The 57671-nt window shown below is 54.5% G+C and carries 43 protein-coding genes and 1 tRNA gene (1 of these 44 only partly in view); 13 read left to right on the forward strand and 31 right to left on the reverse strand.

All coding sequences use genetic code 11. From position 1 onward, the window contains the following. The 11 genes from ACR3E7_RS12785 to ACR3E7_RS12835 all read right to left on the reverse strand — a co-directional run. Nucleotides 1-18 carry the start of an energy transducer TonB family protein gene (locus ACR3E7_RS12785; protein ID WP_480503503.1) on the reverse strand. 1149 nt of this gene lie to the left of the window's left edge, so only the first 18 of its 1167 coding nucleotides appear in the window; the start codon lies at nt 16-18; its stop codon lies beyond the left edge, outside the window. Then, a complete protein-coding gene (locus tag ACR3E7_RS12790; protein WP_170773010.1) occupies nt 15-392 on the reverse strand; it encodes an ExbD/TolR family protein in 378 nt (125 codons plus the stop codon). Before ACR3E7_RS12790 ends, ACR3E7_RS12785 begins: the two co-directional genes overlap by 4 nt. Further along, on the reverse strand, nt 389-715 hold the full coding sequence (locus ACR3E7_RS12795) for an ExbD/TolR family protein (RefSeq protein WP_170789475.1): 327 nt from the start codon (nt 713-715) through the stop codon (nt 389-391). The genes ACR3E7_RS12790 and ACR3E7_RS12795 overlap by 4 nt, the downstream gene beginning before the upstream one ends. A gap of 31 nt (nt 716-746) precedes the next feature. Continuing rightward, nucleotides 747-1406 (reverse strand): MotA/TolQ/ExbB proton channel family protein, encoded by a 660-nt coding sequence (locus ACR3E7_RS12800; RefSeq protein ID WP_480503504.1) that lies wholly within the window; start codon nt 1404-1406, stop codon nt 747-749. Then, entirely contained in the window at nt 1403-1837 is a 435-nt protein-coding gene (locus tag ACR3E7_RS12805) for a hypothetical protein (RefSeq protein ID WP_480503506.1), read from the reverse strand. Before ACR3E7_RS12805 ends, ACR3E7_RS12800 begins: the two co-directional genes overlap by 4 nt. Before the next feature lie 148 nt (nt 1838-1985). Further along, entirely contained in the window at nt 1986-4520 is a 2535-nt protein-coding gene (locus ACR3E7_RS12810) for a glycoside hydrolase family 9 protein (protein ID WP_480503507.1), read from the reverse strand. A 31-nt stretch (nt 4521-4551) separates the two neighbouring features. Continuing rightward, nucleotides 4552-5478: a glycosyltransferase family 2 protein gene (locus ACR3E7_RS12815; RefSeq protein ID WP_170789471.1), complete on the reverse strand. Its 927-nt coding sequence runs from the start codon at nt 5476-5478 to the stop codon at nt 4552-4554. Nucleotide 5479: 1 nt separating this feature from the next. Next, on the reverse strand, nt 5480-6445 hold the full coding sequence (locus ACR3E7_RS12820) for a glycosyltransferase family 2 protein (protein WP_480503509.1): 966 nt from the start codon (nt 6443-6445) through the stop codon (nt 5480-5482). After that, entirely contained in the window at nt 6435-7406 is a 972-nt protein-coding gene (locus ACR3E7_RS12825) for a sulfotransferase family protein (RefSeq protein WP_480503510.1), read from the reverse strand. Before ACR3E7_RS12825 ends, ACR3E7_RS12820 begins: the two co-directional genes overlap by 11 nt. Nucleotides 7407-7409: 3 nt before the next feature. Then, entirely contained in the window at nt 7410-8291 is an 882-nt protein-coding gene (locus ACR3E7_RS12830; protein WP_480503511.1) for a sulfotransferase family protein, read from the reverse strand. 54 nt (nt 8292-8345) lie between these two features. Next, nucleotides 8346-9146, reverse strand: a complete 801-nt coding sequence (locus tag ACR3E7_RS12835) for a WecB/TagA/CpsF family glycosyltransferase (RefSeq protein WP_170773028.1) — start codon at nt 9144-9146, stop codon at nt 8346-8348. Nucleotides 9147-9414: 268 nt separating this feature from the next. On the opposite strand from ACR3E7_RS12835, the gene ACR3E7_RS12840 reads away from it, so the two are divergent. Then, nucleotides 9415-11643: a GumC family protein gene (locus ACR3E7_RS12840; protein ID WP_480503512.1), complete on the forward strand. Its 2229-nt coding sequence runs from the start codon at nt 9415-9417 to the stop codon at nt 11641-11643. 101 nt (nt 11644-11744) lie between these two features. Here ACR3E7_RS12840 and ACR3E7_RS12845 read toward each other — a convergent pair whose 3' ends face one another. The 3 genes from ACR3E7_RS12845 to ACR3E7_RS12855 form a co-directional block, all read right to left on the reverse strand. Beyond that, nucleotides 11745-13028, reverse strand: coding sequence for a polysaccharide biosynthesis/export family protein (locus tag ACR3E7_RS12845; RefSeq protein WP_480503513.1), 1284 nt, complete (start codon nt 13026-13028; stop codon nt 11745-11747). Nucleotides 13029-13060: 32 nt separating this feature from the next. Then, on the reverse strand, nt 13061-13672 hold the full coding sequence (locus ACR3E7_RS12850; RefSeq protein WP_237215821.1) for a sugar transferase: 612 nt from the start codon (nt 13670-13672) through the stop codon (nt 13061-13063). Nucleotides 13673-14685: 1013 nt separating this feature from the next. Next, nucleotides 14686-16113, reverse strand: a complete 1428-nt coding sequence (locus ACR3E7_RS12855) for an oligosaccharide flippase family protein (protein ID WP_480503514.1) — start codon at nt 16111-16113, stop codon at nt 14686-14688. Nucleotides 16114-16405: 292 nt separating this feature from the next. On the opposite strand from ACR3E7_RS12855, the gene ACR3E7_RS12860 reads away from it, so the two are divergent. Together ACR3E7_RS12860 and ACR3E7_RS12865 are read left to right on the forward strand one after the other, a co-directional pair. Beyond that, nucleotides 16406-17731 carry an O-antigen ligase family protein gene (locus tag ACR3E7_RS12860; RefSeq protein WP_480503515.1) on the forward strand — a complete coding sequence of 442 codons (1326 nt, stop codon included), beginning with the start codon at nt 16406-16408 and terminating at the stop codon, nt 17729-17731. Between the two features lie 146 nt (nt 17732-17877). Next, a complete protein-coding gene (locus ACR3E7_RS12865; RefSeq protein WP_170789463.1) occupies nt 17878-18792 on the forward strand; it encodes a sugar phosphate nucleotidyltransferase in 915 nt (304 codons plus the stop codon). Between the two features lie 10 nt (nt 18793-18802). On the opposite strand, the gene ACR3E7_RS12870 is transcribed toward ACR3E7_RS12865, so the two are convergent. Both ACR3E7_RS12870 and ACR3E7_RS12875 read right to left on the reverse strand, forming a co-directional pair. Continuing rightward, nucleotides 18803-20125: a protoporphyrinogen/coproporphyrinogen oxidase gene (locus ACR3E7_RS12870; protein WP_170789462.1), complete on the reverse strand. Its 1323-nt coding sequence runs from the start codon at nt 20123-20125 to the stop codon at nt 18803-18805. 1 nt (nt 20126) lies between these two features. After that, nucleotides 20127-21065: an NAD-dependent epimerase/dehydratase family protein gene (locus tag ACR3E7_RS12875; RefSeq protein ID WP_480503517.1), complete on the reverse strand. Its 939-nt coding sequence runs from the start codon at nt 21063-21065 to the stop codon at nt 20127-20129. 555 nt (nt 21066-21620) lie between these two features. On the opposite strand from ACR3E7_RS12875, the gene ACR3E7_RS12880 reads away from it, so the two are divergent. Then, a complete protein-coding gene (locus tag ACR3E7_RS12880; protein WP_170789460.1) occupies nt 21621-22766 on the forward strand; it encodes a glycosyltransferase in 1146 nt (381 codons plus the stop codon). 295 nt (nt 22767-23061) lie between these two features. Here the strand turns inward: ACR3E7_RS12880 and ACR3E7_RS12885 are convergent, their stop codons facing one another. From ACR3E7_RS12885 to ACR3E7_RS12895, 3 genes are all read right to left on the reverse strand, one after another. Further along, nucleotides 23062-24783: an adenylate/guanylate cyclase domain-containing protein gene (locus ACR3E7_RS12885; protein WP_480503519.1), complete on the reverse strand. Its 1722-nt coding sequence runs from the start codon at nt 24781-24783 to the stop codon at nt 23062-23064. Nucleotides 24784-25054: 271 nt separating this feature from the next. Then, nucleotides 25055-26929: a M10 family metallopeptidase C-terminal domain-containing protein gene (locus ACR3E7_RS12890; protein ID WP_480503521.1), complete on the reverse strand. Its 1875-nt coding sequence runs from the start codon at nt 26927-26929 to the stop codon at nt 25055-25057. A gap of 647 nt (nt 26930-27576) precedes the next feature. After that, complete coding sequence (locus ACR3E7_RS12895) at nt 27577-29361, reverse strand: ABC transporter ATP-binding protein (RefSeq protein ID WP_480503522.1); 1785 nt, start codon at nt 29359-29361, stop codon at nt 27577-27579. Between the two features lie 504 nt (nt 29362-29865). Here ACR3E7_RS12895 and ACR3E7_RS12900 point away from each other — a divergent pair. From ACR3E7_RS12900 to glf, 3 genes are read left to right on the forward strand one after another with little or no spacing between them, the layout of a single operon-like run. Continuing rightward, entirely contained in the window at nt 29866-30666 is an 801-nt protein-coding gene (locus ACR3E7_RS12900) for a glycosyltransferase family 25 protein (RefSeq protein WP_170791597.1), read from the forward strand. Next, nucleotides 30663-31553: a hypothetical protein gene (locus tag ACR3E7_RS12905; protein ID WP_480503523.1), complete on the forward strand. Its 891-nt coding sequence runs from the start codon at nt 30663-30665 to the stop codon at nt 31551-31553. The genes ACR3E7_RS12900 and ACR3E7_RS12905 overlap by 4 nt, the downstream gene beginning before the upstream one ends. Then, nucleotides 31554-32711 carry a UDP-galactopyranose mutase gene (gene glf / locus ACR3E7_RS12910; protein ID WP_480503524.1) on the forward strand — a complete coding sequence of 386 codons (1158 nt, stop codon included), beginning with the start codon at nt 31554-31556 and terminating at the stop codon, nt 32709-32711. 43 nt (nt 32712-32754) lie between these two features. On the opposite strand, the gene arsJ is transcribed toward glf, so the two are convergent. The 3 genes from arsJ to ACR3E7_RS12925 are packed head-to-tail and all read right to left on the reverse strand — an operon-like array spanning nt 32755 to nt 35845. Continuing rightward, nucleotides 32755-34020 (reverse strand): organoarsenical effux MFS transporter ArsJ, encoded by a 1266-nt coding sequence (gene arsJ, locus ACR3E7_RS12915; protein WP_480503525.1) that lies wholly within the window; start codon nt 34018-34020, stop codon nt 32755-32757. After that, nucleotides 34017-35015, reverse strand: coding sequence for an ArsJ-associated glyceraldehyde-3-phosphate dehydrogenase (locus ACR3E7_RS12920; RefSeq protein WP_480503526.1), 999 nt, complete (start codon nt 35013-35015; stop codon nt 34017-34019). The genes arsJ and ACR3E7_RS12920 overlap by 4 nt, the downstream gene beginning before the upstream one ends. Next, nucleotides 35012-35845, reverse strand: a complete 834-nt coding sequence (locus ACR3E7_RS12925) for an arsenate reductase/protein-tyrosine-phosphatase family protein (protein WP_480503527.1) — start codon at nt 35843-35845, stop codon at nt 35012-35014. The genes ACR3E7_RS12920 and ACR3E7_RS12925 overlap by 4 nt, the downstream gene beginning before the upstream one ends. A gap of 143 nt (nt 35846-35988) precedes the next feature. On the opposite strand from ACR3E7_RS12925, the gene ACR3E7_RS12930 reads away from it, so the two are divergent. After that, nucleotides 35989-36064, forward strand: a tRNA-Thr gene (locus ACR3E7_RS12930). 290 nt (nt 36065-36354) lie between these two features. On the opposite strand, the gene ACR3E7_RS12935 is transcribed toward ACR3E7_RS12930, so the two are convergent. From ACR3E7_RS12935 to ACR3E7_RS12950, 4 genes are all read right to left on the reverse strand, one after another. After that, nucleotides 36355-37626 (reverse strand): adenylate/guanylate cyclase domain-containing protein, encoded by a 1272-nt coding sequence (locus tag ACR3E7_RS12935; protein WP_170791591.1) that lies wholly within the window; start codon nt 37624-37626, stop codon nt 36355-36357. 365 nt (nt 37627-37991) lie between these two features. After that, a complete protein-coding gene (locus ACR3E7_RS12940; protein WP_480503529.1) occupies nt 37992-39665 on the reverse strand; it encodes an alkaline phosphatase family protein in 1674 nt (557 codons plus the stop codon). A 289-nt stretch (nt 39666-39954) separates the two neighbouring features. Next, nucleotides 39955-41655 (reverse strand): adenylate/guanylate cyclase domain-containing protein, encoded by a 1701-nt coding sequence (locus ACR3E7_RS12945; protein ID WP_480503530.1) that lies wholly within the window; start codon nt 41653-41655, stop codon nt 39955-39957. Nucleotides 41656-41912: 257 nt separating this feature from the next. Next, the gene (locus ACR3E7_RS12950) at nt 41913-43190 is read right to left on the reverse strand and encodes an adenylate/guanylate cyclase domain-containing protein (protein WP_480503531.1); all 1278 of its coding nucleotides are present in this window, start codon (nt 43188-43190) and stop codon (nt 41913-41915) included. A 481-nt stretch (nt 43191-43671) separates the two neighbouring features. Between ACR3E7_RS12950 and ACR3E7_RS12955 the strand changes: the two genes are divergently transcribed. Then, a complete protein-coding gene (locus ACR3E7_RS12955; protein WP_170546192.1) occupies nt 43672-44721 on the forward strand; it encodes a GFA family protein in 1050 nt (349 codons plus the stop codon). 172 nt (nt 44722-44893) lie between these two features. On the opposite strand, the gene ACR3E7_RS12960 is transcribed toward ACR3E7_RS12955, so the two are convergent. Next, complete coding sequence (locus tag ACR3E7_RS12960; protein WP_170458410.1) at nt 44894-45757, reverse strand: alpha/beta hydrolase; 864 nt, start codon at nt 45755-45757, stop codon at nt 44894-44896. A 208-nt stretch (nt 45758-45965) separates the two neighbouring features. Here ACR3E7_RS12960 and ACR3E7_RS12965 point away from each other — a divergent pair, with 208 nt between their 5' ends. Beyond that, nucleotides 45966-46925 carry an alpha/beta fold hydrolase gene (locus ACR3E7_RS12965; protein WP_480503533.1) on the forward strand — a complete coding sequence of 320 codons (960 nt, stop codon included), beginning with the start codon at nt 45966-45968 and terminating at the stop codon, nt 46923-46925. Nucleotides 46926-47153: 228 nt separating this feature from the next. Here the strand turns inward: ACR3E7_RS12965 and ACR3E7_RS12970 are convergent, their stop codons facing one another. Beyond that, nucleotides 47154-48878 carry an adenylate/guanylate cyclase domain-containing protein gene (locus ACR3E7_RS12970; protein ID WP_171126712.1) on the reverse strand — a complete coding sequence of 575 codons (1725 nt, stop codon included), beginning with the start codon at nt 48876-48878 and terminating at the stop codon, nt 47154-47156. 457 nt (nt 48879-49335) lie between these two features. Here ACR3E7_RS12970 and ACR3E7_RS12975 point away from each other — a divergent pair, with 457 nt between their 5' ends. Then, on the forward strand, nt 49336-50163 hold the full coding sequence (locus ACR3E7_RS12975) for a sulfotransferase domain-containing protein (protein WP_480503534.1): 828 nt from the start codon (nt 49336-49338) through the stop codon (nt 50161-50163). Nucleotides 50164-50701: 538 nt separating this feature from the next. After that, nucleotides 50702-51046 (forward strand): hypothetical protein, encoded by a 345-nt coding sequence (locus ACR3E7_RS12980; RefSeq protein WP_237218079.1) that lies wholly within the window; start codon nt 50702-50704, stop codon nt 51044-51046. A gap of 11 nt (nt 51047-51057) precedes the next feature. Here the strand turns inward: ACR3E7_RS12980 and ACR3E7_RS12985 are convergent, their stop codons facing one another. The 3 genes from ACR3E7_RS12985 to ACR3E7_RS12995 all read right to left on the reverse strand — a co-directional run bounded on the left by ACR3E7_RS12985 (nt 51058) and on the right by ACR3E7_RS12995 (nt 56068). Then, nucleotides 51058-53802, reverse strand: a complete 2745-nt coding sequence (locus tag ACR3E7_RS12985) for an AsmA family protein (protein ID WP_480503535.1) — start codon at nt 53800-53802, stop codon at nt 51058-51060. A gap of 112 nt (nt 53803-53914) precedes the next feature. Then, a complete protein-coding gene (locus tag ACR3E7_RS12990) occupies nt 53915-55540 on the reverse strand; it encodes a L,D-transpeptidase family protein (RefSeq protein WP_480503536.1) in 1626 nt (541 codons plus the stop codon). A gap of 129 nt (nt 55541-55669) precedes the next feature. Continuing rightward, on the reverse strand, nt 55670-56068 hold the full coding sequence (locus ACR3E7_RS12995) for a helix-turn-helix domain-containing protein (protein ID WP_480503538.1): 399 nt from the start codon (nt 56066-56068) through the stop codon (nt 55670-55672). A gap of 344 nt (nt 56069-56412) precedes the next feature. On the opposite strand from ACR3E7_RS12995, the gene ACR3E7_RS13000 reads away from it, so the two are divergent. Then, nucleotides 56413-57552: an alpha/beta hydrolase gene (locus tag ACR3E7_RS13000; RefSeq protein WP_170791589.1), complete on the forward strand. Its 1140-nt coding sequence runs from the start codon at nt 56413-56415 to the stop codon at nt 57550-57552. The last annotated feature ends 119 nt before the right edge of the window (nt 57553-57671 follow it).

The following is a 57671-nucleotide window of genomic DNA, read 5'->3' on the forward strand; positions in this document are numbered from 1 at the left end:
CACCGAACCCCGGATCATTGCAGCGCCTTTTCCGTCACGACAAAGACAGAACTTGCCCCAAGGCGGCGAAGCTGGCCGGTGATTTCAATAAGCCGCGCGCCGGGGGCCTCGCGGTCCGGTACGATGCGGACGGCACCGGGTTCGCGCCCTTCCATATAAAGCTCGGGCAGAATGGCGTTGCCGCGAAAGCTGAGCGTTCCGTCCTTATGCAGCACCAGTGCATCCGGCGGCTCTCGCCCTTCCAGTTCCGAGGTGTTCACAAGTTCTAGGTCGGGGTCCAGAGGCGTAGCGATCGTTCCCGTGATCAGAAAGAAGATCAACATCAGGAACACGACATTGATCAAAGGAATCGTGGAGTCGCGCTTGCGACGCGGAGTACCTGAGCGGATCATTCCAGCACCAACACGCTGAGGTCTTCGCGCCCGCGCAGACGCACCAGCAAATCGACCAAACGTTGCGAGGTGGTGTCGGGGTCAAGGCTGACCAGCACCTGCCCGGTCTCAATCTGTTCGGTCAGTTGGTCCAACGTGACCTCGGCCCCGTTCAGCGTCAGACGGTCGGGGCCAAGCTGAACGAACAACCGCTCGGTCTGTGTGTCCGAGGGCTGGCTGCCGCCGGTCGCATTGCTCAGTTCGACTTCGGCAAATTTCGAAAAGGTCGAGGTCAGCATGAAGAAAAGCAGCAACAGAAAGATCACGTCGATGAGGGGGGTCATCGACAAGGGCCGCCGGACAAAGGGCGCGCGGTTACGCATGTCCGGGCGCGGCAGCCATGGTCTGAGGTGCGTCAGGCAGTGGAATTGCTTGACCAGGCACAAGAATGGTCCGCAGCGCCTTGTCGGCAAACACCCGTTCCCGCGCGGTGCGGCTTTCGAACCAGGACAGCACCATCGAGGTGGGCATCGCCACCGCCAGGCCGACAGCAGTGGTAATCAGCGCCACCCAGATCCCGCCTGCAAGTAACGATGGATCAACGGATGAGCCTGCGGCTTGCAGGCTCTGAAACGCTTCGATCATGCCCAGAACCGTACCAAACAGACCCAAAAGCGGGGCCAACTGCGCCACCGTGTCCAGCAAGCGAAACCCGCGTTCCAATCCGGCCAGTGCCAGACCGGCCTCGGCATCCAGACGCTGATCCAGGCCGGGGGTTTCGGGCGCGTCCATGGCCACCTCGACCAGCGGGGCCAGATAGCTGCGGCTTTTGGCCAGACGCGCGCGGGCGGTTTGTACGTCGCCATCATCCCATGCCGCCAGCGCCTGCGACAACACCCGGTGCCGCCCCACGCCCGAGGCTGCAAATTGCCAGAGTTTGTAAAGGGTCACCGCCAGCGTCACCACGGACATCGCAATCAGGATCGCAACAACCGGCCCGCCGAGTTCGAGGATCTGTTCTATTGCCTGTATCATCCCAACACCTCTGCATCCGTCCGGCTGCTCAGCGTCAGGGCCGCGTCACAGATCGGGCTGTCGGCACCGTCTACAAGACAAGAGCTTGTGCCATTGAACAGCACCTGCCCCACCCCGGCGCAAGTGATACCGGTCAGATCGAACTGACGCACCCGCACGCGATCCTTTGGCATATCGCGGAATGAAAACAGCGTCAGACGCTCGACCGTACCTTCCGCATCGAAGATCACGGTCTGAAAGCTGGCCGTCTCAATCGCGGTGCCGGTGTCGTTTTGCACCACAAAGGTCAGCCGACAGGCCTCACCAGTATCCTGCATAGTGTTGAGTTCGATCTGCAATCCGCCCGTTTGGGACTGATCAGATTGCGCCAACGCTGCAAAAGGCAAAGTGCCGATAAGAACAGCGGCAACTGTCCGGCGGAGAAACAACATGCGCGTGCTCCTGATTTGTTTCTTGCGGTCCGAAGGCCTGCGACGTTCCGCCGACATTCAGTTACACATATCCAACACAGTCCGTAGGTGAAAGCCATCCCGACAGCTTTGTGATTTGACGCAAAGTTCCGCCACCGCGCCGCTCGAGTTACTGCGATGTGACCAGGGCGCAAGCCAGCAGCCATTCCAGCGCGTTGGATTTCATCCCGTGTTCAGCCGTTATGGCGATGCTGCGGCTTTCGAATATCTGCCCATATATTGGCCATTCGTCCTGATTGAATGGATAAATTGCACCCTCGACCTTTTTAAGTTCCCATTCGTTAAGCTTGCCACCCGCCACGCCAAAGCTGATCTGACCGGGAATGGTTTCATCACCATAGTGGTCGGTCAGCAAAGGGTCGGCAAAGCTGCGCTGACCCAGCCCCTGCACGAAACTGACATTGGCCGGGTTGCAGCCCATCCCGAACCACATACCCTCGACCGCCGCTTCGTATAATTCCGCAGGGATTTTGCCCGTTGCCGCGTATTGCAGCGCAATCTGCCCCGCCCGCCAGTTCGAGCCGGGGCCAAACCGCAGCCATCCCCGCCCCCAAACATAAGAATCCGTGTTGTGAAGCCCGAAATCCTGACCCATCCGCTTGCCGTTCAGGGCGCGGTATTTGATCCAGTTTTCGATCGCGGCAACCAGCTTGGCATCCGTGGCCCGCCCTTCGCGCCCCGCCTTGACGTAGTCCAGAAATGAATTGGCAAAAAACTCTGGTCGCACGCCCTCCAGCGGGGTCTCGGCACGGGGTTCGAACGGGTTGAAATCCTCGAACACCTGCCGCGTGGCGGCATGGCCTGTTGCACGGTATAAGACCGAGGCCGAGGCGATGCGCGCCCGCGAGACATCGGCGCGCGGATCGCCCTGCCCGTCCTCATTTTCAGGCGCCGGCTGTTGTTCTGCCCATAGCCAGGCGCGAAGTGCTTCGTCGATCAGCGCATCTCCAAGGGCCGCGTCCCCGCAAACCGTCTTGATCACATGGCCCAGCTTGGCGGCCCCATGGGCAAACCGATACGCAGCCCAGTCCTCCGGCGCATAGGCATACGTCACCTGAACCGGGTTCCACGAGACCGAGCCCAAAATCCCGCTGCTGGAATATTCAACGCCACCGATGATCCCGCCATCCGACAACTGCGTGCGCCGCCAGATCGAGGCCCCCCACAGCGCCTCGTGGATCAGATCTGGCAGTACGGTTTCGCCATCCCCCCGGTCCAGGTCATTCTTTCGAGCTGCAACATCAACATGCGCGAAAGGTTTTCCGCTTTCTGGCAGGTTCAGTGCCAAAGCGCGGATATGGGGGTAGGTCTCGACCAGATCGGCCATGTGATAGACCACGTTCATATGCTGGATACGGCGATCCCAGTCACCCGCATCGTGCCAACCGCCCCACGCCTCCGGGTTCGCAGTCATCTGGGACGCGTCGGGGTAGTCTTCGACCCCCAAGGCCTCGGCCTGTTGCGCCAGGGATTTCGCGGCTGAGGCCTTGCCATACCCTTCGCGCGTGTCACCCAGTTTGACGCCGGTCTGCCAGACGGTCAGCCCATCTTCGGGATGACCGTTGCGCGGGCGGGTGCGGCCCTCGCCATATGGATCTGTGATCGCGCAGCCTGATCTTTGGTGGAAATACCACCGCGCCGCCAGCCGCAACGCCCCGTCATAAACCCTTTGCGTCACATTGAACGGAAACGACTGCCCGACCCCGTCGACCTGAATGTAGTACGATCCGATGTGATCAAGGTCCGAGAAATCGGCCTCATATACATCGCAGCCATTATAGTTAAGGTCCGGCCCATGCGGCTCGGACCCCGGTTTGGCCAGTCGCAATCGCCCCGATCGCAGTTCGGCCTCGTCCTCAGTCGAGATCAGGCGCCAAACCGTCTGTTCGGACAACAGCGCATCGGTATTGCCGCCCTGATTGTTCATGTCATGACCCCACCAGCTTCCGACATAGGCCTTTTTAGGGCCTAGTATTGGATAGCCTTGCTGGCAGAGATGGATGGATTCGCTGAAAGTCTCGGCCTGTTTCCGCGCCGCGGTTTTGGTCACAGACGGCCCGTTCAACGAGACAGTCGCACCGTCGGGAATAACGCGGTCCAGCACAAAGGTCAGTTGGTGCCGCTTGGTGCTTTCCCATCGCCTGACACCAATGGCGCGCGTCGCAACAGGGGTGGTTTTTCGATAAAGCGACCGGATCGTCGCGGGCTGGCCGTCGACCTGAACCTGCCATTGCGCGGGCTGGTCGGCCAAGGCGGCGGTCGGCGCCTCTTGAGGGCCTTGGCGAAAACCGCCTTTGCGGCTGCCCTTGGTTATCTGTGGCCATGGAGTAAAAAACTGCGGCTGTGTTTCGCTTTGACGACCCGAGAAATTGCCCTTTTCCCCGTTCAGCTTACCACGCGCGCCAAAGGCATTGCCCGTATCTAGGGTCCAATTGGCCCGGTCCTGTGCCGTCACGACAATGGGTTGCGGCAGGTCGAACATCGTATCCATCACCGTCAGTTGGACCACGCTATCGCCCAAAAAACCCATAACAGGGTCTGGTAGCTCGCCTGCTGCGACACTGGAAACCAGCGTGTGGGCAAAGGGCGCAGACAAGGCCAGAGCCGTTCCTTGCAGCAATACTGCGCGCCGTGTGAGTCCCATTGGCTGTATTCCTTGCTTCGATGCGACTGTTTTACACCCTACGATCAAGACTGCGAACAAAGCGCCAGATCAATTTTGGGCGAAACAGGCTGTCAGGATACATAATCACTCCGCGCAGCCCTTCCAACAAGGCCACAGGTTTGCGGCCATATTGGAACTGATTGCGGACATTGGACCAATAGCGGTCAATCTCACGCGCGCGCAGCAGACGCCGCAGCTGCGCGCCGAATTTCTGCTGCATTGCGGGATTCTTGGCGATCTTTTCGATGCAAGGCGCCATCTGGGTAAACCCCGTGTCGCGGGTCTGAAAATTCGCCCCGGTGGCCACCTGCCGATACAGCAACAGCGCAGGGCCCGGCACCACCTCAAACCGACCTTCCAGCGCGACGCGACTCCAGAACTCCCAATCCTCGCCGTTTTTTAGGCTGGTGTCATAGCCCCCGGCCTGTCGCGCTGCTTGCGTTCTGAGAGCCAGCGCGCCACCATTGACCACATAGTTCTTGCGCAACAGTGCCGCCAATTGATCCTGTTCGGGGATCAGCGCGCGATTATCGGCGCCGCGCAAATCTTCGCCGTCGACGTTGATCCGCTGAACGCCCGCAACGGCACCAACGGCGTCGCTGTTCGATAGCGATGCGTGGAACCGCTGCAACGCCTCAGAATGCAGCAGATCATCCGCATCCAGAAACAGAACAAACGCGCCACTGGCTTGTTCGAGCCCTAGATTGCGGGCGGCGCTGACGCCTTTTGCCGGGCCTGACACTGGCCGAAACCGGGCATCCTTCTGTGCGTAAGCATCGAAGATGCGTCGTGTGCCGTCGGTTGAGCCGTCGTCGATACAGATCACCTCGAACGCGGTTAGGGTTTGGCTGCTGACGCTGTCGAGCGTCGGCGTCACGAACCGTTCCATGTTGCGGGCGGGGATGATGATTGAAAACTCGGGCACGGGGTCGGTCATTTTAGCCGCCTCCGACCCGGTCGACCTGCACGGCTGAAGCGCTGTATTCGGCAAACTCCACCCGCATCAGGGCAGCCAGCATCCCGGCGCCACGACAGATCTCCAACAAGCCCCGATACCATCTGGGTTTCGAGCCGAACCCCAGGCACAGACACATCACACAGCCCCATCCGATGGCACCCACGCCTTTGACCGCACGCATTGCGACGCCTTTGCGCCGGATCAGGGCTATGCGCCCCAGCGTGTTGCCCTTGCGAAACCAGCGCCGTCCCAGCCATTTCAGCGTCGCGCGGTTTTCAGGCACGTCGTCCCAGACCATTGCCTGCGCCGCCGCCCGGATCACACCGCCTGATTGGCGCATGCGCGAAAAAAACTCTTCGTCCTCGCCGCCGGTGATATTGAACCGGGGATCAAAGCGCATGTTGCGGTCGCGAATGACGCGTGCATCGGCCATCGAGTTATTCGTCGCCGCTGACACCAGCGCAGCGCCCTGCTCATACGGCCCCATTCGAAACAGGTTCAGCGCTTCGACCCAGCCCGGCGGAGGGGTTCTGAACCTCGGCTCGACCGGGCCCTGCGCAGCAATCGTGTCCGGCAGTTGCATCGTGTCCAGCATCTGCAGAAGCCATTGGTCCGCGACCGCCTCATCATCATCCAGAAACGCGACATAGTCCGCGTCGGACGGCGCCTCGGCCAGCGTCCGGTTCCGGGCCGAAACAATGCCGCGTGCGGGTTCAATCACATAGATAACCGGCCAACGCGAAAGGGCGTGAATATCCCCTAACTCTGCTTGCGCCGTGGCTTCGGGCGCGTTGTCGGCAATCACGAGCGTCACGCGCACATCCCGATCCTCAAGCTTTTGCGCGTTCAGACTGTCGATCAGCGCCTTCAGCCCATGAGGCCGCAGGTAGGTTGCGATACAAATGGCAACATGAGGTCGCGTGCTATGGTAGGCATCAGCGCTCATAACCCGCCTGCTCCAGCGCCTGTCCGGCCAACTTGTCGAACCGGGCTTTCTTGCTGTCCGGCCACTCGGCCCAGCGCTTTACCGGGTTGAAATCCGCGGTCTTTGCCTGCGGTTGCCAACGCTGTTCGTTCGCAGCGGTTGAACGCGAGGACCCCCGCACCGGCATCTTGTCGATCTCGGCCCAAGGAAAGCGCGGGGCCTCCAGCCCGATATGGTCCAGCATCTGCTGCACGTGGCTGGGCGTATTGCCGACGATATCCTCGTATCGGACAACCATCGTATCAGCGTTTTCATTAGGGCCGCCGCTGCTGAAACTCAGAATCGCCTCGGCCCCCAAACGCCATTCATCGGCCAATTGGCGGAAATTTTTGCTGCGCAGGGAAAACCGCGAGAACGTTCTGAGCGAGGAGTCCAGCACGTCCCGCCCGTCCCTGAGACACAGAATTATCTTGGCGTCGGGAAAGAGATAGCGTGCCAGCGACAGGTCCTGCACATGCGGGCATTTTAGTAGTATGTGCTGCCCCTCGGCCTGCGCCTGCAACTCGCGGAACCATGCCCCAGCCAGCATGGCCAGCATGTCATAATGCCCCAGCACTTCCTCATTGCGCGGGAAGTACCGCAGGAAATCACGCGAAAAGGCCGCTGCGTCGCCAGCCGCGTGAAGCAGCGGAAACTCATAGAGCCTGCCGGGATCGGCGGTGACGTCAGGGTGCATTCCCACCAGATCATGCACAAAATTCGTCCCCGAACGGGGCAAAACGCCAAAAATCAGGATCGGAGTACGGATGTCACCGCGCGCCCTGCGCGCAAGGGCGGCAAGATGTGCGCCCTGTTCGGCAGAGACTTGCGGCATGAAATCCCGGCCATCCAGAAACCGGGCCCCCAATATGCGGCGGGTCATACGCGTGATCTGGTTGATGCGCAGGTCCCCAAAAATCCGTGCTGTATCCCGGACGCCCATATTTTACCCGTGCGTTCCCGTCTTGATCGGTGGCAAAAGTTGCCAAGTGGGCCAAGGTAGATTGTCGCGCCCGAGAAACTGCGCGACAAACTCCATGTCGTCGCGGAATTGCTCGGCCAACATCACGCGAGTTTCGGGTGTGGGCGGCGACACTTTTGTTTTCAGATGCTGTTTATTCATAGCCAGAGCCTGCTTCAAGCCAGGTGCCTTCTTCAACCCTTTGACCAAATCTGCCAACCCAAGCGAACGCAGAACTGAACCACCCTTGCGTAATGCATTCTGAACGGCCTGGTTTTTGTATACGATAGTTTCGTGATGACGTTCAGTGATCGCAGAGGGGTTTTCCTCGGGCGCGACACCCAAATGTGCGCAAATGCGCCGATAGGTTCCCTGAGGATCTTTCGCCACGTCTTCGGACAGCAGGACAAGCAGTGCGCCTTTGTTGAAGTTGTCCAACCAGTTTTGCAGGTTCGCTTTGTAGTGGCTTTGCAGCGTGTAGGCCGGGTTCAGCGGCAGCGCATCTTCGAACGACGTATCGGGAGGAATGTGACCTTTGCGGATCTCGTGCAGATGATTTGAAAACGCCCGTTCGACCGGATCACGCAGAATACAGATCAGCTTGAAGTCGGGGTTATAGTCCCACGCCCGTTGTGCGGCATCGCGACTGTAGAAGTAATTGGGCGAGCATTCGCCCCGGATAACGCCCGGTTCAGCCGAGTCGAAGCGGGATTCATACCACTGAAACCCCAAATCGTAACGGGCATTGAAAAAATTGAGCTCTTTCGTTTCGCTGGTCCGCACCGAAGGGTGCTCGGACAGCACGTGATGCAACCACGTGGTGGCTGCTTTTTGGACACCAATCCCGATGAAATTTGTCTTCGTCACTCACTCATACCTTCGAAAAACAGGCCCTATGGCTTGACAACTTTACCCATGCCGTCACCGGCGTAAAAACTTTGTAAACACGTCCTTCCTGACAACGATACTCAACGCATGCGGTAGTGTATGCAAGTATCGCTTGAGCAGGTAGCCCGGACCTGTCGCGATACGGTGCAACCACTCCAATCCCATGGACTGCATCCATCGCGGTGCTCGGGCGTAGTCCCCAACCACGTAGTGATAGCACCCTCCACAGGTCACCACCCAGGCGCATTGCGTCAGCTTCGGCGCGATACGGGCGGCAAAATACTGTTCTTTCGGCTTGCCGAGCCCCACCCACAAGATATCCGCACCGCTCGCATTGATATCGGCAATCACCGCCTCTTCATCGGCGGGATCAAAATACCCGTTGCGGCGCCCGGCAATGACAAGACCGGGATACATCTCTTGCAGGCGCGCTGCGCAATCTCGGTTGATCTCTTCGGTCGCGCCCAGCAGGTAAAAGCTGAGACCGTTTTTAGCAGCGACCTTAGCCGCCGAGTGGATGAAATCTGTGGTTGCGGTACGTTCGGGCACCCCGCCCTCTCCGTGCGCCATACGAGACGCCCAGACGACGATCTGGCCATCCGCATGGATGATATCGGCCGAATCCATCACACGGGCAAATCCTTCGTCCGTGGCATAGGTGGATATGGCATGCGCATTCGAGCTGAACACAGTCACCGCACGTGTCAACGCGCCAGATCGCCGTTTGAGCACATCTTCCGCCATTGCTTTGGTCAGGTCTTCATCCCCGGCTTGCGCGACGGGTACCCCTCCGACCAATATGTGCGGCAAGCGCATTTCGACCGTCTTGTTCATCAATACTCGTTCCAAATTCACCAGGTAACACTCGACGCTGGACTCAAAGTAACAGCCGCAGCGATTCTTACTATTAAATTAGAGTTTATCTTCCGTTCATCTTGGAAATTGACCCTACTTCGCACCAATTGCAGGCAAGCCGCACCGAATTAGTCATCAATCCTCCGAAACTTAGCACATTGTTTACGACATATGCGGTTTTCTCTGTTGAATACAGGTTTGTGGGCCTATGTTTTCTGTAGTCCGTGTTTCAGATTGTTAATTAGTTATGACTGATCAGTATCGCCGAGGATTGGATGTTGAATTGACGGGTTTCGGCCAGGCTCCGGCCGGCGATCCCGAACTTAGGGTGTTATCGAATATCGCGTGGGCGATCCGACGTTCGATCCTGTGGATATTGCTGGTCGGATTTCTGGGCGGGGTGACCGCCTATCTGCTGTCCTACCTGTCGGACACGAAATACACCTCAAGCGCGAAGGTCATGATCGAGACCCGCGTTCAGACCGAAACTCAGTTTACGCCGCAGGTATCGGGCCTGCCCCTTTCCCTGACATCGCTTGAGAGTGAGTTGCAACTTCTGCGCTCGACCGATCTGATCGAAAATGTCGTGGATCGTCTTGAACTGCATACGGATCCGGAATTCTCGGGTGCTGAAACTGGCTTTACCCTTTCTCCTATTGCCTTGGCGCGCCGTTTGAAAAACGGGCTGGTCAGTGCACTCAGCGGGGGGGATGACGCGGACGAGGGTGGCGACAGTGGTCAAACCCTGGAAGAGATGCAGCGCGAAGCGACCATCGAGAAATTGCTGGAGGCACGCCGCATCGAACAGATTGGCGAAACCTCAGCCGTGTACGAAATTCGCGTCTCTGCGAAAACGCCGCAAAAAGCAGCCGTCATCGCCAACAGCCTGGCCAATGAGTACCTATTTGTCCTGACGCGCATGAAACGCGATGATCTAAGCCAGTCGCAGGAATGGTTGGCAACGCGGATCGGTCAGATTCGCGAAGACCTGAACAAGCTCATCTCGGATCTTGAGGCACATTCGGTCGAAACGCCGTATTCACCGGAGGAATACGCCACCATCAAGGCACAGCGCATCAAGGCCGAGAAACGCGCCCGGCTGGTGAATGAAGAACTGTTTGTGCTGGATGAACAGACCAACACCATCCAACTGCTCAGGGACAATGGCAATGTCGCCGAAGCGGTAGAATTCGCCGTTCAATCGGCGCTGGTACCGCAGAGCACGGCCAATAATTCAGATGACGCGCAAGCGGTTCTGGACAGTGCGTTGGAAGCAGCACAGCGCAAAACGGAAATTCTGAACGGACAGCTAGCCACGCTGAATATCAGCATCAACACGTTCAAGGACCAGCAGGTACGCCAGGTTCAGCATGACTCGGTCACCAAGCGGATCGAGAATGAGATTCTTGTGGCAGAAGCAATCTATCGTGACTTTGTTTCGCAACTGGGGCGTCGGGCCGAACAGGGTGATTACCTGGATGCAGGGGCCCACATTATCGAAACTGCACGCGCTTCGGTCGATCCATCAGAGCCGAAACGGGCGCAAATGGCGATCGGGGTCATGATTGCAATGATCTTTGGCGGCCTGGGTTTTGCCGTGATCCGCGAGCTGTTCCAAACGCGCCTCAGAACCACCTATGAGCTTGAAAACACCACGGGCGTCAAACTTTCGGCAATCATTCCCGAAGTTCGAAAGGACCCCCCCTTTGAAACCTTCTTTACCAATGACGGAAAGCTGGACCCAGAGTTGCTGCATTTCGGGCGTAAGCTTCTGGCCAGCAGCGATATTGGTCTGCGCACCCTACGCAACGAGAGTGAGCTGACCACCTCTCAAGCGGCCGAGTTCTTTACCAAGAATGTCGATAGCAAACACGGCCAGCGCTTTGCCGAGAATGGGTGCATGATCTTCTCTGGCGCGTCAGCGGTACCAGATGAGGGGAAAACGTCCGGCCTACTGCTGATCGGGTCGGTCTGCGCGCAAGCCGGGTATCGGACGTTGATCATTGACTGCGACACGGTCACTTCCACCTATCGCGACCTGTCGCAACTGTCCGTCGAAGGGTTGAAACACGGGGCAAAGCACCCAGCGTCGTTTCAGGACAACATTGTCAGCACCCCGCAAGACGGACTGGATATCCTGCCGTTGATCGGACCGTTGGAAGACGAGGCTCAGGCCAAAGAAGTGGGTGAGTTCCTGTGTTCTCCGGCCTTCCTGAACCTGCTCTATTCGCTGTCCGACATGTATGAAGTGATCCTTCTGGATACACCGCCGTTGTTGCGCGCGGTCGAGTCGGCTTACCTGTCGCAAATCTCGCACCGGGTGATCCTTTTTGCGCGCTGGAACAGCACGCATAAGAACACGGTCCTGCAGGCAATGCGCGAATTGGAAAATGCGGGCGTTCGCCCCTCGGCCCTGGTGGCGACGCGGGTCGATATGAAACAGGTCCGACACTACGGCGACCCGATCCTAGGATAAAAGACCAGTCCAAAGCAAAGGGGCGGCACTCCGACCTCGCAAAACGAAGCGGGCGCGGGCCAAAGACCTCGCGCCCGTTGCAAGCCAACCGCATTTTGGTGTTATTCGGTCAGAGGGACCTCTTGCGTGATCTCCTGCACCGAGACTTCTACGCTGTCACCGGGCAACAACTGGGTCAGTTTGTCTGCACCCAACTGTTGCAGTTGCCCGTCTACGACCCGAAAGATCGTGACCGAGTAGTCAATATCCGTAATCAGGTTTTCGGTTCCGATCTCATCTGACGCGCCAGCCAGATATTTCGAGATCGTATCCATCTGATGCCGCGCATCACGGACGGACAGGCTGGCGGCGCGACGCTCTTGCAACAACCGCAGCGACCGTTCCTGATCATATTGTTCTTGATCGCGTTTCAGACGGGTCAGGATCAGGCTTGTAGCTGCCAGATCCTCTTCAACCTCCAGCAAACGGGTTGCAGACAAAACGGTTGTACGGCGCGTATCGGCCATACGGGACCCCGGCGCGAGGCCCTTTTGGACCAGCGCGACGACCCGCGCCTCTTCCTCTTCATCGGCCGCTACAGCCTTGGCAAGCTCTACTTTCTGTTCTTCAAGAATCCGGATCCGCTCGGCCGCCTGAAATTGGGCATCTTCGAAATAGGCGCGCTCACCTGCTTCGTTTTCCTGATTGATGGTGCGAATCCGGACATGTTCTGCCACCAATTCCTTCAAGACCCTGGGAGATATAGAAACACTGGCCTGACTGGGCGGCGCCAGATCCATATCTTGCGCCAACTCGGATGAGGCGCGCCATGCAGTCACCAGCCCCTGTGCGTGTTGCAACGCAGCCTGACCATAGGTGGTCTGCCAGCGCAGCAGTTGGATCGGGTCAATGGTGACATCATCGGCCAGTAGCCGGCTCCTAACCCCTCCGGCCAAGGCAACCGCCTCGCGCGCAGTGATGGCGGGGCGAAAGTCGATCTGACCGGTGCGTGCAACATCGCCGCCGATGATAATCGGGCGGTATCCATTGCGGGCGATCTCGATCTCATCTCCGTCCAACTGGATGATATAGATCTCGCCATTCTGGTCATATTGCTTGACGATCTTGCCCGCTGCGTCCTGACGTACCAACTGCTCCAGCGCATCCGTCGACAGACCTTGCGCTTGGAACTGGCCCAGCCATTGCAGGTTGACCTCGCCATGGGCATCAATCGCCGCTTCGAAGGACAGATCTTGCAAACCCGTCAAAGTCACTCGGACCTTGTCACCTGGCTCAAGGTTGAAATCCGCCGCCGCCGACATTGGCATCGCTAGCAGGGTGCACAATCCGAGCGCGCGGTACGCGGTGGACAGGCGCAACGCTGGGTTTCTAAATCTGCGTTTCATAAGCCATCATCCTATCGTCGGTCAGTTCGGGATCAGCAGCCGGTTCCATTGCAAACGGCACCGATCGTGCGGAACAGGATTTTCAGATCGTACCAGAAGCCCAGATTTCGCGCATAGTCGCTGTCGAAGATCGCCCTATGCGAGAACTCAACCTCGTTGCGTTCGGACACCTGCCACAAGCCGGTGATCCCTGGCTTCATCAGCGTGTATTCGCGCCCCGGATACAATTCCTGCTGCTGCGGCATCATCGGACGTGGGCCGACAAGGCTCATGTCGCCGATCAGAACATTCCAAAGCTGAGGCAACTCATCCAACGAGGTCATACGGATGAAACGACCGAATTTTGTGACCCTCGGATCGTTGTCCAGCTTTTGCTTTGTTTCCCATTCGGACGCAGCGGTTGGATTTTCGGCCAAGTGTTTCTGAAGTTGAAACTCTGCGTCAGAAACCATCGACCGGAACTTGAGGAAGTCGAACTCGCGACCGCCGATTCCAACACGGCTTTGGCGATAGATGGCAGGTCCGCCATCCAACTTCACCAAGACGGCAATCACCAACATGACCGGCAGCACAAACGGCAGACCGATTAGAACCAACAAAATATCCAGCAAACGCTTGCCTTTGACAGCGTAGAAGCTCCGCAAATTGGAGAACTCGTCACAGACCTTAATAGAACTTTGGTTTGGTTTATAAATTTCCGATTCTTCTAATTGGAAAGAACCTCGTATTTGGTTCATAATAACCCCCAAAAACTAACACAACGGACTAAAATCACGCCAACAAGTCTTCCAGCCGCGCAACACACCCGCTTGGGAATCTGCCCCAAAAAAACAAGGCAAAAACCCAACGATTGACTACTATCCGCTCAATAGATTTGGGGAACGCCGCACACGAACGCGACAACCCACCCTTTATTTTCTCCCGACTCACACATGATGTGCGGTCAGGATTTTTACCCCGCTAGATACTCGCACTAATGGTCTGATGTGACAACGATTTTGTTAACCACCTGTTAACAAAACGACCACAATTTCGTGAACATGCTAAGTAAATTGACACGCTGCCTTAAAAATGGGCTGAACTTCACCCAAAACAAACCGCTGAGGCCAGTCCAAACAAGCCTTGCCACCCTTCGCGTATTGTCCCTGCGCTGAGCAGGGATTTTGTCAGTTTCCAGTTTTAACGGCGGATTTCTCAGCGATCTTCACGCGCAACCTTCCGTTGAATAGAAAATGAAGTCCGGCGATCAGAGCCGGAGCACTGCATCCGATCAGGAAGCTGAAGACCACGGCCTGAATTAGGCCTGTGCCCGTTAGAAGAAATGCCACAAAACACATTGCGGCAACCAGCGGACCTGACAGTAAATACAATATGACCATCGGTTTTGCTCTTGGTTTATGCGTCGTTTCTGCGTCTGCCTACCCTGAAACCAGAATGTGTGTTTTTTGGGGCAACTGTTGGAAAATATAGTTTCCCAAAGTCAAACAGTCGCGGGGTAACACATCAAATTGATCTCAAGTTCATCATATCATCATATTTTCAGGACCACGATATCCCTTTAGCCGGGATTCAAAATTCATTGTGCCAGTGGGCAAATTTGCGCCACCCGGCCCACTCGAATCTGTCAGTCTTCAGTTAAGAAGTTGTTAACGCTGAATTACTTCGAAGAGGGAAATCCGCTTGCGGACGCCCAGCCACGTATCTTCCGCCATGCTGCGGCAGCTGCCGTCTGATGCAGGTATGCGAAAACCACGAACATCACGACAGCTGAAAGCGAAAGCAGCGCAAATTGTAACACGATTCCACCCGACTCAGCTGCGAGAACCGCCAGAGGCGCGAAAGCAACAGCTCCAGCAACGGCTTTGAATATCTCTGGCACGGGCACCGCAATCGGGTCGATGCGGCGGCCAATATGGTAGTAGGCCAGAAAACTCAGCAATCCGCTGATCAAAAAGGCAACGGCGGCACCCGGTGGGCCCAGAAGGTAGATGAAGACGAAAGATAGCGCGACATGCACAGCCAGCGAACACAAGGTAATGGTCAATTGCAGCCCAGTCTTTTTGGCGCGCGAGAAGGCAAAGCTAAAATACGCCCCCTGCAACCCGAACGTAAATGAGGCTATCGCCAGAACCCGCAGATACCCTGTGGTTCGGTCGGCAAATTCAGGGTCGAACAGCAGATTGGCAAAAACGCTTGCCGCACAGATCAGCGCGGCCACGATGGGCACCGCAATCAGCATCAGAAACGAAAAATACCGCTCCAGCACCGCGTCTGACGATTGCGCGCCGCGTTTTTCTAGCGCCTCGAATATCGAAGGACCCCATACGCGGGACAGGGTCTCCATCGGAAGGCGCACAGTTCGGGAGGCCAAGGTTTGCGCCGCCGCGAAATAGCCCGCGTAGTCCATCCCCGCAAAGACGGCCAGCAAGGATTGCGTTGACATCGCAAAGAATGTGGCGGTGGAGGAGACGACAGCCACGGGAAACCCGAATAGAAGATAGGTTTTCAGCACCGCCCCTTTTGGCCGCGCCACGCCCGAGCGGCGCAGCGTTACCGCCAGTGCATAGGCCCCGGTCAGTGCTGCGCCCAGGGACATGCCAATCAGCGCGCTTTTGTAACCGCCACCGGTCAGAACAAATCCGACCGCAAGCGAAACGCCCAGCCCATGGCGCAGCAAAGTAACGGCTGCGTATTTCGGCCCCTCGTGGTACTGGCGCAGGCAGGCGGTTCCCAGTTCGTGCATCGCGTGGCTGATGCAATAGATCGCCGCAAAGAAATGGCCGTCGATCCATCCACCAGGCAGGATGACCGACACCAGAGCTGCCAGAACGAACAGCGCCACAGCCAGGATCGCAGCCGTCGACAGGGACATGGCGATGGTTTTGCCTTCGAATTCCGGCGTGTGGTGGAATCGTCCGATCGCAATCGCCAACCAATGGAAGGTGAACGAAAACATCAGATTCCCAAGCAACAGGGTCAGCGTATAACGTCCGAAATCCGCAGGCCCCAGAACGCGGGTCATCACGACAAGGATCGCAATCGCAATCACCGCAGACATCATTCTGGGCACGAAAAACCACGTCATCGCAGGTCGGACCTTAGAAACGACAGATGAAAACTCATAAACAATCCCAATCGCCCGGTCGACACGCCGCACGTCCGCCGACCTTTCGCCTGTCTGGCTACTGTGACACCCGCCCGTCGAATGTACAGATGGTTTTTGGATCATGCGCCGCGCGCATAATTCATTTGCCGGGTCCACCGCGGCCGTGGCAAACTTTACCGAGTGATTTAAACCGGTGGAAAAATTCAAGCTGTCGACCCGATGAGGCGCGCCAATTCCTACCGCAAATTCTTTGGATAGACCTTACGCAGCGATGACGCCCCTGACCCGACAGACACAATACCAGCAACAATCCGGCGCAGCCTTCCATCATTGGATTCTGGCCGCCTGTCTGGTGATCATGCTGTTGGTTGGCACCGATGTGGTCTCGATCGTGCTGTGGCAAATGGGGCTGGCCAAGAAGATTGAAATCGTGCTGCTGATACCGATCATGGGCATCACGTTGCTGTATTATCGCCACTTGATCCGGGGCATGACGGCCTCACCCGAGATCACTCTGTTGATCTGTTTGACTGTCTTATCAATCACCTGGAGCGATTTTCCCGCCTATTCAATCGAGCGTCTCGTTCCCTTGATCGTGACGTCCGGGTTTGCCATCGCTTTGGGTAGCATGATGTCCATGCGTGGGCTTTTAATCTTTCTCGCCATCTATTTTGGGAGCTCGATGGTCCTGTCGATGGGCGCAATCATGACCCTGCCGCAAGCACGTGGTATCCCGCCCTGGGGGGACACCTGGAACGGGATCTATGCCCACAAAAACGGGCTGGGACTGGCCGCAATGACGGCGATGCTGACGTGCTACTATGCGTCGCGACAATTCACAGGGCGGCTGAAAACCGTCTTTATGATCGGCGCCCTGCTGGGTGTCTTTTTGCTGATCGCCTCAGAATCGCGCACCTCTCAGGTCATCGGGCTGATCACGATGTCGGCGCTTTTGATCAGTCAGATCGTTCCGCGATTGGAAACAATTTGGGCCATAAGCTTCATTTTGTTTGCAGTTCTCTTTGTCGGTACGATTGCCTTCCTATTGGCCTCACCGATTGCCGAGCCTTTGTTTGCGTTGATCGGACGCAAACCCACCCTGTCCGAACGCATCCCGATCTGGGAGCTGGTCTGGCCCAATGTTAAAGAGCGGTTCTGGTTGGGCTGGGGTTATCTAGCCCATTGGAATGAAAACGCACCACACCTGCGGTTCTACGCCAGCAAGGGAGAGCTGGGGTTCCTGCCGCATTATTCGCATAACGGGTTGCTTGAGACCTTCTTGAATGCCGGTTTTATCGGCGTGGCCCTTCTATTTTTGGGTCTAATGAGGTTCTTTTTCTCGGTTTTCTACTGCATGCGCCACATCCCGCAGCGCGATCCGTTCGTATTCGTGTTTGTTCTGGGTATGATGTACCTGTTCTCGAACATCACCGAGAGCACGCTTCTTAGTCGGATGAGTTCCAGTTGGATTTTCTTCCTGGCCTACACGACCAAAATGAATCTGGTCGCCCGCGCGCTGCGGGCCGATGCACGGGCCCACTATGAGCTCCGGAACAGAACGCGCCGCGCTTCCCAATTCGTGTCAAAACCCACGTGAATGTTGCGACTTTTTTCTAAGCAAAGGGTAATTTCGGACCCTATGCAGTTGCAGAAAGATTGACAGGCGCACGGTGGGTAGTGTGGACTCTGGCCATTCGCGTATCGAGATCAATTTCGATTCAAAGGTATTTGGGGGAGGCCCAGTTGAAGACAGCAATATTCGCAGGCGGTAAGGGCTCTCGCCTGATAGAAGAAACCCGCATTCGTCCCAAGCCATTGGTGGAAATCGCCAACCGGCCAATCCTCTGGCACATCATGCAGCATTATTCGACCTATGGTCATCATGAATTCGTGCTGGCCCTTGGGTATATGGGCGATCTGATCAAGCAGTACATGTCCGATCTGTGTCAACATGACGGGAACCTGAGGATCGACTTTGCCAAGCGCGAGTTGTTTGGCGAACCTGAATACCGGAACCCCGCGCTGGACGCTCAAATGCCGCCTTGGACCGTGGATTTGATCGACACTGGCGTCGACACGATGACAGGCGGGCGTCTGGCTCGGCTACAGCCCTATCTGGGGAACGAGACCTTCATGCTGACCTATGGGGACGGCGTGTCAAACGTAGATCTGGACGCGCTGCTGGCCTTTCACCGGTCGCACGGCAAGCTGGCTACGATCACTATGGTGCGTCCCCTGACCACGTTCGGGCATCTTCAGGTGCGCGAGGATGGTCTGGTCGAAGGGTTCATGGAAAAGCCCGAAACCGCCGCAGATTGGATCAATGGCGGCTTCTTTGTTCTAGAGCCGGAAGTGTTCGACGCCGTCGCCAGTGTAAATGGCGACGAAATCATGTGGGAAGAAGGCCCCTTGCCCAAGCTGATGGAGCTGGGAGAGCTGATGGCCTATCGCCATCCCGGCTTCTGGTACTGCATGGACCACCTCGCCGACAAACGCCGTTTGGAAGATATGTGGAAGAACGGCAATCGCCCCTGGGCCACGTGGGAACAAGGCAACGGGCCGACGAACGGCTCGACCCGCCTGACCGGCGACGGTCATCGCCCCGGCATTGGCCGAGGCGGAAATCCGGGGGACTGGGTCCGCTACAAGTCCCTGTAAGCGTTTCGAATTAAACTGCCTGGAGCGTCTCAAGAACGGTCCGGGCACCGCGTTCACCGGATTTGAACGCCTCATCTGTCCACTGATAACCCCACTCGCCGAACCGTCCGACATAGGTGATGCCGACCTCGTCCAGCCATTTGTGGACGATCGGCAGCGCCTCTTCCCGGTCCAGATCGAAGATGATGTTGGCGTGCGTAATCAGACGCGCATCCTTGTGCAGGATTTCTTCATCCTCGGTGATCAACCCGATCTTGACCAGATCGTCAATCACCGGCTGAATCAGATCCTCGGGCGCGACATCCAGCGGTCTGTATTTGTTGGAATAATAGCATTCTGCCTGAACGGAACCACATCCCGGCGGGCAGGTCTTGGTGGACATTTTGTGCGGGAAGCTGAGGCGGGTAAAGACGATGTCCTCGTCGTAGATATAGGTCCAGGTAGCGGGAGTAAAATCATCGCGCGCAAGGCCGATATTCACCGTCACACAAGTGGTGCAGGCCAGCTTGGCAGCCGCGTCCAGAACCGATTGCGGGGCGCCTTTGACCATCGGGATCAGGTCCGGCAACGGGATGGAGGAGATCAGCTTGTCATAACTCTCGGTCACACCATTTTCGAACCGAACCGTTTTGGCCACCGGATCAATCGCCACCACCTTGTGATCCAGATGCAGATCGGTTTTTTCCATGAAGGGCTTGAGGTATGAGATAAAGCCCCCCTCGGTCGGATACCGGAAGTCGGTGATATAGTGGACATCCGGCGTTTCGGCGAAAACCGCGCCTCGAATCACTTCTTCCATCGAGGGGCGATATAGGCGCGGGCCCATCCAGACGGTGCTCATCTGATCGGCGTCCACGGTGTGATATTTCTTGCCGTAAACCGCCGGGAAATGCGTACCGAAGGTTTCCCCAAAGACCGAGATCAGCCATTCCAGATAATTCGCAGGCTTCTCGACCACTTCCTGTTTGGACGCCTCGATGAAATCCAGAATGCACTGGGTTTTCAGCTCATCAGGCAAGTTGTGCAGATTGGCCTGCGCCGGGTGCTTGACCCAGGCCCCGTGGTAATAGTTGTTCACGTAAGCCTGCAGTTTTTCGTATTTGCCGTCCACGTTACTGGCAAACAGATCTTGAATACGCGGGTCTTTCGAGAAGGAAATATGCGGACCGTCGTCGAAGATGAAGCCGCTGTCATGGGCAAAGGTTGCCGTATGACCGCCGGGAAAAGCGTTTTTGTCGTACATCCGGCTTGAAACGCCCGCGCCATGCAGATGATGGGCCGCGCCCAGACCAGCCATGCCGGACCCAAGGATAATGATGTTCTCGTCACTCATATCAGGTTTCTTTCGCAATCTCGCGGCGCCACCAGGCTATGGTGTCCGCAACTCCGGTTTCCAAAGTGAATTTCGGGGACCAGCCTAGCTCGGTCCGCAATCGGGTATTGTCGGCCTCGACCAGAGGCGGGTCGCCCGGCCGGGCCTCGCGCGCACCAAGACGCACCAGGTCTTCGGCACCAATCTGACGGGCGATTTCAAGGATCAGATCAGACAGCGGGATGGCCGTGCCGCTGCCGATATTGACCGGACCTTCAAGGTCGCTGTTCAGCAGGGCCACTATCGCGCTGGCAACATCGTCGACATGCAGGAAATCTCGTTTCTGCCGCCCATGAGTGCACAGGGCTTCGCGCCCTTGCAACAATGAGATCACTACATCCGCCGCCAATCGCCGTGGATTCTCACCCGGCCCGTACAGAAAGAAGGGTCGCGCCCAGGCCCCCGACAGATCCAGCGCGCCACACAACTTTTCAAAAGCGGTAGCCAACCCCGCCTTGGCCGCGCCGTATTCAGTTGCCGGTGTCAGGGGTGTCTCGCGCTCATGCAGCTTGATCGGCTTGGACCAGTCATATTCCATGCACGACCCGCAAAATGTAACCCGCTGCCCGCCCGCCTGTTCAAAGGCGAATAACAGGTCGATCGAGTGCTGCACCCAGCGGAAATTCTCCAACGCTTGCTGGTTTCCCGGCCCCATATACCAGGCCAATGCCAATAGGTGTGTGGGGTGGTGCTGGTCCAACACCGCTTGGATCGCCGCGGTGTCAGTCGTATCAGCGTTGATCCAGATCACGTCGCCGGAGACTTGCGGGGGTGGACCACTTCGATATGTGGCGATGACTCGGCAGCCGGCAGTGGCGAGCTGACGAACGCAAGCGCGTCCGATAAATCCCGCTGCACCCGTGACCAGAACCGTTGGTTTTTGCTGTTTCGAACTCATCATGGCTGGGGATACTATCTTGCGGAGCTTTCAGGAAATCAGACTGGATTGAGCGGCCAAGTCGCATCTGTTTCAGAAACAGTAGATGTAAAAAATGGACATTGTGCACCCGATGCAGAGGCGTCAATTTGAATCCCTCGGCCAATCTCCGGGCTTTTGAATGTGGTGGAGGAACTAAACGCCTGCGCAAACGTCAGTATTGGACCCCGCACGCAAAGCCAAATCGTCCTGTGGGAAACAACGCCGGCAGGCCGCAAGGGACAATCCGTGAAAATCATTAAACACCCGCCTTCATCAACGGCACCCAAACAAAAACAACCCGCACGACACGTGGTCAGAAATCAAACAAAATCTACCTTGCCTGGGATTCTGCAACCTAGGCCGGCCCCCAAAAACTTAAACTCAGACAGCCTGATTTTCCACAATTTTCAGACTTTCCTTGGGGTGTTTGCCGGTGACGCTGAACAAGTGTGCAAGCGCAGGTTCGGAAAAAACCTTTGGAAGCTTGGCCGCCATATGAGATAGTTTGGCCTTATTTTGTGTTAAAGGATCAAGCGGTTGACCAGTTCCTCAGTTTCCACCACCGCCTCGCGCGATGTGCTGATCTTCTCTCAACGCAGATTGAACGACAACGTTTCGCGCTGTTCGGGGTTCGAATTCGAAGACGTTCTGACCGAAATAGAAGCGGTCGACATCGTGGCCCCAGCCCGAAAACGGGACCGGTCGCTGCCTTATGATCCCAAACGCTGGCTGTCCAAACGAACAGATCTGTTCCGGCACTGGCCGTCTGGTGCGCAGAAAGTGACGCTGCAAAAGGACTATGACATCTTTGTTTGCGACGTCCAGAAACCGCAGGAGCTGCTGACGCTGGATGCGATCCCGAACTGGCGCGAACACTGCGGTCTGGCCGTCTGTGTGCTGGAAGAGGTCTGGAGCAAGGACCTGCACGTCCACCTGCCTCTGATCCGATCTCTGGCTAAGTTCGACCTGATCGCCTGCGCCTTTGCCGAGGCTTGTGACACCCTGCACAGCATCACCGGCAAACCGGTGATTCACCTGCCTGGTGCTGCGGATATGGTCCGGTTTGCGCCAACCTCTCTTTCCGCAGAGCGACCAATAGATATCTATTGCATGGGACGCAGACGGCCCGAGCTGCATGACCGTTTGCTCAAGGTCATCAAGGATCGCGCGGGGTTCTATCTATATGATTCCGCTACAAAGCCTCCGACCACGGCACAACATGCAGTGCATCGGGATTTGCTGGCTAATCTGGTTCAGCATTCCAAACTGTTCATGGTGGATATCGCCAAGATCGGCCATGCCGATCAAAAAAAAGGCAATATTGCCTGGGGGCCCCGCCATGTTGAGGGCATTGCTGGCGGGGCCGCTCAGATCGGCTATGCGCCGGACTCGGAAGACTACCGACAGTTTTTCGATTGGCCGGAATCCGTGTTCCGCCTGTCCGAGGATCCCGACGAGGCCATTGACCAGATCGTCGGGTTGTTAGAAACGCCGGGTAAGCTCGATCAGATGCGGCGGGTTAACATGGCCCAAGCCCTGAACAAACACGATTGGCTGCACCGTTGGGCGCAAATTCTTGAAAAGCTGGGCCTGCCGGAATCAGATGGGATGGCACACAGACGGCAAGTGCTGTCCGATGTGTCTGAAATCTTATTGAGCGGAGACACAGTCCAAACGGCCTAGGCCCTTGTTTGTCGGTAGATGGGAAAGTTCGTGGGGCGGCATGTGGCACTCAATACCCCTTCAAAGCCAGTCAGAAAAACCAGTATGTGCTAAAATAAACATGCCGCCCACCCAAGCAGGATGACATTGTGGCAAAATTGTGTCCACGATTCTTGGGGAAACTTATTGTTCGCTTTTTGGAAACGATGACTCACTCCCGAATCAATTGGTTCCCGCATGGGCAAAAACACCCGCTCCCGCACCATCTCGGCCCACTTTTTAACGGGTATGTGGAGCGATGGATGTGATCGCCCCCTCAGGTCAGTTCCAGTTTTTTCTTCAACGGGCCACTGTTTTTGACAATGACGGCCTGCACCGGTTCGGACACGCCCTGGATCGTGATGCCGCCGGTCTTACCCAGCATGTCAGGAATACCCAGGCCGCACATTTCATGCATATAGGTTGAATAGACGATCCCGGCCTCGATTTTATTGGTGACAGTCTCGAAAGCCTCGGCAATGATCGACACATTGCCAATCGCCGTCACCGGGCTGGGTGCTGCTTGGTCCGAGGTCTTGCCCACCCGTCCGATAATGGCCCGGCCCGAGTGCACCCCAATCCCGATCTTCAGCGGCTCAACAAGATGCTGACTAAGGCTGCCTTGCGTCTCTTGAACCAGCAACTGGCACTTGGCCGCTGCATAAAGCGCAGAGCGCGCGGCCTGGGTTTTGTGCGTCTCAAGTCCGAAAACAGCCGTCAGCCCGTCATTGGTGAACTTGTCGATATGGCCATTCTGCTCTTCGATCTGTTCGACCACCATGTCCAAAAGCTGGTTGAGGACAAAAATGACGTCATAGGGCAGTGACTTGTCCACGAATGGGCGGAAATCCTTGATCTTGAGGTTCAACACGCTGACCTCACGCTCGACCCCCCAGCCGAACGGATCGGATTTCAACGGCGTCGATGCGGCGCGCTGAGGCTGGATGATTGGGCGGAGGCTGACATCTCCGTTCACGCGCGCCTGACAGGCAAGGCGCATGTTCGGTTCCGCGTTGATCTTGTCGAGAAGTTTGCGTTCGGCCGGGCCGATCGGGCTGAGGCCATCCTGCTCGGACAGAACCACTACCCGGCAGGTTGAACACCGCGCCCGCCCGCCACAGACCGACAGGTGATCAATCCCGTTGTCGCGGCTTACATCCAGATTAGTCTTTCCTGGGGCCGCATCCACGGTCAGCCCTTCGCCATAAGTCACGCGCACCTTGCGGCGCAGGTTCTGGCCCAGCAAAAACAGAACGAACAGGGACAGCAGCGCGCACAGAATGATCACCACCCAGCCCTGCGCAATCGCCTGATATTCGGAAACGGCAGCGCGCACCTCGGTCAAGCGCAAGGCCAGTTCTGTCGCCTCTGCCCCGTCCGGATCAAGGCTGAGGCGCAACACCTCGCGCTTGGCCGCTGTCATCCATCCGGCCATCGCCACGATCGGTACGGCCACCGCCAGCGGCAAAAGCACCAACAAGCCGTCCTTGTACCAATGCTTCGGTCGAAGCCAGAAATGCACGCCAATCAGCCCGTGCCCCCAGACCAGCAACATCAGCGCATTCTGTTTGATCGCCGCAACCGGCCATAGCAGCGACAGTTCCTGCAAATAGCTGACGGGCACGCCGGTCAGCAACTCGGACCCGCGGGTGACGATGATATGGCTGACAAGCCAATAGGGAATGGCCAGCCCCAGAATGATCTGAAACCAGCGCCAGAACGGCATTTTCAAGCTTCGGATGCTGAGGATCGTGACCGCGCCCAACAGCACATGCACCGCCAGGGCGCCATAGAGCAGAACCGTTCCGGGGACCGAGCTCCAGATCGCGGACATAACGGCCAGCATCCGGTCCATCCACTCCAGCGATACCAGCCCCAGACCGTGGTTGATAAAATGCCCCGTTGCATAGGCCAACAGCACCAGCCCCGACCACAACCGGGCCTGCTGAGTCACGGTTCCTCGCCCGTTGGCTTTGATCTCTCGATGTCTGACGGCCATCTTCAACGCCCCTGATCAATCGCTTGTTTCGTAATCACCTAAAATGGCTGACACGCAGGGGTAGAGGATTATTCACCACAAATCCGTTTTCGCCTTCACGTTCAGGTGTGGTCTTCGTGTGGAAAGAACAGCGGGTTAAGCGCCATGCCGCTTAAGCCTCAGTTTTTTGGCCTTGGCAGTCCTATTGGCAACGTCACGCTTCGTTCAGGAAGGGCGCAAAAAAGGGGCCGCCGGTATCGGCAGCCCCCTAATTTTACTTGTCAGACCGGCCTTACAGAAGGAACTGATCGTCGTCCGGTAGCAAATGCTCCAGCAGATCAGCGACGGTCAGATTCGAAAGCTGGTCAGCTGTATCCAGCGCTTCGGTCTGAGCCCCGTTCAAAACCAAAAGCTCGGCTTCGTCTTCTTGGGTCAGCTCATCGGCATCGGTTTCGTCTGTGAACTCGAACATATCCCAGTCACGGGTGTCGACAAAAGCAACGCTTTCCTGGGGCTGAGCGGCAATTCTGGGCTCGCCCGGACCAGTCGTGCCGCTGCCGTCGATATCGTCACCATAGAAGATTTCGACATCGGCAACGTTGTCGACGGCGTTCCCGCCCACCACGGCCCCCTGATCGTTCAGGATCCACTCATAATACGTTTCACCTACATCAGTTTTCCACAGCAGACGATATCCGCCCTCATTGGTCTCTTCGACATGGATCGCGCTCCAGCCTTCAATCCTGTCTGGTCCAACAGCGCTGCCCCCTTCGGTCACGCCAACACTGCCATTGATCAGATAGCCGCTTGCGGTCGAAACCGCCAACGTGGTCGCACCATCAGATTCGATCGGAGTCGTCACATGGCCGATAGTGTCGTCATCGTTGAGGTCCACATTATAGAATGCTTCGACATCGACCACGTTGCCCACACTTTGACCCGAAACATAAACGCCCTGGTCATCCAGGATCCATTCAAAATACGCATTACCCTGATCGGTTTTCCACAAAAGACGATACCCGCCCGAGCCAGCAGCCTCAGCTTGAATCGCACTCCAACCGTCCAGCGTCTCATCACCGACAACAACGCTGTCCACAGTGATTGCAATTGGGGTATTTCCGCCGCCCAGAAGGTAAATACCATGAGACGCGTGTTGAAGAACCGTGCCTGTGTTCTCGATGTCTAGAATCTGTGTGGCCGATGAAATGCCAGCGTAATTATACGATTGCGATCCGTTCGAGAACTCGAAAAGCTCAACATCGCTGGACACTGTGAAAGAGGTCTGTGTCAGCACGTTGTAGAACGTATAGGTGCTGCCATTGTCTTGGAACAGGTAGGTATTCAATCCGCTTATAAAGCGAACGATGTCAAACCCCGTCCCGCCGGTGAATGAACCGTTATTGTCCTGCACAATGGCAGTGTCGTTTCCTTCACCACCGTCAACCGTATCCTGGCCGGTCCCGTTTGCGACATAGATGGTATCGTGGCCTGTACCGCCGTTGATCGTGTTATTGTTGCTGCCGTCCGAGAGCGAGTAAATGATGTCGTTGCCACCATTTCCGTTCAAAGTGTTGACGGCAGCATTGCCAGTAATTGTATCGCTTCCTGATCCGCCAGACGCGTTTTCGATCACCACACCATAAGCGATAGTAAAACCGCCCTGTACGCCATCGACATAGGAAATAGCACCACCACCGAACGGACTATAGTCAAGTGTCGCAGGGCGCAGGTCGATTATGGCGGCGGCGCTACCAGTATGTCGAATTGTGTCTATTCCACCAGTGTCCCAAATGGCCTGGTATCCAACACCGGCGGTATTGAACGGCGCCAGATCATAGGTATTGGCACTGGAATTATAGGTGGTATTTGCTCCGTACATGGCTTGAAGTGCTGCAATATCCAGCGCCCCAAGACCGGTCGATCCGCCATACGTCGCATTCACCGGCAATTGGCCGTTCACCTGAGTCCAGCCATCATTGTACGACATCACAGTGAAAACACCCTGATTCAGGTTGCCATCGCCGTACGAAAAGAAGGGCGAAGTCACACCATTCAGAACCGTTGTGCCCAACCCGGTGTAATGCGGGTGGCCTAGGCCCAAGGCGTGACCAAGTTCGTGCAACAAAGTGGTAAAAAAGAAACCACCCGGGTCGCCGTTCCCGCCCAACCCTGTGGTCCAGAAATCTGTATTGAACGCGCCTTCGGACGGAGAGTTAGACGGCGTATAGTGATATCCGAGAGTGCTCGATGAACCGAAAAAAATTGCTCGAAGATGGGGCAATGATTTCGTAGATATCCGCTTCTAGCCAAGAAGATACTTCAACAAACTGTACGTTTGCCACGGCTTCGATGGCCGCCAGCGCCGCGCAGAAATCTGCCTTGTGGGACTCTGTCCAGGATTGAGAATCCAGGTATTGATCAAAATTATATGTAATGACCGTCGTGGTATTGGGGTTCCCATCGCCCTAGGCAACGTCACCCTGAATAGCACTAAGAGGGGAAGCCGAACTGGGTCCGGGAATAAAAGTGGTCATATCAACAACCTCAAGAATATTTCAGGCCTGCGTTACCAGCGCTGTAATTTCACGCCAAAGTTGTCATTAACAAGGCAACACTCCCGCCATGACGCAAAACAGCGTCGGGTGCAAATCACAATGCCAGCCCGCACAGACTCCGAACCCAAAGCGTTGTCTAGAGGACACGCGTTCGTGAGCATTCACGCATTTTGCGAGATTGACGTCAGGAATCGCGGGTTCGCTGGCGAGAAAACAGTAAGGGCATAAAGCTACATGTGCAAACAGCGGCAGTCGATATTCACTCAGCCACCTCTGGTTCAGCCGCGCTTTTCTTGAACTGCTGGTCAAACAAACGACGGAAGCTGCCGTTCTGTTTCATAAGCTCGCCCAGATTGCCTTGCTCAACAACGGCTCCATCCTGGACCACCATGATCTTGTCTGCTTCAAGGATCGTGGAAAGACGGTGCGCAATCACAACGACGGTCATATCTGCGGTCAGAGAATCCAAAGCTTGTTTTACGAGGGATTCGGATTCTGCGTCCAACGCGCTGGTGGCTTCGTCCAGCAACAGAATTTCCGCCTTTCGCAGGATCGCACGGGCGATGGCGATGCGCTGTTTCTGGCCTCCGGACAAAAACGTGCCGTTTTCTCCAACTTGCGTGTCATAGCCGTCGGACAGCTCCGTGATGAAGTCGTGGGCGTGTGCAGCCTGCGCCGCCGCAATCACCTCTTCGTCGGTGGCCTCTGGTGCAGAACATCGCAGGTTGTCCATCACCGGGGCCGAAAACAGGAACGTATCCTGCCCAACATAAGAAATCTTGCGCCGCAGAGACGCGTAGCTGGCATGGCGCAGGTCCTGGCCATCAATCTCCACCTGTCCTTCATCGGGGTCATAAAATCGCATGATCAGACCGAAAATCGTAGATTTTCCGCCACCGGATTGACCGACAAGCGCGGTGGTCTTGCCCGCCTGGAAAGTCAGGTTCATGTCCTCGATGACAGGTATCGTACCTTTGTAGCCAAACGTCACATTGCGCAGTGCAATCTCACCGGGGCCGTCCAGCAAATCATGGGCATCGGGGCTCTCCTGCATCGTGTCTTCCTGGTCCAGCAAGCCAAACAGAAGACCGACACCAACCATGGCAGCTTCAATCTGAACCCGCATCTTGGAGAGGCGCTTAGCCGGCTCATAGGCCATCAACAGAGCCGTGATAAAGGACATCAACTGACCTGCAGTAGGCGGCTCGGACCCCGCGATACCCATCGTGCTGACGATCAGAACACCGGCAACTGCCAAACCGGCCAGAAACTCCATCAGCGGGCTGGCGATGGATTGTAGCCGGGCGATATCGTTTGCACGCTCCTCCACCTTGCGGATCGCGGTGTCCATCCGTGTAATCATGCGGTCTTCCAACGCAAAGACCTTGATTACTTTGATCCCCGCAGATGTCTCTTGCAGTACGCGAATGATCTCGGCCAGTGATTTGAACTCGGCCTGCATGATCGAACGTACGCTTTTCAACAAGCGGCGCACGCCATACAGCGCAACCGGTCCAACGAGGAAAAACATGATCGACAAGACGGGTTGCTGATAAACCATTACGATCACCAGACCCACGAGGGTTAAAGCATCACGCACAAACCCGGTGACCAGGATATCAATAAGTCTCCGCGCCGACTGAGCTCCATTTGTCGTCCTCATCAAAAGATCCGAGGATTCATTGGCCGAAAAGAAAGACACCCCATGGCGCAGCAGCTTGCGATACACCCGGTCTTGCTGGGCGGCCACAATACGGTTGCCAGCCCGCGCCAGATATATGGCCTGAACATAGGTAGCGAGCGCTTTGGCAAGAAAAAGACCCACAACGCCAAGCGCAATCAAAGAGGCATAGCTTCTCATTTCCGGGCTGGTCATGGCGTCCACGATGTATTCCATCATGAAAGCCGCCCCTGCGGTCGTAGCAGCAACTGCAATCATCGCAACGATTGCAACGGCATACAGTCTGCCCTGCGCAAAAAAGCTCTCGCTGATGAGACGACCCATATAGCCAGATCGCCATTCATCCCAGGCGCGCTTAATCATTGCATTCTCCAGATCGTGAAACCATGCGCTCGCCCAGATAACCCATATTCCGGTTTGCCAAAAGGGCAGATAATACACCGCGACAGACTAGCCCCGTCCGGGGGCGATCAAGTTCCGCGTCAAAATAGGTGGGGTCTATAGGCGAAACAAGTCCTACAAACTCTCGACAACCTGCCTAAAATTGCCTGACCGTACTCGGAAAGGGCAGCTACCAAGCAGCAAAATGCCCACAGTGCAGATATCGACGGCGGAAGTCTGCGCAATTGTATTTACCCAATTTTGGCGATGTTCAAACTGCGAAATTGTGTTACTCTTGAGCACGTTAATATACGCACTACCATATTCAAAGCGATGATCACGTTGCGCACGCATAAATTGTTTTCTGCATCGCGGTCAGCCAGACTGACCTTCTTGTCGCACCGGCAAATGCAAGCCGCCAATTGCGCTTGTACTAGCCAATTGAGATACGTAGTAACGCGGTAGAGCATTTTTGGAATCCATATTGTGTCGATCCGGACTTTCATTCTTAGTCTACCAAAAGATGTAGAGCGTCGGCGCTTCTGCGAGCGTGAGCTTACGCAACACGGGCTGCATCACGAATTTTGTGACGCGATATCTGGCGATCAGATGGCCGAGGCCGATCTGCGCTGCGTCTACGATGCCGATATGAACCGGATAAAGTTCAAGCGGCCTCTTAGTCGAGGAGAGGTCGCCTGCACATTGGGGCATCGAAAGATCTGGCAAATAATTGCCGAATCCGATCAGTGTGTCAGCTTGGTTCTTGAGGACGACGCCACCTTTATCGTTGACCCACAGCCTTTCCTGAACGCTCTCGAAGATTGCCCCGAGTGTTTTGAGGACGTGATGATCAAACTAGATGGCGTGCCGGGGAATAACCTTCAGGTTCTGACGTCATTTGCAGATCAACACCTTGTTTTATCAGACAGATTACCTCCAAGAACCACCGGCTATGTTCTGGGTCGCCGCGCTGCACAGCGTCTGTTGAAGCCCGAAGCGCCCATCTCGAGACCGATTGATATCGACTTGAAATTTTATTGGGAACATAACGTCCCCATTCTGACCCTGCGCAAGCAAATGATTACGGAACGGCAGAACAGCGAAAGCAATATTGATCCTTGTCGCCGCCGTGCCAAACCCGGCTCACCGTTGAATAGATTTGTCCGTAACCTGGTGTATCAGGCGAAATACACGCACGGACGGTTGAGTCACCCTCTGAACCCGGACATGATCGAAGGACTGGCCCCATTGATGCGGGCAGATAGTCAGGTTCAAAAGCACGCATGAAAAAAAACCTCGTGGTTGTCCGGGCGGGCAACAACTCGTTGCACCACAGATGGCAAGACTTGCCGTTAAAGCAGCGCGACTACGATTTGCTGGTCAGCTATTTCTCGGACGATGCTTTTGCGGCCTTCACCCCGCAGCCGGGCGTTGAGGCTGTTTTGATCAAGGGCGGCAAGTGGGATGGCTTATACAAGACGCTGTCCGACAGGGATCTGGACCACTATGACTTCATATGGTTGCCGGATGACGATCTGGACATCAGCGCGCAGGATGTGAACGCCCTGTTTCAAGCCATGCGCACTCATGGATTGCGCATCGCACAGCCATCACTGACACTCGACAGCTACTATTCGCATTTTGTTTTTAGCCGATGCCCCGGATTTGTGCTGCGCTATATCAACTATATCGAGATCATGGCCCCGTGCCTGCATCGGGATGTTTTGAAAAAGGCCCTGCCCCTGTTTCAAGGTACAATGAGCGGATACGGGCTGGACTACATCTGGTGTCGCTGGGCCGAGGCCGGAGCGTTCCGAACCGCCATTCTGGACGAAATCGCGATGCACCACACCCGTCCGGTAGGAAAGGCTCTAAAATCAGCCATGGCTGAAACCGGCAACCTGAGCTCCGAACAGGAAGAGGCCGTCCTGAAAGAGATGTTCGATCTGACCCGCCGCACCGTGCCCATCGTCTTTGCCGGGATCTTGCAGGGTGGGCAGCCGATCTCGGGGCGGGTGCAGCTTGGCTGGCGCATGTGCAAAAGCTGGATGTCCGCTCTGTCGGAGTTTCGCGACAGAGGATCAGCTCGATCAGGCATCCTCAAGATCGCGCGCCGGCAATTGTCCAAGCCGTTGGACATGACGACCATCACGTCAAAACAGAAAGGGCCCTGAATGAGCACGCGGCATTTCCTGATGGTTGGGGCCGGGCTTTCGGGCGCGGTCATCGGTCGGTCGCTGGCAGAGCGGGGTCACAAGATCACCGTTGTGGACAGCCGCGATCATATCGGCGGCAATTGTCACACCCATCGCGACGCAGAAACAGGCGTTCTGGTACATGTCTATGGCCCCCATATTTTCCACACCGATGACGAAGAGGTCTGGAATTACGTCAATCGCTTTGCGACATTCCGGCCGTATAAGAACCGGGTGAAAACAACATCACAAGGCCGGGTGTTCTCGCTGCCAGTCAATTTGCACACGATCAATCAGTACTTCGGCACCACCCTGCGCCCGGATGAGGCGCGCGCCTTTATCACCCAAGAACAGGCAGATACTTCGATCACCGACCCACAGAGCTTTGAGGAACAAGCGCTGCGCTATGTCGGCCGCGATCTCTATGTGGCGTTTTTTAGGGGCTACACAATCAAGCAATGGGGCTGCCACCCCTCTGAACTGCCTGCTTCGATCCTCAAACGTCTGCCGGTACGGTTCAACTACGACGACAACTACTTTTTTCACAGATTTCAAGGAATGCCGGAAGAAGGGTATTCCGACATGATTGCCGGTATCCTCGATCACCCTGCAATCACGGTTCAGCTGGAAACAACATTCAATCGCGAAATGGGCGCCGCGTTTGACCACGTGTTCTATTCCGGCCCGCTGGATGGCTATTTCGGCTATGAGCTTGGTCGGCTGGGCTATCGCACTTTGGATTTCGAGCGGTTCACCTATGAAGGCGACTATCAGGGCTGCGCGGTCATGAACTATGGCGACGAGGACGTGCCCTTTACCCGCATTACCGAGCATAAGCATTTCGCCCCGTGGGAAGACCATCAGGGCTCGGTGTGCTACCGCGAATACTCGCGCGCAGCGGGCCCCGACGACATCCCGTATTACCCGATCCGGCAGGTGAAGGAAAAAGCCTTGTTGAAGGACTATGCGGATCTGGCCGAGGCGGCACAAAATGTCACCTTTGTGGGTCGACTCGGGACTTACCGCTATCTTGATATGGACGTCACCATTCGCGAGGCGCTGGATACGGCAAACGCCGCACAGACCGCGATTTCAAACGGGGAAAACCTGAAGCCGTTCTTCGTTTCGGTTCTGTAAACGGCGCATCCATACAGTTTGAAACCAAGGGCGTATGTGGCGTTTAGGCATGCGCCTCTTGGCTTTGATCCGTCAGCTTGCCCGAGGTGATTGCCGCCAAAGCAACCATAACCGCTGCTGTTCCCAACACCAAAGGCAATCCACCGATCTGATAGGTCAGACCGGAAAGTACCGTTCCCAGCAACCGGCCTGTGGCGTTGGCCATGTAGTAGAACCCCACATCCATCGTGACTCGCTCGGATTTGGTGAAGGCGAGGATCAGGTAGGAATGCAGCGCCGAATTGACGGCAAACAGCGCCCCAAACACCAGCAAGCCAAGAACCAGTGTAATGGTCAGCCATGTTTGCGGTCCGTCCGAGATCAGAACCGCCACGGTCAGCGCCGACAGGACACAGAACAGGGCTGCGGCCCAGCTTCGAGCAGCGTTTATCAGGTCGCCTTTAGTTCGATCTTGGGAGCGCAGGATTTTGGGTGCGTTGGCCTGAATGACGCCATAGAGGATGATCCAGAACGCCATAAAGGTGCCGATCATGAAAAAGGCCGCGCGATTGCCCTCTTCCGTGCCATCGGACAAAACGGCGTAGAAATAGATCGGGATGCCGACCACGAACCACACGTCACGAGCACCAAACAGGAAGACCCGCGCGGCGGACAGCCAATTGACGTTGGCAGATTTTGAGAAAACCTCGGAGAACTTCGCGCCCTTGCGCCCTTTGGGCAGACCGGGAGGCATAAACCGGACAACCGCGAACAGGATCACCGCCAGAACGATCGCCATCACGATAATAGCCGCCTGAAAGCCCAGTGTAGCCAGCATGGCTGCACCAAGAAGGAAGCCCAGCCCTTTGACAGCGTTCTTTGATCCGGTCAGCAATGCCACCCAGCGAAACAGCTCGCCGCCCTCTGTCGGGGCCAACAGTTTCACTGCGGATTTCGAGGACATCTTGGCCAGATCCTTGGCCACTCCGCTTGCGCCTTGCACGATCATGACATAGGTCACAGATGCGCCAATCGCCCAGTTAGGGTCTAGTTGTGTAAGTGCCAGCAATGCCACCACCTGCAACCCAAGCCCGGCATAAAGAGTCGAAGTCAGGCCAAACCGAGCCGCGATCCAGCCCGCTGCAAGGTTCGTCACCATCCCGGCAATTTCATAGAGGACAAACAGATACGCCAACTGCACTGGCGAGAAGCCCAGCGTATGAAAGTGCAGCAGCACCAGCATCCGCAAGGCTCCGTCGGTCAGCATAAAAGCCCAATAGGCCGCCGTAACCGCGATATAGGCCGACAGCCCCTCGGGCCGTTCGGTCACAGCGAGGCCCCGACCATCAGCGCCACATCCACCAGACGGTGCGCATAGCCCATTTCGTTGTCATACCAAGCATAAATCTTCACCTGCGTCCCGTTCACCACCATGGTCGAGGGCGCATCGACGATCGAGGAGCGTTCGTCATTGGTGTAGTCGGTGGATACCAGCGGCCGGGTCTCATAGCCCAGAATACCTTTCAGCTCGCCATCGGCGGCGGTTTTGAAGCAGGCGTTGACCTCTTCGACGGTTGTTTCGCGTTCAACCTCGAACACGCAATCGGTCAGCGAGGCATTCAGCAGCGGCACCCGCACCGCGTGGCCGTTCAAACGGCCTTTCAGTTCAGGGTAGATCAGCGTGATGGCCGTGGCCGAGCCGGTTGTGGTCGGGATCAGCGAGTTCAATGCCGACCGCGCGCGCCGCAGGTCCTTGGCGGGGCGGTCCACGATGGTTTGCGTGTTTGTCACATCGTGGATCGTGGTCATCGAACCGTGGCGAATGCCCAGATTTTCATGGATGACCTTTACGACCGGAGCCAGACAATTGGTGGTGCAGGACGCCGCGGTCACGATGTGGTGGGCTGCGGGGTCATAAGTGCTTTCATTCACGCCCATCACGATATTGGTCGTTGGGCCTTCCTTGACCGGGGCTGAGACGACAACCTTCTTCACCCCTGCCTCGAAATACGGTGCCAGCTTAGCCTCGGTCTTGAACACGCCCGTACAGTCGATCACCACATCCACGCCATCCATAGGCAGGTCGGACAGGTCTTTGGTGCCAATGAACGGCAGGCGCGTGCCATTGATCGTCACGCTGTCGGCGTCATGGGTAAATTCCGCATCCCAGCGGCCATGAACAGTGTCAAATTCCAACAGGTGCGCATGCATCTCGGGGTCGCCAGCGCTATCATTGATCCAGGCGATCTTGGCGCCCTTCTCGAGCAGAGGTTTTAGGGCCAGTTTGCCCATCCGGCCAAGGCCGTTTACCGCGTAAGTCGTCATTGCATGTCCTCAACAGGTGTTCTGGCGATGTCATCCACGGCCGTTTGTAAAGCGATCCGATCCAGGCTTTCGACGGGTAGAGAGGTAAACGCCTCGATCCGTCGCTTCAGCGCGCCATAGGCGTTCTGGAAGGCCAGGCTTTTCTCGGCGTCCGTGCCCATGGCCTTGACCGGGTCAACCATGCCCCAATGGCCACTGATGGGTTGTCCTTCCCAGGCCGGACAATCCTCGTTCGCGGCCTGATTGCAGACGGTGAACACGAAATCCATCTCGGGCGCGCCATCGGCTGCAAATTCAGACATATGCTTGGACCGCAAAGCCGAAGTATCGTGCCCTTTGTCAGCCAGAACCTGCATCGCGAAGGGGTTCAATTCAGAGGTCGGCTGTGTGCCTGCAGAATAAACTTTGAACCGATCCCCACCCAAGCTGCGCAGGATGGATTCGGCAAAGATCGAACGGGCGGAGTTGCCCACACACAGAAAAAGGACGTTGTATTTCCGGTCCGGCATAGTCTTGGCTCCTTGGGTGGAGGGCATACAGATATCGGGCCGACCTTTGCAGCAATCTTTCAGCAGGAAGTCCAGCATGTGCTGCACATTCGTCATCTCGATTGAATATAGCAGCGATGTCCCCAACCGCTCCTGCCGCACCAATCCCGCGCGTTGCAGAGCATTCAGGTAGTTCGACAAGGTGCTGGGTTTAATATCCAGCTGCACTGCCAGTTCACCGGCAGGAACAGTGTCAGGAAAGCGTCGCATAAGCATGCGAAACACCATTAACCGCTGCGGATGGCCCAGGGTGGCCAACTGATCTGTTGTTTTATATTCCATATTTCACGAAATATTGAAATAAAGGATGTGCGACAACCACTATTCAGCGCTGTTACAAAAATTTCACAGTAAGGGTTCTGCACCCAGAGCCTAAGAACTGGGCTTGCGCGCCTGACCCGGACGGTTTAAACGAGCCCTCGCTTGCCTCAATAGCTCAGCTGGTAGAGCAGGTCCTTCGTAAGGACAAGGTCGGGGGTTCGAGTCCCTCTTGAGGCACCAAAAATAGCTGTATTTTACTAATTTTTGAATATTTTTGCGATAAATTGATAAATATCCCCTGATTTGCCCCCCGATTTTTTGTTGATGCCTGATGATCCCGGGTTGATTTCAATTCCATGCCCATCACCCACTTCCTACTGTTAAGAATGGCCATACTATTAAGCACATCCGCTTTGGCTCAGGAGCGGACCTTCGCCAAAACTGACTGAGCGTCTGCTAAGCGGACAAAGCACCCGTTCATCATTTGTTGCAGAAATCCGAAGTTACTAACTTAAGATCAAATAATTCGTTCATTTGGATCGATTAATTGAGCTACTTTTATCGACCGTTGGTGCGAACTCTGGAAGCGTAAAGACCTTTGTTGATTGCGACATACCTGCTAGCTGGTGTTGCCCCAAGGGCTCAAGCCGCGTTGCAACATCTGCTGCGAATTCCGAGGACATTACCAAAGGAGTTTTAAGAGACTTACACAGACCCTCAAGCCGATTGACTTGGTTTACCGCAGGGCCAATCGTTGTGAAGTCCAGCCTACGTTCCGTGCCGACGTTTCCATACATTACGGAACCCCGATGTAAGGCAATTCCAAACTCAATTCTGCCGCCGTACTTTTGCCAAATGATGTTCTTTTCCCTCGCGCGAGCTAAGCACTCCAACACTGAAGACAATGCGGCACGGCTCATGTCGACTGCCGGCCTCGACTTTTCGTCTACTGGGAAGATTGCCATAACAGCGTCGCCGATAAATTTAAGGATCTCACCGCCGTGATCTTCTACCGCCCCGGCCGTACAATCAAAATAGTCGTTAATTAACGCAAGATATCTATTCAATGGCATGTCTTCTGCCATCCGACTGGAGTTTCTAAGGTCGCAATAAAACAAAATGCAGTCGATTGCCCCTCCGTCGCCGCGCTCGATTACACCATCCAAGACACGGTTTCCAGAGTAGCTTCCTAGGTAGGCATCCATGAGACCTTGCGCAAGAATGCGCGATTGAGCGTTTTTTATAACCAGTGCGAGGGCAGGCATGAGTGCTCGGATATAGTTGATTTCAGAGTCGCTAAATCCGCCTATACGTCGTGTAGAAATCGACATCATAACGCCCTCCATTCCAGGCGGAAAATCCGACCAGCGGCTAGCGTCATCGCGATGATAGCTTTCAAACTGAACCAGATAGTCCGTTGCGCCATCTGAACGAAGCTCTTCTAGGATCGGAAAACTGGTCTCGACCGACCCATCCTCCAATTTGTAACGCCGATAGGAACCGCCGTTATGCGCCAAATCGAAAAAAGGTGTGTTGCGGAATCCAGGTGTCGCAAGCTGGTCTCTGGGCGTTAGTTCGACTTTGGATTGATCGTCGCGGACCGTCCAAAGCACATTCAATGCGCCAAAAATTGGGTGCAGGACCATGCCCCCGACGTTGATCCTAGCAACAGGGACACCAGCGGAAACCAGACGGTTGCCAAAGCCTCGCACCACATCGTCCGCCTTTGTATCGCGAAGACCGCACCCCATCAGCCAAGCAGCAACGCTATCTAGAAGTGGAGACCTGCTGAACTCAATCATATTGAGACACTTTCTTGTCTAAACAAGCGTATTGAACCAGCTCGATACTGAGACCTTAGACCGATTTGACACAATGAGCGCAGGGAGTCTTGTTCCGAGCCTTCAGTCCTTTTGTATCACAGCACTGCTATCGCCTCCTAGCTTGGTGCGCTAAACAACCAGTTTCACCCCCGTACTCCAAGGTAGGCGACGGGCTCGATGCGATCGCCCGCCTGAATATCACGAGCGACCGCTGTGCGGACAAACCTGCTGTTCGTTGAGGAAACTCTCCAGATTTAGCCAAACTTGGGAGTTTGGGCCAAAGATCACTTTTTTCTCCACCAATACGCATTGCCGTTGGTCACTCGACGAAAAGACAAGACCGCTTATGGATCTGTAACGTCAATCTCGCTCAATGCTTCACCCGCAGCGCTGCTAGGTTGGCTGATACCTAAAATAGTGCTCAGTGTGACGGCCACGTCCACCGTGGAAACGGGACGACTGACGCGAGTTGGCTTGATACCTGGACCAGCGAAAATGATTGGAACATGCGTGTCGTAGCGCCAAGGCGATCCGTGCATTACGGCAATTGGACCTTCCTCGAAGATAAATGAATAAGGTGTCTGAACAACATAAATGTCGCCAGAACGTGTTGGGTGATAGTTTCGCCGGATCTGCTCCTCAAGGGTATGCCCTCGTTGTTCAGGAAACGGTTCAGTTGGCATCGCAAGCTCAATGCCCGGTGCAGCCATCAAGTTTTCGACGATGCGTCGCTCGATAACACGCCTGTCGGCGCCTGACGCTTCAATGGCGGCATTGTCCAGATATACGTAAGGACGAAAAAAGAACTGTATTGCGGATTCCACTCCGAACTCATCGGCGATGACCGAATTCACATCTATCATCAATGCTTCGGTGGAGTTACGGAATGTCGAAAGCCCGGCTTCGGCCATCTCTTCTGGCGCTTCCGGCATGCCATGATCGGCGGAAAGCACATAAAGCACATTCGCTCGTCCAACCTCTCGATCCATGAACTCAAAGAAATCAGCCAATGTCTCATCCAAACAGCGCACCATTTCTTCATTTTCTAGGCTGGATGGTCCGAAGAAATGGTTGGTTGCGTCTACACCTGAAAAACTGATGCTTAGGTAATCCGGCCATTTATCGTCACCAAGCCCCTCCTCTTTGACAACAGTTTTTGCAAAGTCGGCCGTGATCCGATCCCCATGAGGCGACAATAAAACCTGCGTGTAGTAGAGCCCGTCTTCCGGCTTCCCATAGAAATGAGGGAAAGTGCGACCGAATGTGCCAAGGTTGGTTACAAAGGAGCGTTCCTTTCTTTCCATTAGGTAAGGCGCGTCAGAACACTCCGGCCACCACTCACTTTCGATCTTAGCATCTGCGGCGTGTTTAGAGTTCCAGTCGAGAACCCAATCGGGATACGCGTCATAATAAAAAGCACTTGTTTCAAATGCCCCTGTAGCCGCCGACAGCCATAAAGCTTTTCCAGAATGCCCTGCCATTGCAACCGCCGAACGGTCTTTACCAGATACGGAAAAAACTTTTGATCGACCGGCATTGGCTTTCACCAGTTCGTCTCCAAACGTCGTCGCCAACAAGTTAACGGGAGAACGGCCCGATGTCACAGCAGCGGCTTGTGTCGGGTCGACTTGATCAACGTTTCCACCGAAGCCTGGAACCGGCAACATCGGGTAGTCCGGATCTTCAATATTGTATCCCAATCGCTCTTCAGCCCTGTTGAACCAGGCATTGCCAATCATTCCATGCTCAGAGGGATGGGCTCCTGTAGCGAGCGTCGCGTGGCCAACAATGGTTTCGGTGTTGGCGTGACGATGATGAGCGTCGGTGTACCAGACGCCGCTTTCCAAAAGCCTTTTGAAACCAGCTTCGCCGAAGGCGGCCTCATAACGAGAAATCAAGTCTCCGCGCAGTCCATCAATTGTGATTTGAACAACGAGTCGGATGTCTTCCGTTGCACTAGCCGCCGTCGTGGATATTGAAAAAAGGAGTGTTGAGACTAAGGCAAATGATCGCTGCATTTATGACCTCATAGAACTACCCAATCCTCTGAATACCAGCATCTGCGTCCACCGGCTACTGAGGGTCATTAAAGATGCTCTTTTGAACTTCCGATTTGGGCTCAACGCAGTCATCTGAGTGTTTTTCTCAGATGACTGACAAGAGGCGTAAAGCAGCCGTTCAGGACAAAAATTTTAAAGTTCCTACCGTGAATGACTGCTTCTCACACGAGCGGACGTTGGCTGAAATATCGCGAATGACCGCTATGCGGACGAAGCAGTCATTGAGACAACAAAGCTGCCAGCCTAGCTATTCGGGCACACCAGCTCGACGCAAGCCTTCAATCAGGTGCTCTAGATCATCTTTGTTTTTGTAGGGAAGCCTTTCAGAAATCTTCGACAGCGAGTCGTCTGGCCGCAGCCTCAGATACTCTTCGGCATGCACTCGAGCAGCATCCAGATCATCCAGCCTTGCATAGGCTGCCGCCAGTATCTGGTGCAAACCATCATGGTCCGGATATCGTGCCAGTCCCTGTTCAAGTGCTGCGATAGCGTCATCGTAACTCTGGGTGAGATAGAGCGCCGTCCCCAACACTTCGTAGTAGAAACCCATGGCAAATACCGGATTATACTGTAAGGCAAGCCGCGCCTCTTTGACCGCGTCTTCCGAGGCACCCGACGCAATCAGGTAGTACCCTAGCGCGAAATGTGCATCAGCATTGCTGGGCTCCAACTCTACCGCTTTTTGTCCTTCTACTACGGACAACGAGTTTCGCCTCGTCCAACAATAGACGTCGCCCAAAACCATATGAGCTTTGGCTAACCCGGTATCCAACTTAACGGCTTGCTTGGCATGCTTCAGAGCAAGCTCAAGTGTCGCTTCAGGATCTGGGCTCCACCGAAATGCATCATGCACCAAAGCCCAGGCGAGCCCCGCGTATGCCGGAGCGTATGCTGCGTCGAGCTCGATTGCACGCTCGTAGAGCTCGCGCGCTCTTGCATTGTCAGCCTTGGTCGTAAGCGCGTGAAACGCGTTGCCTTGCAGGACATAATCGTACGCCTGAAGGCTTTTGACTTCTTTTCGAAATGCCCGTTCTTGTTCCGCTCGAGTGAGCGTCACCGCCAACGTCGAGACAATGCTCTCGGTGATACGGTCCTGAAAGTCGAAGATTTCCGCCAGTTCTCCATCAAACCGGTCGGCCCACAGCTGGTTGGAGTTCTCCGTATCGATCAGCGTCGCGTTGACGCGAACTCGGCCGCCGCCCCGGCGCACACTTCCCTCAAGTACGTACCGGACCCCAAGCTCTCGGGCTACTTCCCCAGCGGAGTGAGGCCGTTTCTTGTAATCTCGGGTCGCGTTTCGAGCGATGACGACAAGCCCCGAAATCTTGGATAGATCGGTGGCGATGTCGTCAGCGACGCCCTCGGAAAAATATTCGTCCTCCCGGTCGTTCGACATGTTTTCGAATGGAAGGATCGCGACAGACGGTTTTTCCTGCTTTGCCTGAACCGGCCCTTTCGCGGGCCAACGAAAGACCCTGATCGGTTGCTCAATCCCCTTAATATCGTGCTCACCCGCGTCGACGAAACCGGCTGCCACCCGCTTCCCGACACTGTCATGAACAAGCGAGGAGATGCATATTCCATCGGGCTCAGCCAACGCTTCCAAGCGAGCGGCAATGTTCACGCCGTCGCCGAAGATGTCATCACCATCGCCGATGATGTCACCCAGATTGATACCAATGCGCAATCTGATCCTACTTTTGGCTTCGACAATCCGACGCTGGATCTTCAGTGCCGCATCGACGGCATCGACCACACTGGAAAACTCGACAAGCGCTCCGTCACCCATCATCTTTACGATCCGGCCTTGACGGTCCGCGACAACGGGGTTGAATTCTTCGCTCCAATACGCTTGCAAGGCGGCCAGAGTGCCTTCTTCATCCTCGCTCATCAAACGAGAGTAGCCGACCACGTCCGCTATCAAAATTGCTGCCAGCCTTCGCGCCATGTCCCGTCCTATTCGAAACCGAAGCTACCGAAACGAGTGGCGGAAAGCCATTGTTTAAGTGGTTTTGCGGCACGCGCCAGCGGCTTTGGGGAGCCTGATCTGACGTTCAGGGCGAAATTTTCGAAAACGCGATCATGAATGGCTGCTTCCTTTAAGTGCGGACGTCGGCGAAATACAAGGCAATGACCGGGTCGCGGACGAACCTGCCGTTCGTTGCAAAGGGCAAGGAGACAATTTCTTCAAACAAGCCTTGCTGACTAAATCGCAGTTTTCCCGATGCCCAGAAGCTTCTTATTCGGCATGATGCCTTCAACGTCTTCGGAGTATTCTTGCTTGAGCCGCATGAGTGCGTAGATTTCCACTTTTGAATGCTCTTTCTGGGGCAAATTTCCCCTAGCTTCGAGTTCAAAATAGGGTTCGAGTTGCTGTTTCAGCGAATGCGAAACCATGACCACTCCTGGCTCGCCAGAACTCTCGATCTTGGAGGCAATATTCACGGCATTTCCCCAAATATCAAAGGAGAACCGGCGCCGACCCACAATCCCGGCAATAACCGCTCCAGAGTTCATACCCATTCGGAATTGGAGGTGCGGCAGACGAAGTTTCCTGCGTTGCTTGTTGATGTTCTTGATCTCGGCCTGCATGCGCAATGCGGCCAGTGCCGCATTCAGATAGTGGAAACGGTCCGGTTGCGGCAGGCCAGACACTGTAAGATAGGCGTCCCCGATCGTCTTTATTTTTTCGAGGCCAAAATCGGCCACGACATCGTCGAACCTTGCAAAATAGCTATCCAGTAATCCGATTAATGTTGCCGGTTCCGAGGTTCCGGTGAACTTCGTAAATCCGACGGCATCAGCGAAAAGGACGGTCGCCGACGTATGAAACTTCGGTGCCACTTTTCCGGTCTCAATCATCTCCTGTGCGATCGTCTCCGGCAGGATCGTTCTCAGCAGTTCATCTGCGCGAGATTTTTCTTTGCTGAGCGAAGAGTAAGCATCATTTAGTTCCCGGACTGTCTCATCCAGTTCTACGATCCGCCGACGGTTTTCGAGCTGTGCCACGGTTTGTTGCGACAGGCGTTTGAGGCCTTCCTGCTGCTCAACGGTCAGTTCGCGAGGCTCAAAGTCCATAACGCAAATCGTTCCAACAGAATACCCTTCGGGTGTGACCAGAGGCATGGAGCAATAGAACCGATAATGCGGATCGTTAAGGACAAAGTGAAAGTTCTTGAACGTATCATCGAGCGTGAGATCTGGTGTATGAACCAGATCGAACCCACAGATGGTCACCGAGCAGAAAGCGATCTCACGTGGGCATCTTTCGAAGTCATCGGGAATTCCATACTTCGATTTAAACCAGAACTGGTCGTCCTCAATGAAGCTGATATAGGCGACCGGACAATCACAGATTTGAGCGGCCAGTTCGTTAATCTCATCGAACCCGTTTTCGGGCGGCGAGTTCATAATCCTGTAAGAACGAACGGCGTCGTTGCGCTCCTCCTCATCAAAAGGAACAGGATACGGTTTGGAGTTCATATCGAACTTGCTTGCAAGTTTGGTGTCGGTGCGATCACGTCTATACCGAAAACCAAGTTACTGGTTGGCTTCATATTTGACCCAGTTTCTACCATACGCGTACGTTACACTACACGCTGAAAGCACCCAAGAATACAATTTGCAACGCGCGCAACCAATACCAAAGAGTTCGCGCCCTTTGCGTTTCACGACTTTTGCCTCACCGGAACGCGCCCAGCGTTCGAACAGCCAATTCAGTTGCTGCCATCCTGACCAACGACGACATTCGTAAGTTTTACAGGGTAAATATTAGAACAAAAGCGAGAGTCCACTTTGGGCTCAGCGCTGCCATTTTCTGCGATGAGCATGATTGACCGCTCGCAGCCCAAAGCGGTCTTTGAAAGCTGGAAATTAACACCTCAGCCACCGTGGCTCGCTGCGACCGATTTTATGTTAAAGTAAGCAGGCATCAATTGGAGATTGTTGGCTCGGAGCAACGGAGATGGAACGCAAATTAGCGGCCATTCTGGCCACCGATATAGTCGGTTTCGCGGGATTGGTATCACGCGATGAAAGCGGAACATTAGCTAAGTTGGTTCGACTAGAACGTGAAATCATCGGCATGCAGGTGGAAGCAAACCGGGGTCGTGTTTTTAAGTCTACTGGCGATGGGTTTTTGGCTGAGTTCTCGAGTGTCTTTGAGGCGGTCAATTGTGCAATTAACATTCAAAGAGCCTGCGCACGCGAAGCACGCCGGTCGAACAGTGACGACCCTCTCATCTTACGCGTCGGCGTTTCTCTCGGTGATGTCGTTGTACACGGCGACGATATTCTCGGAGACGGCGTAAATACTGCGGCACGGCTTGAAGCAATAGCGGAACCAGGTGGAATCGCGGTTTCAGGAGAAGTAATGGCGCAAATAGCGGGCAAGATAGATCTTCCGCTGGCGGATTGCGGTCACAAAAGACTCAAGAGAACTGATAGTCCAATACATGTCTACATGACCGTTTCAGAACCCGGAGAAGAGGGAGGTTTTCTGGATTTTGATGAAGATGAATTGGCCAAAACCTTAATAACTGGTGGCTGCATCTGTGGGTTAGTACGGTATGAAATAAACGCGCCTGCCATAAGCACCGGGTATTGCCATTGTAGTTGTTGCAGAAAATTTTCTGGTTCAGCAGTTAATGCATGGGCGGCTTTTCCCGCTTCTGCTGTTCGATTTCTCACCGAGGAACCTCGATACTTCGCAACTACGCCGATAGCAAATCGTGGCTTTTGTGCCAGATGCGGGGCAAGCCTAACTTATAAGCTCGTGAAGCCACGAGAAACGGCCTATCTGGTCCTGCATACTTCGAGCCTCGACCAACCGGAAAACTTTGCTCCTTCAGTCCACTCCGGAATAGAAAGCAAAATGCCTTGGTTTGATATTTTGGATGATTTGCCGCGGACAAGATCTTCAGACTCCAGAGTTTTGCAAGAAGCGTGGTCAAGTGTCGGTCTACCAGACCCTGAAACTTGGGGACCTTTGGCTAAGCCGCCTGATGTTTTTTAGTGATCGAGCGATTTCTGCTTTATCCGCAAAGAGAGCATTCCTAGCGTTTGAGAAAATGACAACATCGAGCCCAATGCGGGCGCCCATTCGAAGTTAGTGCGGCTGCACAACGACCGAACGCTCGGAGTCCAGATCGGTCGGTCGCCTTTTCTAGATTTCCAGTGTCCCCGGCTCATGATCTACTGATCGGCTTGATGTCCATTGAAGCCATGTCGCGGCGGTCAACAGTTCTAATATGCGACAGCACCTCCATCTCGAAACTTTCCTTGAAGGTAAAGGGCCCCAAATGGCCGGCACCTTTCAGAACCTTTAGCTCAGCAAGCTTACCTTGGGTTGCCAGAATTTCTGCGATGCGCTTCGTGTGCGCATGAGTCTCCGATCCGAGCATGATCGTAGAGGGAATTCCTTCATGAAAAATATTTTCTGGATCAGGTTCATTCAGAAGCGCATCGAAATCGCTTGGGGCTTTGTGAACCCAATTAATCATAGCGCACCTGCGTTCACGGCTCAGGGCTTGCCAAGAGCCAAGTCCTCCCCAAAAATCAGTAAAAACCTGTGCGCTAAACTCTTCGCATCCCTCTTCTATGCCAGTTCGTATTGCGTTTGTGAGGCTTACAATCTCGGAATACAATGAACCGTCAGCCGCGTTTCCGGCTTTCAGTAGGCTGAACAAAGTTGGTTCATAGAGACAAAGTGATCGAACAAGGTCGGGTCGAGCTCTGGCAATGTGCAACGCCAGCGCTCCTCCATACGAGTGTCCAATCAAGTGAGCGGGTCTGCCAAGCTTCTCAATCTCAGTGATGATCGAAGCAGCTTCGTGTTCCAATGTGAACGGCCCGTCGGGGATTTTATGACCCCGAGACAGGGTTCCAATTAGGTCGGGCGCTATTGTTTTGGTTTCATCGCTCATCCGGGCAAACAGAGTGCGCCACTGGCTTCCGTCAGCACCGGAACAATGTAGCCCCACGCAGGGAGCGGGCGAAATTTGGGACCGGGACGGCGAAGCGTGTAGTGATGCGTCAAATTGTTTATTCATGTGATGACCTCCAATCTGAATTTCACAATGGTGTCACTCATCTGTCCTTCAACCTATCGGACACATGTCCCGGTTAGACTCAAAACGACGGGAAATTGTTGGGACATTTGCCCCAAATTGACTAAAAAAGGACATGCGAACCGTTAGATACACTTCCTCAAGCGATGGTACGTCGCTGGCGTGGAGCAAATCCGGAAACGGCCTGCCCATGGTAAAGGCGGCTAATTGGCTTACGCATCTCAGTTATGATCTCGACAGTCCAATTTGGTCTCACTGGATCGAAATGTTAGAAAGTCAATTCACCCTTGTTCGATATGATGAGCGAGGCTGCGGATTATCTGACAAGCGAGTTGAGAATCTGAGTATTGATTACTGGGTTGATGATCTCGAAGCTGTAATCGACGCCGCTGAAATAAATGAACCATTCTATCTTCTGGGTGTTTCTCAGGGCGCTGCGACTTCTATCGCGTATTCGCTCATGTATCCCGACAGGGTCGCTGGGATGATACTTGTTGGCGGCTATGCAAGGGGCAGTAACCACCGTGGACCGGTTGCCGCCAAGAACTACAAGACTGTAATCGATATATTTCGCTTGGGTTGGGAGAATGACAACCCAGCATTCCAAGATGTATTCACATCAAGATTTCTTCCTGGCGCGGCAGTCGAACAGCGCTCATGGTTCACAGATCTTTGCCAAAAGACCGTTTTGCCTGAGACAGGGGCCGACCTGCTTATGGCGCGCGCTGACGTAAATGTTGAGAGCCTTCTGCCAAAGGTTTCAGTTCCAACACTGGTGATCCATTCAAGGAACGATCAGGTTATTCCGTTTGAAGAAGGACAACGTCTCGCTCAGAATATTCCCGGAGCGACAATGTCTGCTTTAGAGGGAAAAAATCACATTATCCAACGCGATGAACCTGCCTGGCGCGCTTTTTCCAAGAGCTTGCTTGAATTTACATTTTCCGGTCAAACGACGGACTTTAACGATTTGACAAAGCGCGAGCTGGACGTGCTGAGACTCATCTGCCAAGCAATGAGTGGTAAAGAAATTGCTAGAAGTCTTCAAATGAGTGAAAAAACCGTTCGAAACCACACAAGTAAAATCTACGCCAAACTTGAACTGCAAAACAGACAGCATGCAATTCGCACGTATGGGCATCTGTTCTGATTAGAGCATGAAACTGCAAACCTATTAATCTGACCTAACGTGGCAATGGTAGCTTTGTCCGCAGAGCAATCGTTCACGCCGAGCGCCGCGAAGGTTCGATTGCCGCTCGCCGCTATTCACTTCAACGACTGTTCGCAGACCAAATTGGGCATTCTTCCAGCGGCAAAAAATATGTTTCCACATGTTGCATGCTTGCTATGACTTGCCGCTGGTCTACAACTGGTGTCGTCAATCAGGAATGCCTGCGGCTGCCAGCATTTTATAGTAGGCGTCATAGATTTCTGGTTTTGCGACAGAGATACGAGCGCGCATATGCCGGAACATTGAAACGCTAAAATCGGGTTCCCGCGACATGTGAATACGTGCGAGTTCTCTAGCTCGGCTCTCATTGCCGAGAGCCATTTCCGCCACAAGTTCGTTCAGGCGAAAGACGGTCACAGTGTTATGAAATGCACGCATTTTTTGGGCGGTTTCTCTTAGATCGCGCCAGTTCCCTTCCGCGATTTGCGACAGGCTGATACCCATGTGGACACGGTAGTTTAGTGGGTCATTCGGGTTAAGTCGGAGCGCCTCCCTGGCATGTGCCTGTGCCGTTTGTGCTTGGCCCATCAGGCCATGCAGTACGCAACTTGATCCCCAGGCTGAAACGCAATTTGGGCTTCTCTCGACGACTTGATCCACAAGTGACAAACCGTACTCTGTATCCTCCGACAGAAACGCGAGTACGTAACCGGCATATGCTTGCGCCTCTAGGTCAAGATGTGATGCCGCCAGAGCCTCATGTGCCAGCTGAATTGCGTAATCAAATCGGGCCTCGTTTGGACGCGTATCCGGGTTCCATAGCAAAGTGCGGATCCAGCCTCGAAGAGCGCTTGCCAATGGGTACTCACTTGAGAGTGAAAGAGCTTTTGACAAATGGTCGTCTGCTTCAGTGAAATTGAACCTGTAGATCAAGGACTGCGCACGTAGGAAGTGATCATAGGCTCCAAGGGTGTCAGGGCGCTTGTGAGCAGCACGGTCTATTTCAGCTTGTCTGATACCTGGCGCAATCGAAGCAACGACAGCCTCGGTAATCTGGTCCTGAAGCTCGAAAACATCATCGAGCTTGCCATCGTATCGATCCGCCCAAACATGAGACCCGGTTTCCGCATCAATCAGCTGACCCGTGACACGCAACCGGTCACCAGCGCCGCGAACGGACCCTTCCAATATATAGCGGACACCAAGCTCTCGGCCGATACGACGCACATCAACCGAAAGCCCTTTGTAAGAAAAAGAAGAGTTTCGGGCGACCACGAATATCCAGGGCACTCTGGATAAGCTGGTGATGATGTCTTCGGTAATACCTTCCGCAAAGTAATCCTGTTCAGCGTCAGGCGACAGATTGTCAAAAGCCAACACCGCCACTGAAGGCCTGTCAGGACGGGATTGAGTTAACGGGGATTCAGTAGCAAATGCTGTTTGTACCAAGTAAGCAGTTACAGGGCGTGTGATATTCTTCAGATATTGCGGCCCCAATTCGGTGAACGATACATCCACCTTACCCACAAGATCTTCGTAAACCCGACCTGAAACGATGATCCCTCCGGGAGGAGCAAGACTTTCCAGCCGGGCCGCGATGTTGACGCCGTCACCAAGAACATCACCGTCGTCATCAAAAACATCGCCCGCATGAATTCCCATACGGAATTGCATTTCCGGACTTTGCCCGCGCGCCCCGTTCCGCTCAGCCATCTGACGTTGCATCGTTTCCGCACATGCCAGCGCATCTACAACCGAGGAAAACTCTGCAAGAAAACCGTCACCAGTTCTTTTGAATAGGCGTCCGCCATTCAGGCCGACATGCGGCTCCAGCGCCCTAAAGTGGCCCCTATATGTGTGCAATGCGGCTTCCTCGTTAGCACTAACAAGCGCGCTATAGCCAACAACATCAGCCACGAGTATGGCAGCCAAGTACCGCTCCAAACAAAATCCTCCCGCGTATCCATTGTGAAGGAGTGTCAAAGGGATATTAGGGGTTTCGCGCATAAATCGCGATCATTATTCAATGAACATCAGTGACCGAATAACGACACGCAAGCTTTTTGCTTTTGGGTAAATTAGGCAGAAGCGGACCTCGAAAACCGAACTTTGTAATTTCGACTTTGCACCGCAGCACAGAAACTGGAGCAAGGTGCCGCGTATGACTGCCTTGAGGGCAAAACGAGCTTCTAGCCGCGAATGCAAGGTTTTGGCTTGGCACTTTGAAAAGCCTTCATACTCGGGTGCCATCAAAATTCTAGGTTCGGTGCCGTATGCTTGCTATCGTTTCAGTAAGGGTCCATTGGCGGAAATCAGAATGACAATACGGGCGTCTTCAAGAAAGGCATTCGAGTACAGAACACGTCTCACCGACAATCGGATTTGGGACATGTTCGCGCTGCGCCAAGGAGATGTGATTGTTGCAACACCGCCTAAGTGCGGAACAACATGGACACAGGCCCTTGTGCTGTCGCTCTTGTTTGAAAAGCCTGGTATGGACAAGGTCATGGATGATCTGTCGGTTTGGCTCGACCCTGCGTTTCGAGATCAACTCCCTATAGTTCGAATGTTCGAAGCTCAAAACCACAGAAGATGCATCAAGACCCATACGCCTTTTGACGGCATTCCTTTCGATCCAGATTGCACCTACATCGCGGTGTACAGACACCCAATCGACGCACATTTTTCGATGCGCCGACATGTGGCAAACCTGAAGGAAGACCTGATCCAAGACAGGTTCCCGGATGAGCCGACAGCTTCATTCGCACTTTTTGTTGGTGAGACCGTTCGAGAGGAGATGGCCGATGGGATCACCCTTGAGGCCATCGTTCATCACTTCAAGTCCTTCAAGTCAAACATCCAACATCCCAACATACACATTTTCCACTACGCCGATATGCGGCGCGATTTACTCTCTCATACCAGAAAGCTAGCTTCCGTACTCGGCCTCAAAATTGACGATGAAATGTTGGCCGCAATTGCGGAAAGTATGCAATTCGAGAACATGCAAGCTAATGCGCGCGCGAGTGCCAAAGAAAAAACACAACGGTCCACAACCTTCAAAGACCCGTCAGCCTTCTTCGATAGCGCAAGCAGTCGCAAGTGGGAGGGCAAGCTTTCAGACGAAGACCTTCGCGCCTTTCACAAACGTCTTGCAGAGTTGCTTCCGGAAGACGATGCGCGATGGCTTCAGTCTGGCGGAGAGCTTACTGCTTAGGACGTTGCTCGCTGAATAAATTAAGATAGCCGCTCTGGGGTCGTCTCGGCCATCTGGGATTTTTTCCGGATGACCCGTAACCTCGATGAGCGGTCATTCATGGCCAGCGACCGCGGCCAGGGTTTGCGCTTACCAACAACGGCCATTCGCCGCGGTTTCGTCCGATGTCTCAGATGCGGACAAAGCGGACTTTGCAAAGTGCAGCAGACTGTTCAAACCGGGCATTCCTTCCAATAGCAGCGTATACGGCTATGAGCAGGAAGCAGACTTCACTGTTGCGCTCCAACAACTTGTGACCTGGTTAAGCTTCTTCTGTATCGTTTGATTGATCTTCCTTGATCGGTAGGATGGGTAAACCTTCAAAACTAATCTGGGGTTAAAAATGTACAGGTATGCGCTGACAACATTGGCTTTGTTTTGTGCAAGCTTACTTCATGCCGCTGGTATGGAGCGGTGGGGTGATTCCGGGGACTGGACAATCCTGATTGATCCCGAAAAGGGCAACGGCTGTCTCGCGTGGAAGCCCTTTGAAAATGACATGACCGTTGAAATTGGTGCAGCACCCAATCAGGCTGGCGGCTTCTTTGCTGCCTTTAATCCGGCCTGGGTTCAAATCGAAGACGGTGCGACGGGCATCGTAAGGTTCGACTTTGGTGATGCGAAATTCGAAGGAGAAGCCGTGGGTGTCTACAAGAATGGAGTTCCCGGTGGCTACGCCTTTTTCGACAACCCGGCGTTTGTAACCGAGTTTGGAAAGCGCCAAAGCGTTACGATCATTGGCGAAAGCGGGGCCGAGGTTGAACTCGATCTCAGCGGATCTGCTAAAGCCATTGAGGCCGTTCTGGCGTGTCAGGCCGAGCAGCCGGAACCGCTGAAGAACTAGGACGCGCCCGATTATTGCAATTGATTGATGTCCGGCACACATGGCTGCCTGTCGGCAGGCATGGCATCAGCGCCTTCCGGGGCCTTGTTTCTCGACCCACCCACATCCAGCTTGAACTTTGGTGACGTAAGCTGGCCCGTTACATCAAAGGGCCAAGCGCTTCGGGATAGGGGTTTGCCAACGCGCCGCGGCTCCGCTCTTATTGCTATCGTATCGTTCAGCCAATCCACTTGCCCTTTTGCAACCAATTGAACCGATCCCGTTTCAATAACGATGGAGTTTGAGCTCACCCGCCCAGCTTGAATTTCAACCGGGGCGACCACGCAAGTGATGTCGGTATAGCCTTGTCGGAACTCCTCCGAAAACAGCCATGGGAAGATGCCCAGCCCGGCTAACTCCAGCAAACTGGTACTGATATAGCCCTGTGACATCGACAAAGACGCATTGCCACGCATGGAATTGATGAAGGCCTTGCCTGAGGCGGTACTGCCAGAAACGTTGAACTCTCCGCTCAAACGGCCATAGGCATCAATACCAATTCCCAATTCATCAAGGATCTCACCGAATTCCCATCCCGAGGTTGATCCCGACAATGAAAGCCTATCGGGTGAATCAATCAGGTCCATGACCGCCCGAAGGCTGAAGTTTCCGCCATCGTAAGCCAACTGAAGGGGGCCGAAATCCACGGTTCCTTCTTTTGCTGACAATTGGCTTGAAACAGACGTTACACCTTGCTGGCCTACAATCTCTTTGAATTCGATCTGTACCTCGACGTCAGCTTCTCGTAGCACGCGCTGCACATCCAGAAGATCGGCAGGTTTCCCTTTTTCCTTTGGCAATACCAAGGGCTGCACGTCTGTCTCCTTCGGTGAAACTAAAGGTTGCACTTCGGCTTCAGGTTCTTTTGAGGTCTCCCCTACCAGACTTTTCAGTTGGTTCAGCACGGCAGTCAGGTTCTTCAGGTCGTTGAGATCGAGCTTTTCGCTCGTGATGTTGCCCCGAACAACAGAAGTGCCCTCGGGGAAATTTGCGTTCAAAGTCGCAAGGAGATGCGAAGACCCGGCTTCGAACTGGATTGCGGCATCAAAGTCCTCGCCCTGTTTGGAGGTTTCAGCATCGATAGCTAGTGCCCCGAGCTCGACAGGTTGTAGATTAACTGCGGTCAGAAACTCGACGCTGTCGTCGACATCCAATTCCACATCAAAATCGAGACCGGCCAGCCCTTTTAGCTCGTTGACGGATAGTGCAAGATCAAGCGCCCATAGATCGGTGTCGTAAGTGGTCGCGTTAAACCTGTTGAGAGAAACCGGCCCGCCCGCATTGGATACGTTGAAGTCGGCTTTGATGCCGCCGAACTGGTCAACGTAGTCTTTATCGAGGTTGGGCAAAATCAACTTGGCGGGCCCGTTTAGCTCCCCATCGAAAGTCACGTCCTGAAGCTGAAGCAGATCGAGGATTTCACCTTCGGCTTTCAGGACAGGCTCTTCAATTGGACCGGCTTGTAGCGCAATGCCCAACATGGCGAGCCGTCCGTCTGGCATGCGGCGAATGCTTTCGATTGAGGCTGGGCCGATTACGTCCAGCCCTTGGTCAAATGCATTGGTTTGGAACAGCAACTTCTCGAATTCGAAGGAAGCCAGGGATCCGACCATATGCATTTCAAAGCCAGTAAACTTCAGTTCTTGGATACTTTTTGCTGCTGGCGGCGGCTGTCCTTCCGGATGAAGCCGTGCGTTGAAAAGCAGATCGACGCCCTGAGCGGTGTAGAGGTCATCTATTGAACCTTCAGCTTCGAGTTTTTGTCCATCCTCCAGGCTTACGGTAGTTGTAAACGCCTCGATCTTCAGGGCGTCCTGAGACACGAGCTCAGCCTGCAACTGGCCATTCCCTTCCAAAACGCGTTCCAACCCAATGACATCTAGAAAATCACCGAATTCACCGGTGTCCATCTCCAACACAGCTCGATAGCCACCACCTTCGTCTTCCGTGAAGGGCTCGCCATCATAGCTCACGGTCATTTCTCCAAAACTCGCTCGCGTCTTAAATGGCGCGTCATGGGGGTAGTCGCCTTCGATTTCGAAACCCTGACCGTTTACGGAGCCGGAACCAGAGACCTTTGTTCTTTGTCCATTATCTACTTGTTCGAGCGCGAGTGACTGAAGGTCAAACACAAACGAGAAGCCCGAGACCTTGTCGTCGATGTTTAACCCGATTGACGTGAAACTGACGTTCTTGTCGCTCAGGAAGTTCAGGATCCCACTGCTTTCGGAGTCGCTTTCATCGATACTATCAGCGCTAGCTACGTCTTTTTGATCATCCGCTGATACAGGTTCCTCGGATACGGGCCCGGGTGTTGGCCTGCCTTTTCGCCAGCTTGTTGTGCCGTCTGCGGCTGTAAGAAGATTTGCTTGGAGCCCTTCCACGACGAGATTGTCAAAATACAGACGACCGTTGGTCAAGGCGACAATGTCCAGCTCCAGTTCCAGCAGGTTCAACTCTACAAGAGGTGACTCCGGCATTGTCTGGCTCGGGATGACCACGCCACCGACGTGAATGTAACTCGTGCGGCCAAGCGCGACGCTTACATCATCGTTGACAAGAAGTGGCCGACCAATTTGTTCCGAAAGAACTCTTTCCGCAAGGCCGCGCCGGATGTCCGAGAACATCGGAGCGGCAAGCAACAACCAGACAAAAGCGACGGCAGCGAAGGCGAGAAATGCAACAAGCCCAACTATTCTTACGAGCCAAACCCTCATGTGCTCCCCTATTGCAGCTCACACTGCTTCGAATTTCTGCCAATTGGAGGTCACCAATCCTACTAGCAATTTAGCACACTCAGAATAGCGCATCTCTTTGAGGATGACGTGTTCATCGGTCCAAAGCCGCAAGTATTCGAGCATCTCGTTCGTATGGGTCCTCACGGAAATGAACAGCCCCATCTTCAACCCACGCAGTCCAATAGGTCAAAAGGACCGGCATGGGCTTGGGTAGGTTAACGCGCGTTGTCTTCCCGCTATCGAGAATGGATTGCATCTTTTGCCGGCTCCAGTCCGGCTCTCCCTCCATCAAAAGGCTGGCAAATTCGAACGGATACTCAAGACGCACGCAGCCGGAACTTAGGTTCCGCTCATTTCGGTCGAAAAGGCTGCGGTCGTTGGTATCATGCAAGTATACTGCGTATTTATTGGGAAACATGAACTTGACTAAACCTAACGCATTGTCTGGGCCCGGCTGCTGAACCAAAGTGACGCCGGGATTCTTTGCCCCCCAGTTCACAGCGTTGGCAGGAATTGTGTGACCGTCTTTGTTCCGAACTAAGTAGTTGTTGCGCGCCAGATAGGCAGGATCCTTGCGGATGCGCGAAAGCTTGTCTTTCCGAAAAATCGAGGCGGGAACGGTCCAAGTCGGATTGAATTCCATGTATTCAATCTCATCTCGGAACACTGGGGTTTTGCGGTAGGCTGAACCTGTGATTGATCGGGTGGTCCAAAGCGTCCCGCCAGATGTGACCAAGTACGTACGAGCGCCTGCAATATTTACCAGCACGAACTCTTCGTCGATTTCCCGCATGAGCCAACGGCCTCGTTCCAGGCTGAGGCGCAACTTGTTTATGCGATCTTCGACAGGTTTGTTGAGAGACGCGAAAGTCTTACCACCAACGACGCCATCTGCTTCCAAGCCATGACGATTTTGAAAGGATTTAACCAACTGCACCAAGTAATCGTCATAAACCCAAGCTGGATCTATGCCGTTTTGCCTGATTTCTGGAAATTCATTTGTTCCATCGTAGCCTTCTGTCGCTAGCCTTTTTCGCAGTTCGGCGACGGCAGGATCCACCATTTCCGGCTTCAGAACTGTTTCTTCGGGGACTTTGTTCCAGCCTCCCTTTGATGCAATAGCTCTGTATTTGCGCAATGCATCAACGAGCATCGTATATTGCGCATTGTCGATATCGATGCGTTCAATCAAAGCGCTGAAGCCTTCACCTTGAAGAAATTGGTTCAATACAATGGAAGGGTCTTGTTGAATTACTGGTTTTGAGAAGTTCCAATCGTCGTCCAATGCGTTTGGATCGACTTTTCCAAAAACCAAATGATGCACGAGTTTTACTGCGGCGTCGGTTGCCAAAATGTCGAACAGGGCTTTATTTGAGGCATCGCCAGCCTGTGAGTCTTTGAAAGCGGATCGAAGCTCTTCTAGCTTGAAATCACTCGGCGTAAAGCCCTGATCAATTGCTCCATCCAACTCCTGAAATAGTTCGTCGACCAATTCAAAACTTGTCCAAGCTGGCGCAAATTCTCTGTCTGTATAGAAACGAGGCACAAGGATTCCTGCGTCCAAACTCTTACTGTTAGAAACTGTGCCACTCGCATTCGTATTTGACCGTAGCAGCGCTTCTATCTGCTCCGAGACTTGGTCTGCTGCGCCTAAATTGGGGCAAGTCACCAGCGTTGCAGTCAGTACAGTTGCTACCGCTGATCTAAGAACTTTCACCGTCCCCTCCTAAACAGCCAATCTATATGTGGGTGCTTCGAAAAAGGATACTCCAACATTTTGTATAATCAAATCGTAATTTGTTGTTCTCAGGTTTTGCTGGCAAAGCGGACATACTTCACGGGCAAATCATCGACCATCTAGGTCGTGCCTTAACCGGCAAGGCGACGATCCAAACCAACGGCGACACGTTCGTGTAAACGCACTTAGGTTTTTGTAGCCCAAGTTCTTTCCAATCTTTGTTATGGAAAGGCGCCCCTCGGTCAACCATTGCTCCGCCTGACGCATTTTCGCGCTGCCTACGAGTTCTGCCCCTGTGGTGTCGTGTCTTGTAAGTTCTCTTTGCAGCGTTTTAGAATGCAAACCGATGAATTTTGCAAACCCGTCCAAGCCGGGCCATGCGGAGTAGTCAATCACAGAGAATAAGTAGGCCAAGTCGAGCACTTTTTGAATGGGACTGTCCGCTTCCGTCGCCTCGTTTCGTTCAAATTTTGATTGCTGCATCAACCAAAACGCGGGGAACGACATACTAACCTATTATTGCGTTCTGTTGTCTTGGGTTTTTTTGGCAAAATGGCGAAGTCGAATGAACACTGAACGGACGGCGGCAAATATGTAATCGCACTGCTGGCTGCGACCGAATGCACAATCAGATCCGATTTGGCGAAGGTCAGGCATTAGAGAACTAGGGGTTGGCATGTGTTTGTTCCTTGTGTGACGTGAACACTGTGCCTTCGCAGGCGGGCGAATACTTGAAGAGAGCATCCAGATTTTCTTGAGAAAAATTAGGCCTTCTCGGATTGCCCACATTGAGTCATGCTTAGTCTATGAGGGTCACTTTCGGAGATTGCGCGGTCGATACTGATCGGCAGATGTTTTGGAAGTCAGGTAAATCCGTACGTCTTGAGCCGCAGGTTTTCGGCGTGTTGGAATACTTCTTGCGGAATCCAGAAATAGTGGTCTCGCGCGACGATCTTGTCGAAAATGTCTGGGATGGCAGGATTGTCTCAGATTCAACTATTTCAACCAGGATAAATGCGGTCAGACGGGCCATCGGCGACAACGATCGTGCGAACCGCATGCTCGAAACGCTGAGTAAGCGGGGGTATCGGTTCTCTGTTGAAGTCTCCAGCGTCGCGCGGACAAGCCCTGATACACCTAAACCACGCTCTGATCGCCAGATCAGCAAAGCTGCTCGATCCGCGGATGGCACTGTCATCGCCTACGCTACTAGCGGCGAAGGTCCACCTTTGATGAGGGCCGGGCAATTCCTGACGCATCTGAATATGGATTGGGAGAGTGAAGTCAGGCGACCGACGCTTGATCGCCTTGGCGCACATTTTTCTCTTACGCGATACGATCAGAGGGGGACCGGGCTTTCGGGAGCCTCCGCGACGGACTTCACGCTTGAACGGCTGGTCGAAGACATGCTTGCTGTGGCCGACGACGCTGGACTCGAACGCTTTCCGATCTGGGCGACTTCACAGGGGGTGCCTGTGTCGCTGGCATTCGCGGCCGCCTATCCTGAGCGCGTAAGCCGAATGGTTCTGTACGGTGGTTTTGTTCAGGGCCGCGCCGTCCGTGAGCCCGAACCCAACTCTGTTCAGGCGGATACCTTTCTTGACCTCATATCAGAAGGTTGGGGCAAGCCAAGCGGTGCATTTGGCAAGGCTTATGCGACGTTATTTATGCCCGAAGCATCGGCGGTACAGATTGATGACATGTGCAAGATGCAGTTGGCCTCTGCATCACCGGACACAGCGATCGAACTCAGGCGTTCGATAGACACCTTCGACGTATCAAACATCCTCGACCAAGTACGGGTGCCGGTCCTCGTAGTTCACACAACTGAAGACTCCGTCAATCCAGTAAGCCAATCTAGCTTGCTGGCCTCTTTGCTGCGAGATGCACAGTTGAGAATCGTGGAAGGTAGAAATCACGTACCTCTGCCAGGAACAGACGCATGGGAAACGATTATGCATGTATCGCTCGATTTCCTAAGGTCTGCTTAGTCCGCATTGCTGTCATTGGGACATCGCGCGGCAGCGGTCAAAATGGGCTCGCTGCCGTCGTTAGTTGCGGTTTGCCCAAATGACCGTTTCGCGGACAAAGCGGATAGTCAAATGAAGTG

This window comes from Ruegeria sp. BK1 (genome assembly GCF_056535645.1).

Bases quoted from the DNA above. Each gene is read 5' to 3' on its own strand.
- ACR3E7_RS12790 (WP_170773010.1), bottom strand. From the start codon at position 392: ATGATCCGCTCAGGTACTCCGCGTCGCAAGCGCGACTCCACGATTCCT.
- ACR3E7_RS12795 (WP_170789475.1), bottom strand. From the start codon at position 715: ATGACCCCCCTCATCGACGTGATCTTTCTGTTGCTGCTTTTCTTCATG.
- ACR3E7_RS12800 (WP_480503504.1), bottom strand. From the start codon at position 1,406: ATGATACAGGCAATAGAACAGATCCTCGAACTCGGCGGGCCGGTTGTT.
- ACR3E7_RS12805 (WP_480503506.1), bottom strand. From the start codon at position 1,837: ATGTTGTTTCTCCGCCGGACAGTTGCCGCTGTTCTTATCGGCACTTTG.
- ACR3E7_RS12810 (WP_480503507.1), bottom strand. From the start codon at position 4,520: ATGGGACTCACACGGCGCGCAGTATTGCTGCAAGGAACGGCTCTGGCC.
- ACR3E7_RS12815 (WP_170789471.1), bottom strand. From the start codon at position 5,478: ATGACCGACCCCGTGCCCGAGTTTTCAATCATCATCCCCGCCCGCAAC.
- ACR3E7_RS12820 (WP_480503509.1), bottom strand. From the start codon at position 6,445: ATGAGCGCTGATGCCTACCATAGCACGCGACCTCATGTTGCCATTTGT.
- ACR3E7_RS12825 (WP_480503510.1), bottom strand. From the start codon at position 7,406: ATGGGCGTCCGGGATACAGCACGGATTTTTGGGGACCTGCGCATCAAC.
- ACR3E7_RS12835 (WP_170773028.1), bottom strand. From the start codon at position 9,146: ATGAACAAGACGGTCGAAATGCGCTTGCCGCACATATTGGTCGGAGGG.
- ACR3E7_RS12840 (WP_480503512.1), top strand. From the start codon at position 9,415: ATGACTGATCAGTATCGCCGAGGATTGGATGTTGAATTGACGGGTTTC.
- ACR3E7_RS12845 (WP_480503513.1), bottom strand. From the start codon at position 13,028: ATGAAACGCAGATTTAGAAACCCAGCGTTGCGCCTGTCCACCGCGTAC.
- ACR3E7_RS12855 (WP_480503514.1), bottom strand. From the start codon at position 16,113: ATGACGTGGTTTTTCGTGCCCAGAATGATGTCTGCGGTGATTGCGATT.
- ACR3E7_RS12860 (WP_480503515.1), top strand. From the start codon at position 16,406: ATGACGCCCCTGACCCGACAGACACAATACCAGCAACAATCCGGCGCA.
- ACR3E7_RS12870 (WP_170789462.1), bottom strand. From the start codon at position 20,125: ATGAGTGACGAGAACATCATTATCCTTGGGTCCGGCATGGCTGGTCTG.
- ACR3E7_RS12875 (WP_480503517.1), bottom strand. From the start codon at position 21,065: ATGATGAGTTCGAAACAGCAAAAACCAACGGTTCTGGTCACGGGTGCA.
- ACR3E7_RS12885 (WP_480503519.1), bottom strand. From the start codon at position 24,783: ATGGCCGTCAGACATCGAGAGATCAAAGCCAACGGGCGAGGAACCGTG.
- ACR3E7_RS12895 (WP_480503522.1), bottom strand. From the start codon at position 29,361: ATGATTAAGCGCGCCTGGGATGAATGGCGATCTGGCTATATGGGTCGT.
- ACR3E7_RS12905 (WP_480503523.1), top strand. From the start codon at position 30,663: ATGAAAAAAAACCTCGTGGTTGTCCGGGCGGGCAACAACTCGTTGCAC.
- glf (WP_480503524.1), top strand. From the start codon at position 31,554: ATGAGCACGCGGCATTTCCTGATGGTTGGGGCCGGGCTTTCGGGCGCG.
- ACR3E7_RS12920 (WP_480503526.1), bottom strand. From the start codon at position 35,015: ATGACGACTTACGCGGTAAACGGCCTTGGCCGGATGGGCAAACTGGCC.
- ACR3E7_RS12925 (WP_480503527.1), bottom strand. From the start codon at position 35,845: ATGGAATATAAAACAACAGATCAGTTGGCCACCCTGGGCCATCCGCAG.
- ACR3E7_RS12935 (WP_170791591.1), bottom strand. From the start codon at position 37,626: ATGATTGAGTTCAGCAGGTCTCCACTTCTAGATAGCGTTGCTGCTTGG.
- ACR3E7_RS12940 (WP_480503529.1), bottom strand. From the start codon at position 39,665: ATGCAGCGATCATTTGCCTTAGTCTCAACACTCCTTTTTTCAATATCC.
- ACR3E7_RS12945 (WP_480503530.1), bottom strand. From the start codon at position 41,655: ATGGCGCGAAGGCTGGCAGCAATTTTGATAGCGGACGTGGTCGGCTAC.
- ACR3E7_RS12950 (WP_480503531.1), bottom strand. From the start codon at position 43,190: ATGAACTCCAAACCGTATCCTGTTCCTTTTGATGAGGAGGAGCGCAAC.
- ACR3E7_RS12955 (WP_170546192.1), top strand. From the start codon at position 43,672: ATGGAACGCAAATTAGCGGCCATTCTGGCCACCGATATAGTCGGTTTC.
- ACR3E7_RS12960 (WP_170458410.1), bottom strand. From the start codon at position 45,757: ATGAATAAACAATTTGACGCATCACTACACGCTTCGCCGTCCCGGTCC.
- ACR3E7_RS12965 (WP_480503533.1), top strand. From the start codon at position 45,966: ATGGTAAAGGCGGCTAATTGGCTTACGCATCTCAGTTATGATCTCGAC.
- ACR3E7_RS12975 (WP_480503534.1), top strand. From the start codon at position 49,336: ATGTTCGCGCTGCGCCAAGGAGATGTGATTGTTGCAACACCGCCTAAG.
- ACR3E7_RS12980 (WP_237218079.1), top strand. From the start codon at position 50,702: ATGACCGTTGAAATTGGTGCAGCACCCAATCAGGCTGGCGGCTTCTTT.
- ACR3E7_RS12985 (WP_480503535.1), bottom strand. From the start codon at position 53,802: ATGAGGGTTTGGCTCGTAAGAATAGTTGGGCTTGTTGCATTTCTCGCC.
- ACR3E7_RS12995 (WP_480503538.1), bottom strand. From the start codon at position 56,068: ATGTCGTTCCCCGCGTTTTGGTTGATGCAGCAATCAAAATTTGAACGA.
- ACR3E7_RS13000 (WP_170791589.1), top strand. From the start codon at position 56,413: ATGTTTTGGAAGTCAGGTAAATCCGTACGTCTTGAGCCGCAGGTTTTC.